The sequence below is a fragment of the Nonomuraea sp. NPDC049695 genome (assembly GCF_040674955.1).
In the GTDB taxonomy this organism is placed as follows: Bacteria; Actinomycetota; Actinomycetes; order Streptosporangiales; family Streptosporangiaceae; genus Nonomuraea; species Nonomuraea helvata.
In genome coordinates, this window is sequence record NZ_JBFANV010000066.1 from 1 (window position 1) to 56571 (window position 56571).

The 56571-nt window shown below is 70.8% G+C and carries 54 protein-coding genes and 1 tRNA gene (1 of these 55 only partly in view); 29 read left to right on the forward strand and 26 right to left on the reverse strand.

Going from position 1 to position 56571, the window contains the following annotated elements:
- Together AB0J64_RS39910 and AB0J64_RS39915 are read right to left on the reverse strand one after the other, a co-directional pair.
- Positions 1-785: aldehyde dehydrogenase family protein (locus AB0J64_RS39910; protein WP_364039550.1), on the reverse strand; the 785-nt coding region annotated here is incomplete at its 3' end.
- Between the two features lie 123 nt (positions 786-908).
- On the reverse strand, positions 909-3926 hold the full coding sequence (locus AB0J64_RS39915) for a M14 family zinc carboxypeptidase (RefSeq protein ID WP_364039553.1): 3018 nt from the start codon (positions 3924-3926) through the stop codon (positions 909-911).
- A 211-nt stretch (positions 3927-4137) separates the two neighbouring features.
- On the opposite strand from AB0J64_RS39915, the gene AB0J64_RS39920 reads away from it, so the two are divergent.
- On the forward strand, positions 4138-5034 hold the full coding sequence (locus tag AB0J64_RS39920) for a hypothetical protein (RefSeq protein WP_364039556.1): 897 nt from the start codon (positions 4138-4140) through the stop codon (positions 5032-5034).
- Here the strand turns inward: AB0J64_RS39920 and AB0J64_RS39925 are convergent.
- Positions 5016-6311: a GH1 family beta-glucosidase gene (locus AB0J64_RS39925; RefSeq protein WP_364039559.1), complete on the reverse strand. Its 1296-nt coding sequence runs from the start codon at positions 6309-6311 to the stop codon at positions 5016-5018. The genes AB0J64_RS39920 and AB0J64_RS39925 overlap by 19 nt on opposite strands.
- A gap of 68 nt (positions 6312-6379) precedes the next feature.
- Here AB0J64_RS39925 and AB0J64_RS39930 point away from each other — a divergent pair, with 68 nt between their 5' ends.
- Positions 6380-7018, forward strand: a complete 639-nt coding sequence (locus AB0J64_RS39930; protein ID WP_364039562.1) for a TetR family transcriptional regulator — start codon at positions 6380-6382, stop codon at positions 7016-7018.
- A 21-nt stretch (positions 7019-7039) separates the two neighbouring features.
- Here AB0J64_RS39930 and AB0J64_RS39935 read toward each other — a convergent pair whose 3' ends face one another.
- Positions 7040-7963, reverse strand: a complete 924-nt coding sequence (locus tag AB0J64_RS39935) for an aldo/keto reductase (RefSeq protein ID WP_364039565.1) — start codon at positions 7961-7963, stop codon at positions 7040-7042.
- Between the two features lie 80 nt (positions 7964-8043).
- Between AB0J64_RS39935 and AB0J64_RS39940 the strand changes: the two genes are divergently transcribed.
- The 4 genes from AB0J64_RS39940 (at position 8044) to AB0J64_RS39955 (ending at position 13411) form a co-directional block, all read left to right on the forward strand.
- Entirely contained in the window at positions 8044-8403 is a 360-nt protein-coding gene (locus tag AB0J64_RS39940) for a MerR family transcriptional regulator (protein WP_364039568.1), read from the forward strand.
- Positions 8404-8439: 36 nt separating this feature from the next.
- On the forward strand, positions 8440-9882 hold the full coding sequence (locus tag AB0J64_RS39945) for a penicillin-binding transpeptidase domain-containing protein (protein WP_364039571.1): 1443 nt from the start codon (positions 8440-8442) through the stop codon (positions 9880-9882).
- A 76-nt stretch (positions 9883-9958) separates the two neighbouring features.
- Complete coding sequence (locus AB0J64_RS39950) at positions 9959-12325, forward strand: LuxR C-terminal-related transcriptional regulator (RefSeq protein WP_364039574.1); 2367 nt, start codon at positions 9959-9961, stop codon at positions 12323-12325.
- 312 nt (positions 12326-12637) lie between these two features.
- Positions 12638-13411 carry an AMP-binding protein gene (locus AB0J64_RS39955; RefSeq protein ID WP_364039577.1) on the forward strand — a complete coding sequence of 258 codons (774 nt, stop codon included), beginning with the start codon at positions 12638-12640 and terminating at the stop codon, positions 13409-13411.
- Positions 13412-13428: 17 nt separating this feature from the next.
- On the opposite strand, the gene AB0J64_RS39960 is transcribed toward AB0J64_RS39955, so the two are convergent.
- The 8 genes from AB0J64_RS39960 to AB0J64_RS39995 form a co-directional block, all read right to left on the reverse strand.
- A complete protein-coding gene (locus AB0J64_RS39960; protein ID WP_344991348.1) occupies positions 13429-14433 on the reverse strand; it encodes a 2-hydroxyacid dehydrogenase in 1005 nt (334 codons plus the stop codon).
- The gene (locus tag AB0J64_RS39965; RefSeq protein ID WP_364039580.1) at positions 14430-15047 is read right to left on the reverse strand and encodes a histidine phosphatase family protein; all 618 of its coding nucleotides are present in this window, start codon (positions 15045-15047) and stop codon (positions 14430-14432) included. The genes AB0J64_RS39960 and AB0J64_RS39965 overlap by 4 nt, the downstream gene beginning before the upstream one ends.
- Positions 15044-16468: an FGGY family carbohydrate kinase gene (locus AB0J64_RS39970; RefSeq protein ID WP_364039583.1), complete on the reverse strand. Its 1425-nt coding sequence runs from the start codon at positions 16466-16468 to the stop codon at positions 15044-15046. Before AB0J64_RS39970 ends, AB0J64_RS39965 begins: the two co-directional genes overlap by 4 nt.
- Before the next feature lie 67 nt (positions 16469-16535).
- A complete protein-coding gene (locus AB0J64_RS39975) occupies positions 16536-18011 on the reverse strand; it encodes an FGGY-family carbohydrate kinase (RefSeq protein WP_364039586.1) in 1476 nt (491 codons plus the stop codon).
- Complete coding sequence (locus tag AB0J64_RS39980) at positions 18011-19243, reverse strand: sugar ABC transporter permease (protein WP_364039589.1); 1233 nt, start codon at positions 19241-19243, stop codon at positions 18011-18013. Before AB0J64_RS39980 ends, AB0J64_RS39975 begins: the two co-directional genes overlap by 1 nt.
- Positions 19240-20001 (reverse strand): ATP-binding cassette domain-containing protein, encoded by a 762-nt coding sequence (locus AB0J64_RS39985; protein WP_364039592.1) that lies wholly within the window; start codon positions 19999-20001, stop codon positions 19240-19242. Before AB0J64_RS39985 ends, AB0J64_RS39980 begins: the two co-directional genes overlap by 4 nt.
- Positions 20002-20011: 10 nt before the next feature.
- On the reverse strand, positions 20012-21106 hold the full coding sequence (locus AB0J64_RS39990) for a sugar ABC transporter substrate-binding protein (protein WP_364039595.1): 1095 nt from the start codon (positions 21104-21106) through the stop codon (positions 20012-20014).
- Between the two features lie 134 nt (positions 21107-21240).
- Positions 21241-22206: a sugar-binding domain-containing protein gene (locus AB0J64_RS39995; protein WP_364039598.1), complete on the reverse strand. Its 966-nt coding sequence runs from the start codon at positions 22204-22206 to the stop codon at positions 21241-21243.
- A gap of 149 nt (positions 22207-22355) precedes the next feature.
- On the opposite strand from AB0J64_RS39995, the gene AB0J64_RS40000 reads away from it, so the two are divergent.
- A complete protein-coding gene (locus tag AB0J64_RS40000) occupies positions 22356-22667 on the forward strand; it encodes a hypothetical protein (protein ID WP_364039601.1) in 312 nt (103 codons plus the stop codon).
- A 3-nt stretch (positions 22668-22670) separates the two neighbouring features.
- Here the strand turns inward: AB0J64_RS40000 and AB0J64_RS40005 are convergent, their stop codons facing one another.
- Positions 22671-23645, reverse strand: a complete 975-nt coding sequence (locus AB0J64_RS40005; protein WP_364039727.1) for a LacI family DNA-binding transcriptional regulator — start codon at positions 23643-23645, stop codon at positions 22671-22673.
- An 86-nt stretch (positions 23646-23731) separates the two neighbouring features.
- On the opposite strand from AB0J64_RS40005, the gene AB0J64_RS40010 reads away from it, so the two are divergent.
- Both AB0J64_RS40010 and AB0J64_RS40015 read left to right on the forward strand, forming a co-directional pair.
- A complete protein-coding gene (locus AB0J64_RS40010) occupies positions 23732-24898 on the forward strand; it encodes an MFS transporter (RefSeq protein WP_364039604.1) in 1167 nt (388 codons plus the stop codon).
- A 12-nt stretch (positions 24899-24910) separates the two neighbouring features.
- Positions 24911-25579, forward strand: a complete 669-nt coding sequence (locus tag AB0J64_RS40015) for a hypothetical protein (RefSeq protein ID WP_364039607.1) — start codon at positions 24911-24913, stop codon at positions 25577-25579.
- 13 nt (positions 25580-25592) lie between these two features.
- Here the strand turns inward: AB0J64_RS40015 and AB0J64_RS40020 are convergent, their stop codons facing one another.
- Positions 25593-26126: a cysteine dioxygenase family protein gene (locus tag AB0J64_RS40020; RefSeq protein ID WP_364039610.1), complete on the reverse strand. Its 534-nt coding sequence runs from the start codon at positions 26124-26126 to the stop codon at positions 25593-25595.
- Positions 26123-26977: an amidohydrolase gene (locus tag AB0J64_RS40025; protein WP_364039613.1), complete on the reverse strand. Its 855-nt coding sequence runs from the start codon at positions 26975-26977 to the stop codon at positions 26123-26125. Before AB0J64_RS40025 ends, AB0J64_RS40020 begins: the two co-directional genes overlap by 4 nt.
- Positions 26978-27177: 200 nt before the next feature.
- Between AB0J64_RS40025 and AB0J64_RS40030 the strand changes: the two genes are divergently transcribed.
- Positions 27178-28167 carry a LacI family DNA-binding transcriptional regulator gene (locus tag AB0J64_RS40030; RefSeq protein ID WP_364039616.1) on the forward strand — a complete coding sequence of 330 codons (990 nt, stop codon included), beginning with the start codon at positions 27178-27180 and terminating at the stop codon, positions 28165-28167.
- Between the two features lie 406 nt (positions 28168-28573).
- Here the strand turns inward: AB0J64_RS40030 and AB0J64_RS40035 are convergent, their stop codons facing one another.
- Entirely contained in the window at positions 28574-29902 is a 1329-nt protein-coding gene (locus AB0J64_RS40035) for an aromatic amino acid lyase (protein WP_364039619.1), read from the reverse strand.
- 8 nt (positions 29903-29910) lie between these two features.
- Complete coding sequence (locus tag AB0J64_RS40040) at positions 29911-30291, reverse strand: phage holin family protein (protein WP_364039622.1); 381 nt, start codon at positions 30289-30291, stop codon at positions 29911-29913.
- A gap of 133 nt (positions 30292-30424) precedes the next feature.
- Between AB0J64_RS40040 and AB0J64_RS40045 the strand changes: the two genes are divergently transcribed.
- The gene (locus tag AB0J64_RS40045) at positions 30425-30700 is read left to right on the forward strand and encodes a hypothetical protein (RefSeq protein WP_364039625.1); all 276 of its coding nucleotides are present in this window, start codon (positions 30425-30427) and stop codon (positions 30698-30700) included.
- A 107-nt stretch (positions 30701-30807) separates the two neighbouring features.
- On the opposite strand, the gene AB0J64_RS40050 is transcribed toward AB0J64_RS40045, so the two are convergent.
- The gene (locus tag AB0J64_RS40050) at positions 30808-31584 is read right to left on the reverse strand and encodes an FAD:protein FMN transferase (RefSeq protein ID WP_364039628.1); all 777 of its coding nucleotides are present in this window, start codon (positions 31582-31584) and stop codon (positions 30808-30810) included.
- Positions 31585-31634: 50 nt separating this feature from the next.
- Positions 31635-32336, reverse strand: a complete 702-nt coding sequence (locus AB0J64_RS40055; RefSeq protein ID WP_364039631.1) for a hypothetical protein — start codon at positions 32334-32336, stop codon at positions 31635-31637.
- Positions 32337-32388: 52 nt separating this feature from the next.
- On the opposite strand from AB0J64_RS40055, the gene AB0J64_RS40060 reads away from it, so the two are divergent.
- The 3 genes from AB0J64_RS40060 to AB0J64_RS40070 all read left to right on the forward strand — a co-directional run bounded on the left by AB0J64_RS40060 (position 32389) and on the right by AB0J64_RS40070 (position 34062).
- Positions 32389-32781: an OsmC family protein gene (locus AB0J64_RS40060; protein ID WP_344991294.1), complete on the forward strand. Its 393-nt coding sequence runs from the start codon at positions 32389-32391 to the stop codon at positions 32779-32781.
- 239 nt (positions 32782-33020) lie between these two features.
- The gene (locus AB0J64_RS40065; RefSeq protein ID WP_364039634.1) at positions 33021-33947 is read left to right on the forward strand and encodes a nucleoside hydrolase; all 927 of its coding nucleotides are present in this window, start codon (positions 33021-33023) and stop codon (positions 33945-33947) included.
- A 41-nt stretch (positions 33948-33988) separates the two neighbouring features.
- Positions 33989-34062: transfer RNA gene (locus AB0J64_RS40070), tRNA-Lys, on the forward strand.
- Positions 34063-34483: 421 nt separating this feature from the next.
- Here AB0J64_RS40070 and AB0J64_RS40075 read toward each other — a convergent pair.
- The 7 genes from AB0J64_RS40075 to AB0J64_RS40105 all read right to left on the reverse strand — a co-directional run bounded on the left by AB0J64_RS40075 (position 34484) and on the right by AB0J64_RS40105 (position 41089).
- Entirely contained in the window at positions 34484-35713 is a 1230-nt protein-coding gene (locus tag AB0J64_RS40075) for a beta-ketoacyl synthase N-terminal-like domain-containing protein (RefSeq protein WP_364039637.1), read from the reverse strand.
- The gene (locus AB0J64_RS40080) at positions 35710-36969 is read right to left on the reverse strand and encodes a beta-ketoacyl-[acyl-carrier-protein] synthase family protein (protein WP_364039640.1); all 1260 of its coding nucleotides are present in this window, start codon (positions 36967-36969) and stop codon (positions 35710-35712) included. The genes AB0J64_RS40075 and AB0J64_RS40080 overlap by 4 nt, the downstream gene beginning before the upstream one ends.
- Positions 36966-37787: a cupin domain-containing protein gene (locus AB0J64_RS40085; RefSeq protein ID WP_364039643.1), complete on the reverse strand. Its 822-nt coding sequence runs from the start codon at positions 37785-37787 to the stop codon at positions 36966-36968. Before AB0J64_RS40085 ends, AB0J64_RS40080 begins: the two co-directional genes overlap by 4 nt.
- On the reverse strand, positions 37784-38026 hold the full coding sequence (locus AB0J64_RS40090; protein ID WP_364039646.1) for an acyl carrier protein: 243 nt from the start codon (positions 38024-38026) through the stop codon (positions 37784-37786). Before AB0J64_RS40090 ends, AB0J64_RS40085 begins: the two co-directional genes overlap by 4 nt.
- Positions 38027-38237: 211 nt before the next feature.
- Positions 38238-39857, reverse strand: coding sequence for a tryptophan 7-halogenase (locus tag AB0J64_RS40095; RefSeq protein ID WP_364039649.1), 1620 nt, complete (start codon positions 39855-39857; stop codon positions 38238-38240).
- Positions 39858-39869: 12 nt separating this feature from the next.
- A complete protein-coding gene (locus AB0J64_RS40100) occupies positions 39870-40385 on the reverse strand; it encodes a flavin reductase family protein (protein WP_364039652.1) in 516 nt (171 codons plus the stop codon).
- A complete protein-coding gene (locus AB0J64_RS40105) occupies positions 40385-41089 on the reverse strand; it encodes a sulfotransferase family protein (RefSeq protein WP_364039655.1) in 705 nt (234 codons plus the stop codon). Before AB0J64_RS40105 ends, AB0J64_RS40100 begins: the two co-directional genes overlap by 1 nt.
- Before the next feature lie 153 nt (positions 41090-41242).
- On the opposite strand from AB0J64_RS40105, the gene AB0J64_RS40110 reads away from it, so the two are divergent.
- The 15 genes from AB0J64_RS40110 to AB0J64_RS40180 all read left to right on the forward strand — a co-directional run.
- Entirely contained in the window at positions 41243-41704 is a 462-nt protein-coding gene (locus AB0J64_RS40110) for a DUF1772 domain-containing protein (RefSeq protein ID WP_364039658.1), read from the forward strand.
- A 152-nt stretch (positions 41705-41856) separates the two neighbouring features.
- The gene (locus AB0J64_RS40115; RefSeq protein WP_364039661.1) at positions 41857-42183 is read left to right on the forward strand and encodes a TcmI family type II polyketide cyclase; all 327 of its coding nucleotides are present in this window, start codon (positions 41857-41859) and stop codon (positions 42181-42183) included.
- Entirely contained in the window at positions 42180-43967 is a 1788-nt protein-coding gene (gene accA / locus AB0J64_RS40120; protein WP_364039664.1) for an acetyl-CoA carboxylase carboxyl transferase subunit alpha, read from the forward strand. Before AB0J64_RS40115 ends, accA begins: the two co-directional genes overlap by 4 nt.
- A complete protein-coding gene (locus AB0J64_RS40125; protein WP_364039667.1) occupies positions 43960-44409 on the forward strand; it encodes a biotin/lipoyl-containing protein in 450 nt (149 codons plus the stop codon). Before accA ends, AB0J64_RS40125 begins: the two co-directional genes overlap by 8 nt.
- A complete protein-coding gene (locus AB0J64_RS40130) occupies positions 44406-45752 on the forward strand; it encodes an acetyl-CoA carboxylase biotin carboxylase subunit (protein ID WP_364039670.1) in 1347 nt (448 codons plus the stop codon). The genes AB0J64_RS40125 and AB0J64_RS40130 overlap by 4 nt, the downstream gene beginning before the upstream one ends.
- A 30-nt stretch (positions 45753-45782) precedes the next feature.
- Positions 45783-47108 (forward strand): cation:proton antiporter, encoded by a 1326-nt coding sequence (locus tag AB0J64_RS40135; RefSeq protein WP_364039673.1) that lies wholly within the window; start codon positions 45783-45785, stop codon positions 47106-47108.
- 111 nt (positions 47109-47219) lie between these two features.
- Positions 47220-47930 (forward strand): response regulator transcription factor, encoded by a 711-nt coding sequence (locus AB0J64_RS40140; protein ID WP_364039676.1) that lies wholly within the window; start codon positions 47220-47222, stop codon positions 47928-47930.
- Positions 47931-48248: 318 nt separating this feature from the next.
- Complete coding sequence (locus AB0J64_RS40145) at positions 48249-48419, forward strand: hypothetical protein (protein WP_364039679.1); 171 nt, start codon at positions 48249-48251, stop codon at positions 48417-48419.
- Positions 48420-48514: 95 nt separating this feature from the next.
- Positions 48515-50404: a multicopper oxidase domain-containing protein gene (locus AB0J64_RS40150; protein WP_364039682.1), complete on the forward strand. Its 1890-nt coding sequence runs from the start codon at positions 48515-48517 to the stop codon at positions 50402-50404.
- 64 nt (positions 50405-50468) lie between these two features.
- The gene (locus tag AB0J64_RS40155) at positions 50469-52349 is read left to right on the forward strand and encodes a multicopper oxidase domain-containing protein (protein WP_364039685.1); all 1881 of its coding nucleotides are present in this window, start codon (positions 50469-50471) and stop codon (positions 52347-52349) included.
- 4 nt (positions 52350-52353) lie between these two features.
- On the forward strand, positions 52354-53811 hold the full coding sequence (locus AB0J64_RS40160; protein WP_364039688.1) for a HAMP domain-containing sensor histidine kinase: 1458 nt from the start codon (positions 52354-52356) through the stop codon (positions 53809-53811).
- A 118-nt stretch (positions 53812-53929) separates the two neighbouring features.
- Positions 53930-54472, forward strand: a complete 543-nt coding sequence (locus AB0J64_RS40165; protein WP_364039691.1) for a hypothetical protein — start codon at positions 53930-53932, stop codon at positions 54470-54472.
- Complete coding sequence (locus AB0J64_RS40170; protein ID WP_364039694.1) at positions 54472-55557, forward strand: peptidoglycan-binding protein; 1086 nt, start codon at positions 54472-54474, stop codon at positions 55555-55557. The genes AB0J64_RS40165 and AB0J64_RS40170 overlap by 1 nt, the downstream gene beginning before the upstream one ends.
- Complete coding sequence (locus AB0J64_RS40175; protein ID WP_364039697.1) at positions 55554-56231, forward strand: ABC transporter ATP-binding protein; 678 nt, start codon at positions 55554-55556, stop codon at positions 56229-56231. Before AB0J64_RS40170 ends, AB0J64_RS40175 begins: the two co-directional genes overlap by 4 nt.
- Positions 56228-56571, forward strand: partial view of an ABC transporter permease gene (locus tag AB0J64_RS40180; protein WP_364039700.1) — the 5' end (the start) only. 865 nt of this gene lie beyond the right edge of the window; 344 of the gene's 1209 nt are visible here — the first part of the coding sequence; its start codon is at positions 56228-56230; its stop codon lies off the right edge, out of view. The genes AB0J64_RS40175 and AB0J64_RS40180 overlap by 4 nt, the downstream gene beginning before the upstream one ends.

Genomic DNA, 56571 nt, shown 5'->3' on the forward strand with positions numbered 1-56571 from the left:
CCTCCGAGCAGGGCGCACACCTCGTCACCCGGCTTGAAGTGCTCGACGTCCGAGCCGACCTCGGCCACCACGCCGGAGACCTCCAGGCCGGCGGCCGTCGAGCCGGTGAAGGCCACCTTGTCCACGCCGGGGTGGGAGATCAGGTGCTCGCCGACCTCACGGCCCGCGGGCACGATGTTGAGCACGCCCGCGGGGATGCCCGCCTCGAGCGCCCACTCGGCCAGCAGGTACGCGTCCAGCGGCGTCTCGGGCGCCGGCTTGAGCACGATGGCGCAGCCGGCCAGCAGCGCGGGCGCGACCTTGGTCATCGTGACGAACTGGGGCACGTTCCACGGCACCACGGCCGCCACGACGCCCACGGGCTCCCTGCGCACAGTGGTCGGGCCGAACAGCCCCGGCCGCTGCTCCTCCTGCTCGAACGTCCTGCCCAGCTCGGCGTAGTACTGCAGCATGCCCAGCGGCTGGGGGGCCTGGGCCAGGTTCGAGAACGTGATGGGCGAGCCCATCTCCTCGGTGATGAGCGCGGCCATCTCGCCCTGCCGCTCGTCGTAGATCGCGGCCAGCCGGCCGATCACCTCGGCCCGCTCGGCGAACGTCATCCGCGGCCACGGCCCGTGGTCGAACGCCTCCCTGGCGGCCGCGACCGCCCGGTCCATGTCCTCGGCCGTGCCGTCGGGCACCCGGCCGACGACCTCCTCGGTGTGCGGGGAGACCACTTCGATCGTTCCGGTGCCCGCTGGGGCCACCCATTCGCCCCCGATGAACAGCGTGTCGTGCTGGCGCATGTCGTGAGCCTCCTGCTTGACCGAATGCTTGCTTGCTTTCGGGATGCCTCAAGCCGACCGAACCATGTTCTGTGCGGACACGCAAGAGGGGTGCGGCCTGGCGTGCCGCACCCCTCCAGGGTCCTAGCCGAGCAGGTGCTTGAGTGACCGCTTCACCAGGTCGGCCCGCGTGGCCTGGCCGATCACGCTCTCAGCGCCGAATCCCAGGTAGACGGTGTCCTTGGTGACGATGCCGCCACCTTCCTCGAAGACCTGGTCGGTGCGGAACCAGTTGTTGATCGACGGCGAGGTGCCCTCGGGAGGCGCCCCGACGGTCCAGCCGCCCAGGTCCGACTCGAACGAGGTCTGCTCCGCCGTCGCGCCGTCCAGGGTGAGCGTGAAGTCGTCCAGGAAGACGCCCGCGCCCTGGGTGCCCCAGTCGCTGATGTAGGAGACGGACAGCTCGACCTTCTTGCCCGCGTACGGGGTCAGGTCGACCTTCCACTGCTGCCAGCCGCCCGAGTTGCCGGTGGCCGCGTGCCACGCGCCGGAGGTGCCGGTCGGCTCGCAGTTCGGGCCCTGGTAGCGCTGGGTGAACGGGTGGATCGCCCGCCAGCCCTCGCCGCCGCTGGGCGGATCGCAGCTGCTGCCGGTGTCCTGGGACGTGTGCCCGTTGGCGTCCGGCAGCGTGGTCCAGTCGTCGCCGCCCGCCGTGTGCGCCTCGACCGTCAGGAAGTCCCAGCCGCTCTCGGTGTCGTACGAGGTCCAGAACGACAGGTCGCCCGCGGTCTTCCCGGTCAGGTCGATCGTCTTGGTCAGCCGCTTCCAGGAGACGTCGGCGATGCCGCTGTAGACGTCCCAGGAGCCGGTGTGCGGGTCGAACGGGCCGCCCGGGCGTACCCACTTGACCTGCGCCGAGCTCGCGAACAGCGGGAACTGCTTCGCGGGCAGGATGGCCGAGGTGGCCACGAACGAGTTGGTGTGGCTGGGCTCGAGCGTGGCGTCGAAGCCCTCGAACGCGCCTCCCTGCCCCCGCAGCGCGAACGGCTGTCCGGTGCTCTGGTCGGTGCCCGCGTCGTCGAAGAACACGTACGCGCCGAGCCAGTACTGCTGGAAGTCGTTGAACACCTGGATGCACGGCGGGTCGTTCGGGACCGTGCACTCGGGTTGCGCCGGCTGGTCGGGCTGGTAGTAGTAGCTGCCGTTGGCGTTGGCCGCGTACGACGGGTACTTGCCGGCGTGCAGCAGCTTGCCGCCCTCGTTGAGGTAGTCGCGGACCGCCAGTTCGGTGTCCACGCCGCCCTTGGACGTGGTGCCCGCCACCTGGCCGGGCGATCTCGGGATGATGTCGTCGCCGGTCTCCCACACCACGGCCTTGTAGTGGCTGAGTACGCCGAGCGGGTGCGGGGCCTTGCGCCCCATCTTGTCCATGTCGTACACGTCCGAGGTGTAGCCGGCCGTCTGGAGCGCGGCGGCGTACTCGTCGGCGTACTTGGCCTCGGTCACGCCCTGTGCGGGGCTGAGGCCGGTGACGTCCTCGGTGGCCAGGACCAGCACCTTGCCGCCGATGTCGGTGGCGACCGTGTACGTGAAGTCGGCGCTCTTCCTGCCGATCGAGCTGAACCAGACCTTCACCTTGTCACCGGGCCTCGTGCCGGTGATCTTGCCGCGCAGCCGGTGGTAGTAGCGGTTGTAGCCCTTGCCGTAGCGCTCGCCGCCGTTCCACTCGGAGGTCAGGGCCGTCCTGGTACGGCCGCCGTTGACCTGGTAGTTCAGGAGGACCGGGCCGAGCTTGCGCTTGGCGTCGACCTGGACGACCTGGTCCCTGCCGTAGCTGACCTCGAACGGGTCGATCTCGAAGTCGGGGGTCGTGTTGCCCAGGTGGTTCACCGGCTCGACCGGGTTGACCGCGGACTTGGCCACGTCGAGCGCGAACGGCAGACCCTTCTCGAACTCGCCCTGCACCAGCGCCTCGTCGTCGGGGAAGACGAACCCGCAGCCGTCGCAGCCCTCGTCCAGTTCGGGTGTCCACGACAGCGTGCCGTACTGGCGGTGGGCATGGTCGTTGGTGTCGCCGTTGGTGGTGTACAGCTCGGCGCCGAGGTCGGGGTCGAACCCGGGGACCGCAGGCTTGGCGTCGTTGCCGGTGATGGCCTCGTAGATCGGGTTGTCGGCGGTCTCCGTGGCGATCTGGAAGCCGCTCGGGTAGAGCAGCAGCGGGCCGTAGGAGTGGTAGTTGAGCTGCATCTCGAACCCGATGCGCTTGAGCAGGCCGTCCATCGCCCTGGTCTCGGGCTCGCTGGCGGGCCCCGCGCCGCGGTAGGTCTCGCTGCTCGGGATGCTCGACGAGCCTTCCTCGTCGTAGTGGAAGTTCGTGGGGAAGTTCCGGTTCGGGTCGACGCCGTCGCCGATCGCGATCTTGCCGTCCCCGTCGTTGTCGCGCAGGTTCTTGCGCCACAGGCGGTTGCCCTCGGTGAACGTGAAGTCGTACCCGTCGGGGTTGGCCACCGGCACGAACCACAGCTCGGTCCTGTTGAGCAGGTCCTTGAGCGAGGCCTTGTTCGCGACCACGTACTTGAGCAGCCGCATGTCCACCTCAGTGGCGATCCACTCGCGGGCGTGCTGCGTGGCGGAGTAGAGCGTCGAGGGCTTGAGGCCGTCGGGCAGCAGCCGGGCGCCCGTGGTGACCTTGACGGCCAGGATGTCCTGGCCCTTCAGCGACTTGCCGATCGACTGGAGCTTGACGAGGTCCTTGTTGGCGTTCGCGATGGCCTTGAGCTGGTCGGCGATGCCGCCCGGCTCGGAGTACGACTTCCACACGGTGTAGCCGCCCGCCGCCTGAGCCTTGGCCGCCTCCAGCTGGGTCTGGCCCTGCGGGTTGCGTACGGGCTCGGGCTTGTGGCCGAGCTTGCGCAGCGCGGCCAGATCCGTCTGGGCCGCGGTCAGCTCGATGTGCTCCTTGCCGCCCTTGATCTCCTGCTGGACGACGTCGAAGCCCTTCTCCCTGAGCGCCTGGGCGGTGCCGGGCGGGCTGTCGAGCTGGTAGAGCTCGATGCGGTCGCGGGCCGGTAAGGGGTCCACGGACGCTTCCGCGGTCGTGGCCACGATGGACGTGCCTAAGCCGAGGATGACGGCGGTGGCGAGGGTCAATGATCGAGACACGGTCTGCCCCTTCGCAGAGACGAGTTCGATCGCCATCTCAGACCGTTGGAGCGCTCTATACAAGGCCCAATCTTTAGCTTCTCCTTAAATCCGACAAATCACTTTAAATCACCATAAAATTCGCCAAAGGTGCGGGAGTTCGGTCGTTCGCGTGACAGGGATCAAGATCATCTTCTATAGTTTCGGTCCGTCTATGAGGGAGGGGACGGGTGTGAGAATCTGGCGGGTCGCCGGTCTTGTCGCCGTCCTCGCCGGGCTGCTCGGACTCCCCGAGCCGACGCCCGCCGTGGCCGATCCCAGCCCGGCTGACCTGCGGAAGCTCACCAAACAGGCCGCGCAGCTCGAAAAGCGCTACCGCGGCCAGATCCAGAGCCTGGAGGAGATCAAGCTCCAGGTGAAGAAGGCCACCACCACCTCCGGCGCCCTGCAGGCCCAGCTCAAGGACGCGCAGGCGGACGTGCGGCGCATCGCGGAGACCGCGTACATGGTGGGGCCGGTCGACACCTTCCGGCTCATCGCTCCCGGCGTCGACCCGTACGCGATACTGGGTCAGGCGGCCAACATGACGTACATGGCTGACGAGCGCGCCAAGCGGGTCCAGAACGTCCAGAAGCTGATCGACAAGTCCAAAGAGGCGAAGATCGCCGCCAACGACAAGATCGAGAAGCTCGGCAAGGAGATCAAGAATCTGCAGAACAAGCAGCGCGACGTGGAGAAGCTGCTTGCCAAGTTCGGCTTCCAGCAGCCCGGCGGCTCGGAAGGGCTGACCCAGCGCATGATCTCGGTGCGCGCCGACATCATGCAGAACTTCCCCATGAAGTACGGCGTCGGCTGCCTGCGCCCCGGCGACCCCGGCGAGCACGGGAAGGGGCGGGCCTGCGACTTCATGATGTCGAGAGGCGGCACCAGGGCCTCCGGGGCCGACGAGGCCCGCGGTGACGCCCTGGCGGATTACCTGATCAAGAACGGCGCCCGGATCGGCGTCATGTACATCATCTGGAAGCAGCGGTACTACGACATCCGCTCAGGGGGCGGCTGGGATCCCATGTCGGACCGGGGCGGGATCACGGCCAACCACTACGACCACGTTCACGTCTCGGTGTTCTGAGCCTTCAGGAAGTCCCGCAGCCACCGGTACGACGCCTTCGGGGTGCGGAGCTGGGTCTCGAAGTCCACGCGTACGAGGCCGAAGCGCTGGTGGTAGCCCTCGGCCCACTCGAAGTTGTCCAGCAGGGACCAGACGAAGTAGCCCCGCACGTCCACACCTTCAGCCATGGCCCGGCGCATCGCGCCGATGTGGCCGTCCAGGAACTCGATGCGGGCGTCGTCCTCGACCGTGTCATCGGTGGAGCAGCCGTTCTCCGTGATGAGGATGGGCGGGAGCGCGGCGCCGTACCTCTTCTTGAGGCCGGTCAGGAGCTCGCGCAGGCCGTCGGGGACGACCGGCCAGCCGAACGCGGTGGTGGGGTGGCCGGTGATGCCCGCGTCCTGGAAGGGGAGTCCCTCGTCCGAGGGGGCCGCTATGCGGGTGGGGTTGTAGTAGTTGATGCCGAGGGCGTCCAGCGGGGTGGCGATGACGTCGAGGTCGCCGTCCTGGAGGAAGTCCAGGGTGGGGGTGTATGCCGACAGGTCCGGATATTTGCCGAGAAGTACGGGGTCGTTGAACAGGCGGTTGTGGAGGATGTCGTACGCGTCCGCCGCCTTGAGATCGGGCTCCTGCTGGGAGGCGGGCCAGACCGGGGTGCAGTTGTTGGTGATGGCGACCTGACGGGCGCCCGCGGCCCGCAGCGCCCGCGTGGCCAGCCCGTGGGCCAGGAGCTGGTGGTGGGCGGCCGGGAGCGCGTCCGTGAGGAGGGCCTGGCCCGGGGCGTGGATGCCCATGGCGTATCCGTAGGCCATGTGGACGAACGGCTCGTTCAGGGTGATCCAGAGAGGGACGCGGTCGGCCAGGCGGTCGGCGACCGCGGCGGCGTAGTGGGCAAACTTTTCCGAAATTTCCCGATTTAACCACCCGCCGCGATCTTGCAGTGCCTGCGGCAAATCCCAGTGGAACAGCGTCGGCACCGGCTGGATGCCACGCTCGAGCAGCGCGTCCACCAGGCGCTCGTAGAAGTCGAGCCCCTCCGCGTTGACGGGTCCGTCTCCTTGGGGCTGCACGCGCGGCCAGGCGATCGAGAACCGGTAGGCGTTCACTCCCAGACCGGACATGAGCTCGACGTCCTCGGGCCACCGGTGGTAGTGGTCGCAGGCCACGTCGCCGGTGTGCCCGTCCCGGGTGCGACCCGGCTCGTGGGCGAAGGTGTCCCAGATGGAGACGCCCCTGCCGTCCTCCTCGACGGCGCCCTCGATCTGGTACGCGGCCGTGGCCGTACCCCACAGGAACATCCCGGACTCCTCCCTGGCCTACGCTTTCGTGGCGAACTTTACCTTTGGCCATAGGTCAGGATGGGGTCATGACGAGTACCTTGCGCCGCCGTCCCGCCCAGCGCCGGAGCGCGGAGCGGGTGGAGCGGATGCTCGACGAGTGCGCGCTGCTGCTCGACGAGGTCGGCTACGAGGCGCTGACCACGAAAGAGGTGGCGCGCCGGGCCGAGGTCCCGATCGGCACGTTCTACCAGTTCTTCCCCGACAAGCAGGGGCTGGTGCGGGCCCTGGCGCGGCGCAACCTCGAGGCGTTCCTCGCCCGGATCACCGAACGCATCCCCCAGGCGGACCTCGGGCACTGGACGGACCTGGTGGACCTGGCCGTCGACGAGTTCGTCGACATGAAGCGCACCACGCCGGGGTTCGGGGTGATGGACTTCGGCGAGATCTTCCTCGCGCCCGGCGGGCCCTCGGTGGAGGGGAGCCGGCGGACGCTGGACGGGACGCTGGACAACAACATGGTGGTGGCCGAACGGCTGCGCTCCCTCAGCCGCGAGCTCCTGGGCGCCCCGGCGGGGCCGGGGCTGGACCGCGCGCTGCTGGTGGCGGTGGAGGCGTCGGACGCGGTGCTCAAGCTGGCGTTCCGCGTGGATTCCCGGGGCGACGCGCTGCTGATCGCCGAGTGCAAGCAACTCGTCCGCCGCTACCTGGCCGACCACCTCCCCTGACCCTCCACCGCCGGGTGCGGGTCAGGCGGCGGTGTTCAGGCGGGTGCGGAGTTCCGGGTCCAGCTTGAGCTCAGCGGCGCCGATGGCCTCCTCCAGCTGGGCCATCGTCGAGACGCCCACGATCGGCACGATGCCGTCCCCCATCAGCCACGCCAGCACCACCTGATTCGGAGTGGCGCCCAGTTCGCCGGCGACCTCGTGCAGGACCGCGAGCCGCCGGGTGGTCCCGGGGTGGTCGTAGATCGCGGGCATGGGCCGGTCAGGCCGCGTGTACGCGCCGAACATCAGCGTGTTGTACGCCCACAGCGTCATGTCCGGCTCGGCGGCCAGGTAGTCGAGGGTCTCGTCCGTGGCCAGCCGGTGCCCGCCTTCGGGCAGCTCGGTGTGGGGCCGGGGCCGCAGGTACGTATGACGGAGCTGGATGGCGGTGTAGGGCATCCAGCCGCGGACGGCCGACACGTTCCTGGCCCGTTCGAGTCGCCAGGTGGCGATGTTGCTCGCCCCCGCACTGCGGATCTTGCCCTGCTGGGCGAGCTCGTTCAGCGCCCCCAAGGTCTCGTCCAGCGGGACGAAACGGTCTTCGATGTGCGACCAGTACAGGTCGATGTGGTCCGTCCCCAACCGCTTCAGACTGCCCTCGGCGGCCATGGTCACGGCGGACGCGGACAGCCCCTCGGCCGAGTCCAGGGTCTTGTCACCGGGAACGGTGGGCCGGGCGCCGCCCTTCGTGCTGATGAAGATCTCGTCCCGGTTGCCGCGTGCGGCCAGCCACGCCCCGATGGCCAGCTCGCTCTCGTCGCCGGAGCAGCCCTCCACCCAGAACGGGTAGTTGTTGGCCGTGTCGAGCATCGTGCCCCCGGCTTCGTGGAACCGGTCCAGGATGGCGAAGGCGTCCCGCTGGTCGACGGTGGTGCCGAACGGAATGGTGCCGAGTGCGATGTTCATGGAGCCGACTGTGGAACCTCGAGTGCACTCCATGTCAAGACGTTGACCTGGAGTGCACTCCAGGTGGGATGCTGAAGACCGTGAGCGTGTATACACCTGCCGAAGTCGTCGAGGAGACCGGCTTCAGCCTCGACACCCTGCGTTACTACGAGAAGATCGGCCTGCTGGAGCGCGTCGGCCGCAACGCGGCCGGGCAGCGCAGGTTCAGTCAAGAGGAGGTCGGCTGGCTCGGCACGCTGCGGTGCCTGCGTGACACGGGCATGCCCATCCGCCAGATGCAGCGCTTCGCCGAGCTCGTACGCGCGGGAGATCACACGATCCCCGACCGGATCAAGCTCCTCGAGGAGCACGACCGGCAGGTCCGGGCGCAGATCGACAACCTCACCGAGCGGCAGAGCTACATCCACAACAAGATCTCCTACTACCGCAGCATCCTCTAGCCCCGCCTTTGCGTTCCGGCTGTTAAACCAAGATCCATGGCCGGATCGAGGGCGGAGCGGATCAACGAGCCGCTGCGTCGCGTCGCCAGGTGCTGCTCGGCGATGCTGTTCCTCGTGCTGGCGCACATAACGCTCATCCAGGCGTTCGGCTCGCGCGTGCTCAACTCCGACCGCAGGAACGAGCGGCCGCTGATCGCCAGGTTCGACCATCCGCGCGGCGACATCCTCACCTATGAAGGCACGCCGATCGCCACGAGCCGCCCGACCGGCGCCGGCCCGTACCGCTACCGGAGGTCCTACCGGGACGGCGAGCTGTACGCCGCCGTCACCGGGCACATGTCGCTCTACCGCTCCACCGGGATCGAGCAGGCGCGCGACGGCGTGCTGTCCGGGGAGGACGCCAAGGTCAAGGTGCGCTCGCTGGTCAGGGACGGTGTCGTGGAGGGGGCGGACGTCCGGCTGACGATCAGGGACCGGGTGCAGCGGGCCGCGTACGAGGGGCTCAAGGCGACGGGGCTGCCGGGGGCGGTGGTGGCCATCGACCCGGCGACCGGGGCGATCCTGGCGCTGGCCACCTATCCGACGTACGACCCGAACGCCCTCACCGCATTCGACCCGGCGCGGCTCTCCGAGACCGCGCGCCGGCTCGGGGAGGATCCGTCGCACCCCCTGCTGAACCGGGCGCTGAACCGGCTCTATCCGCCCGGGTCCACGTTCAAGCTGGTCACGGCCGCGGCGGCGCTGGCCTCCGGCGAGTACACCCCCTACGCGCTGGTGGACGCCCCCGTCCGGCTGCGGCTCCCCGGGTCCTCGACGTTCCTGGAGAACGCCGGTGGCGGCGGGTGCGGGGACGCCCGGCCGACGCTGACGTACGCGTTCCAGGTGTCCTGCAACACCGCGTTCGCCAACATCGGGCTCCAGCTCGGGCAGGACCTGCTCAGGGACCAGGCCGAGGCGTTCGGGTTCAACGCGCCGAGCCTGAGCGTCCCGCTGGCGGCGGACGCGAGCCGGTATCCGCTCGGCATGGACAGGTCCCAGACCGCCCTGTCGGCGATCGGGCACCACGACAGCCGGGTGACGCCGCTGATGGTCGCCATGCTGTCGGCGGCCGTGGCCAACGACGGGGTGCTGATGCGGCCGTACCTGGTGGAGGAGGTGCGGCTGCCGGACGGCTCGGTCGTCGACCGTGCCGCCCCCGCGGTCTACCGGCGGGCCGTGTCACCCGCGGTGGCGAAGAACCTGGTGGCCATGATGACGATGGCGCCGCACGCCGGGGCTTCCAGGGGGTCCGGAGTGGGAGCGCCAGGACTTCCCGCCTCGAAGGCCATCCCGTGGACGGACGATCACGCGGTCATCACCGCCTTCGCACCCGCGAACGCGCCCGAGGTGGCGGTGGGGGTCGTGCTGGAGCATCCGGGGCCGCGGGCCGACGCCGTGACCACGATCGTCCAGGACGTCATCGAGGCCGCAATGGAGTGAAATGTGCCCGCTGGCACTGACAGTTCTGCACGATTACGTCTGGGCGCATGCCGTAGTTGGTGACACACTCACAGTGATGCTGCGATCTGCTGACTTCAGCAACCTGCCGGCCGAGCCGAACGCGTTCGTGGGTCGGGAGTCCGACCTCGACGAGCTCGTCCATCTGATGCGCGTGTCGCGGGCCGTGACCCTGTGCGGCGCGGGAGGCATCGGGAAGACCCGGCTGGCCCTGCGGCTGGCCGACAGGATCGCCTCCGACCACCCGGGCGGCGTGTGGCTGATCGAGCTGGCCGACCTGGAGAAGGGCGAGCTGAGAGGTTACGTCGCCGCCGCGCTCGGCATCGTGGGCGACCTGGCCGAGACGATCGGCGGGCGGCGCGCGCTCCTGCTGCTCGACAACTGCGAGCCCGTGATCGGCGAGTGCGCGGAGCTCTGCCGTGACCTGCTCGGCGCCTGCCCCGGGCTCACCGTGCTAGCCACCAGCAGGGAGCCGCTGCGCGTGCCGGGCGAGACGGTGTGGCGGGTGCCGCCCCTGTCGGTGGAACTGCCGGTGGACGGGGAGGAGAGCGAGGCCGTGCGGCTGTTCGTGGCCAGGGCCGCCGCCGCCAGGCCCGACTTCACGCTGACCGACGAGACCCGGCCGCTGGTCGTGGAGCTGTGCCAGGCGCTCGACGGCCTGCCGCTGGCGATCGAGCTGGCCGCCGCCATGGTCAGGGTGGTGTCGGTCGGCCAGCTCGTCGAGCGGCTCGACGACCGGTTCAGGTTGCTGGCGGCTGGCGCGCGTACGGCCCCGGCCCGGCACCGTACGCTCAGGGCCGCCGTGGACTGGAGCTACCGGCTCCTCACCCCGCAGGAACGGCTGCTGCTGCGCCGCACGGCCGCCTTCCGCTCCTCATGGACGCTCGACCTGGCCGAAGCCGTCTGCTCGGGCCCGGGGCTGGCCGAGGAGGACGTGCTGCTCAGGCTCTGCGACCTGGTGGACAAGTCGCTGGTCGCCCTGGACGGGGAGATCGCCGGCCAGGCCCGTTACCGGCTGCTGGAGACCGTACGCGACTACGCGCTGGAGCAGCTCGCCGAGTCCGGAGAGGAGGCCGAGCTGCGGCAGAGGCACCTGACGGCGCTGGCCGTGATGGCGGCCCGGTTCAAGGAGGCGATCGCGCCGGGCGCGCGCACGTCGTGGCCGGTGATCGAGCGGTACGTGAACCTCTTCGACGCGCTCAAGGCCGAGCTCGGCTCGGCCTGCGACTGGTCGATCGCCAACGGGCAGCCGGAGACCGGGCTCGGCCTGCTGACCGACCTCCGTTACCTGCTGGTCGGCAGCGGCAGGAAGCTCGACGTGACAGAGCGGCTCGATCGCCTGCTGGCGCTCGGCGCCCCGCAGGTGCGGCGGGAGCTGCTCGGCCAGGCCACGATCCTGCGCGGCGAGCTGGCGCTGGCGGCGGGCGATCTGGAGCCGGCCACGAGGTGCACACGTGCGGGCCTCGACCTGTGCAGATCGGTCAAGGACGGGTACGGCGAGGCCATCGGCCTGATCGTGCTGGCCCAGCTCACCGGTCAGCCCGACACCCTGTCCCGCGTGCTGGAGCACGCCGAGCAGTCAGGCGACCTGGTTCTGGAGTCGCTGGCCCAGGGCACCAAGGCGCAGATCGGCCTGCACCACGGCCGCCTGCACGAGGCACAGCGCGCGTTCGAGGAGGTCCTGGCGATCACCGAGGACCTCGACAACCACGTCGGCCAGGCATTCGCCCACATCGGGCTCGCCCAGGTGGCCAGGCGCTCGGGCGACTCCGCGGCGGCCAAGCGGCACTACGAGTCAGGGCTGCGGCTGCTGCGGCACGTGGACGCCAGGCAGCAGATCGTGAGCTGCCTGGCCGGGCTCGGCAAGGTGGCGCTCGACGAGGGCGACCTGGTGGAGGCCAGGGCCAGGCTCACCGAGGCGCTGGTGCTCAGCCGCGACGCGGGGCTGCGTTCCGGCATCGCCAGGAGGCTGGAGGAATGGGCGGTCCTGGTCAGCGCCGAGGGCGATCTCCGGCGCGCGGTCCTGCTGGCCGCCGCCTCGGTGGCGCTGCGCAGCCGGCCGTCGGACGCGCGTACCGAGGACGTGCTGCGCCCCGCGCGGGCGGAGCTCGGCGAGGCCGTGGTCGGCATGCTGTGGGCCGAGGGCACGGGCATGACCGCCGAACAGGCCGTGGCGTGCGCCCTCGACGGCGCGCTGCCCGAGCGGCCCCCCACGCCGGTCATATCGGTCCACCAGGACAGCCGGCTCACGGCAAGGGAACGCGAGATCGCCGAGCTGATCGCCAGAGGGCTCAGCAATCGGGCCATAGCCGACGAACTCGTCATCAGCCCCGCGACAGCCGCCCGCCACGTGGCCAACATCCTGTCCAAGCTGGGCTTCTCCACACGTACACAGATCGCCGCATGGGTCATCGAGAGCCGCTGACCCGTGCACCTCTCTACACATCACGGTGCAGGGCCGGTTACATCCTCTAATGGCGATGTCAGCGCATGTGCTGCCGCCTTCTGCACACCTAACGTTGCTAAGTGTGATCGGCCACTCGGGGAGTGGCCGATCGATCGCGGACGTCACGCGTCCGCACGGGGCTGGGCCTCCTCGGAGGGGTGGGGGCCCGGCTCCGGGCGCGTGACTGCGGGCTCGAGTCGCGCAGGGCTCGGGCCCGCCCCGCTGGAATGCACATCGGCCTACATACATCGGTGGATGCTGGTCCCGCCGCTCAGCCGTACGTTGGCGGGCATGAAGCCCACCGCCTCGACCACCGGCACCGTGATCCACGAGGTGTTCCGCCAGGCCTACGAGCGCGGCGAGCGGCCGGCGCTCGTCGACCTGCGCGGCGGCCACGTCTACGGCTACCGGCGGCTGGTGACCGAGGTGACCAGGGCGGCCTCCGGGCTCGTACGCAGGGGCGCGCGGCGCGACCAGGTGGTGGGCGTGCTCGTCTCGACGGCCGGCGCCCAGACGCTGGCCGTGCACACCGTGCTGGCCGCGGGCGGGGTGGCGGCGCCGATCGACCCCTCGCTCGGCGCCGGCGAGATGGCCGCCCGGCTGCGCGAGTGCGACGCCCGCACCCTGATCACCACTCCCGACCTGGCGGAGACGGCGGTCCGGGCGGCCGACGAGTCCCGGGTGCGGCAGGTCATCTCGCTGGGCGCGGCGCTCGACACGATCGACTTCCGCGGGCTGCTCACTTTGGAGCCCACCGCGCTGCCCGTGCTCGACGCCAAGCGCCAGGACGCGCTGCTGACGGCGGACGGCCGCCGGATGTCCCACGCCGACCTGCTGACCAGGATGGCCGAGCTCGACCTCCCCGTACGCCTGGCCGAGCCCGACGTCGTGCTCACCACCTGGCTGCCCGACGGAGGCGGCGACCTCGTCGCCCTGGTCGGGCTCGGCATGTCCAGGGGCGCGCTGGTGGTCGCCGCGGGCGGCGGCGACGTGCCCGGCACCAGCTACGACTTCAGCGTCACGGTGGTGACGAGCCCGGAGGGCACGCTGGAGCGCATCCGCTGACCATGCGGAGCCTGCGGTCAGACGGTGGCCACGTGGGCCAGCGGCTCGCCACGCACATAGCGGGCCACGTCCGCGGCCACGATCGAGGCCGCGTTCATGGCCGTCTGCTTGCTGGCCCCGGCCAGGTGCGGAGTCATGATCAGGTTGGGGGTCGTGAGCAGGCGCGAGCCGGGCGGGATGGGCTCCTCGGGGAAGACGTCCATCGCGGCGCCGAACAGGTGACCCGAGTCCAGCGCGTCGCACACGGCGTCGTAGTCGAGCAGCGCGCCCCTGGCGCAGTTGACCAGGACCGAGCCGGGGGGCATGGCGGCGATCTGCGCCGCGCCGATCATGCCGATGGTCTCGGGGGTGGCGCGGGCGTGCAGGGAGACGAAGTGGGAGCGGCGGAGCAGCTCGTCCAGCTCCACCTTGCCCGGCACGTCCACGTACGGGTCGTAGACGAGCACGTCGGCGCCGAAGCCCTCGAGCATGCGGGCCACGCGGCGGCCGATGGCGCCGTAGCCGACCAGGCCGACCGTGTTGCCGTCCAGCTCGGGGCCGACGTTGTCGTACATGTAGTAGTCGCCCCGCCACACGCCGCCCGCCAGGTCGTTGTGCGTCTGGGGGATCCTGCGGGTGGCGGCGAGCAGCATGGCCAGGGTGTGCTCGGCGGTGGCCACCGCGTTGCGGCCGGGCGCGAACGTCACCGCCACGCCCGCCGCCTTGGCCGCCTCCAGGTTGGCGTTCACGGGGCCGCCCCGGCTCACGCAGAACAGCCGCAGGTCGGGGGAGGCGTCCAGGACGCGCTTGGTCAAGGGGGCCATCTGGGTCACGCAGACCTCGACGCCGCGCAGCGCCTCGATCAGCTCGTCCTCCACGTCCGACGCCTCGTCCACCTCGCCCACCCGGCCGAACGGCTCGACCGGCCACGGCAGCGTCAGCTCACGGACGTCCACCTCGCCGGGGACCTCGCGCCTGAGCGCGTCGATGAGCAGGCTGTTACGGACGAAGTGGTCGCCTGCGGCAAGGACTCGGATGGTCAACGAACGGCTCCAATCGGGGAGTTGTACTGCAGCAGCGCGGCGCGCCGCCCAGCGCGAAGGCGCAGCTCGGTGAGGGCGCAGTTGTCCAGGCGGGGGAAGAGCCGCCGGTACTCACCCAGTGGCACGCCGATCAGGCGGCACAGGGAGAGCCTGATGGCGGTGGTGTGCGCGACCACCAGGACGCGTTCGTCGGCGTGGGCGGCGGCGATGTCGTTCAGCGCGGCGACGAACCGGTCGGCGGCCTGGTGCGGGTCCTCGCCGCCGGGCAGCGGGTGCTCGGCGGGGTCCGACTCGAACGCGGCCCGCGCCTCGGGGAACCGGGCCGCCATCTCGGCGGAGGTCAGGCCCTCGCCCTCGCCGAAGTCCAGCTCGCGCAGCCGGGCGTCGGTCTGGAGGGCGACGCCGGCCTTGGCCGCGCCGGCGGCGGCCGTGATCTGGGCCCGGCTGAGGGTGGAGGCCCACACGGCGGACAGGCCCGCCTGACCGGCCCACTCGGCGAGCTGGGCGGCCTGGGCGTGGCCGCGCGGGGTCAGCTCGATGTCGCTGATTCCGGCGTAGCGGTTCTCGGCGTGCCAGACGGTCTCGCCGTGGCGGACGAGGACGAGGTCGGTCATCGGTCGGTCCTCTCGCGCGCGTGTTCGGCGGCGGCCGAGTCGAGCCAGCCGCGCCGCTCCAGTTCCGTGACGAAGCGCAGGTACGCCTCGGTGAGGTCGGCTCCCGACGGGTCGACGACCGCGCGGGTCCTGATCATCCCGGTGGAGTCGCCGGACGCCAGGACGGCCATGCCCAGGGCGGGCTCGGCGTTCTCCCGCAGCGTCACGGGACGTCCCAGGACGTCCGCCCGGAGCTGCGTCCAGTACGCGCTGCGGGTGGCGCCGCCGGTCAGGATGATCTCACCGTCCACGGGGGCGCCGAGCAGGTCGAGGTAGTCGAAGCAGAGGCGCTCGACGAAGGCCGCCCCGAGCAGGATCGCCGCGTAGCGCTCGACGTCGTCGGCCGGGCTCCCGAGGGTGAACCCCTCGGCCTCCGGAGCGTCGAACGGGAAGCGCTCACCACGTGACACCAGCGGATACGTGACGCTCGCGGGCGGTCTGGAGCGCGCGGCCGCCTGGGCGCTCAGGGCGTCGAGGTCACGGCCGGGCAGGTCGCGCGTCAGGACACCCGCGCCGGTGCTCGACGCGCCCCCGGGCAGCCACGAGCCGTCCGGCGCGCGGTGCGAGTAGACGACGCCGAGCGGGTCGTGGATCAGCTCCTTCGTCACGCCCTTGAGCACCAGCGTCGTGCCCAGCACCGAGTTCCAGCTGCCGACCCGGTCGGCGCCCGCGCCGAGCTGGGCCGCGCACCCGTCCGTGGTCCCGGCGATCACGGGCGTGCCCGCGGGGATGCCGGTCTCCTGTGCGGCCTCGGCGCAGACCACGCCGAGCCGGGTGCCGGGCCGTACGACCTCGGGGAGGATCCGCGAGGGCACTCCCAGCGCGTCCATCACCTCGAGGGGCCAGCGCTCCTCGATGAGATCGACGCCGGTCTTCAGCGCGTTGCTCAGGTCCGTGGCCACCTCGTGCCCGACCAGCCGCCGGTTGACGAAGTCGCTCTGGTGGGCGAGCCGGGCCCCTTCTGGCGCGTCCCCGAGCAGCCAGAGGAGCTTCGGCAGCGCCCAGTTGGGCTGCATGCGCCGGTAGCCCAGCCGCTCCCAGACGGCCGCGCCCACCTCGTTGGCGCGCCCGGCGTCGGCGCGCCGGTCGTCGTACATCAGCGCGGGCGTCAGAGCCCTGCCGGAGGGGTCTGTGAGCAGGATCGTTCCAGAGGTCGCGTCGACGGCCACGCCGGCCACCTCCGACGCGGGCACGTACCGCAGCGCCTCGCGGGCGGCGACGGACAGCTCGCGCCACCACTGCTCGGGGTCCTGCTCGTGTCGGGGCCCGTCGCGGTGGCTGGTCAGCGCCCTGCTGGCCGTCCCGACCACCTGTCCGTCGCCGGTCACGGCCATGACCCGTACGCTCTGCGTCCCGAGATCGACGCCGATCCACACGCTCATGCGCCCTCCTTCGTCGGTCGCATGAACGTCAAACGGCTGCGTCTGATTGTTCGCTCGCTGCGCTCGCTCATCTACGGCCCCTCATCTCGGCGAGCAGCGGCCAGGAGGCCGCGTTCGTGCCGCGCAGCGTCAGGAAGTCGTCGAACAGCCGCGTGTACAGCGCCTGGCGGGCGGGGGAGGGCTCGACCGCGTCGCGCATGCGTACGTGCTTCGAGGCCGCCGCGGCGATGGACGGAGCGGCGCCGGTGGCGGCCAGCCCCACCAGGTACGCGCCCCGCGCGCCCACCTCGGAGTCGGCCGGGCGGCGCACGGGCAGCCCGGTGATGTCGGAGATCAGCTGGAGCCAGACGGTGCTGTTCGAGCCGCCGCCGCACACGCGCAGCTCCGTCGGCTCGGCGCCGGTGGCGGCCAGGCAGTCGCGGATGACCATCGTCAGCCCTTCGAGCGTCGCCCGCGCCACGTCCTCGCGGCCGTGCTCGAACGACATGCCCAGCAGCGAGCCCCTGGCCAGCGGGTCGGAGAACGGTGCCCGCTCGCCGGCGGGCGACAGGTACGGCAGGAGCGTCAGCCCGCGCGCGCCCGGCCGGCTCAGCAGCGCGAGGTCGCCCAGCTCGGCCGGCCCGTGCAGGCCCAGCATGCGGCACGCCCACTGCACCACTTCCGTGCCCGCGAACGTGGGGAAGGCCCGCAGGTAGCCGCCGGAGATCGCGATCGTGATCCCGATCGGCTCGCCCTCCAGGTCGGCGGAGTCGACGATGACCTCGGTGCACAGCGTGGTGCCGAGGATGCCGCACGCCTGACCGGCCCGCACGGAGCCCGCGCCCAGTGCCGTGGCGGCGATGTCGTACGGGGCCATCGCGACCGGCGTCCCGGCGGGGAGGCCGAGCGCCGAGGCGGCCTCCCGGGTCAGCTCGGCGACGTGGCCGGCGCGGATCGGGGGCAGCAGCCGCTCGGCCCACTCCAGGCCGAACATGGCGAGCAGCGCGGGGGAGTACGCACGCGCCCGCAGGTCCATGAACGGCGCTGACGCGTCGGACTCGTCGGCCACCAGCTCCCCGGTCAGCTTCGCGAAGATCCAGCCGCCGCAGGTCAGCATGGCGCTCGACCGGTCGAGCCGTTCGGGATCGTTCGCGCGCAGCCAGGTCAGGATCGCGTGCGGCAGCCCCGAGGCGGCCGACGAGCCGTTCAGGCGGAAGGCCTCGGCCGCGACCCCGGAGCGGGTCCAGGCGTCCACGGTCGAGGCGGCCCTGGCGTCGTTCCACAGGATGGCGGGCCCGGTCGGCTCGCCGTTCGCGTCGACCAGCCAGCAGCCGTCGCCCTGCGCCGTCACGGCCACGAAGTCGACCTCGTCCACCTGGGCGGCCACCTCGCGCACGGTGGCGGCGACCGCCTCCCAGACGGCGCCCATGTCCTGCTCGGCATGGCCGGGCGCGGGCCTGGAGACCGTGGTCTCTCTCCGGGCGACGAACGCCTCCGCGCCCTCGGCGTCGTACCCGACCGCCTTGATGACCGTGGTCCCGGCGTCCACGCAGATGATCGCCATCAGGCCCTGCCGTGAGAGGTCCTCGACCGCCGCGACACGGAGTCGACGATCACCGCGAGCAGCAGCACCGCGCCGGTGACCACGAACCTGATCGAGGAGTCGAGGTTGAGCAGGGTCAGGCCGCTGGAGATCGACTGGATCACGATGATGCCGAGCAGCGCGCCGAACGCGGTGCCGCGCCCGCCGAACAGGCTCGTCCCGCCGATCACGGCCGCCGCGATGGCGTTGAGGTTGACGTCGCCCGTGCCGCTGGACTGGTTGGCCGCCGCGAGCCTGGCCGCGGCCAGGATGCCGCCGACCGCCGCGAACGTGGAGCAGAGCACGAACACCGAGGTGTAGATGGCCTTGACGTTGATGCCGGCCCGGCGGGCGGCCTCCACGTTGCCGCCCACGGCGTAGACGGCCCTGCCCCACTTCGTCCGCGACAGCAGGTAGTGCATGATCAGCACGAGCGCCACGAAGAAGACGAACATCCAGCCCACGCCGCGGGTCTGGCCCAGGTACCAGACCACGAACGCCAGCACCACCAGCAGCGCCACGCTCCTGACGGCCAGCACCGACACGCTCTTGGCCGACAGGCCGGCCTTGCGCCGCTGCTGCGCGTGCAGGTACCCGCTGGCGAACAGCCACACGGCCGCGATGACCGCGAACGTGTACGACAGCCAGGCCGGCACGAAGTCGAGCTGCGCGAAGTTCACCAGACCCGAGTCGAACGGCAGGTTGATCGAGCCCTTGGTGCCCAGGACGTACAGCTGGAGTCCGAGGAAGGCCAGCAGGCCGGCCAGCGTGATCACGAAGCTCGGCACGCCGAACCTGTTGAACAGCTGCCCGTACACCCAGCCGACGACCGCACCCATGATCACCGCGGCCGCGATGGCCAGCCAGACCGGCAGCCCCTGGCCCACGAACAGCACCGCGAGCACCGCGCCCGACAGTCCGCTGACCGAGCCGACGGACAGGTCGATCTGGCCCACGAGCAGCACGCACACGATGCCGAGCGCGATGATGCCGACGGCGGCGGACTCCAGCGTGAGGTTCACCAGGTTCGCGCTGGACAGGAAGATCGGGTTCAGGACCTGCAGCACCGTCCAGATGACCACGAGCCCGACCACGACGGGGATGACGCCGAGGTCGCCGCCTCGGGCGCGATCGAGCACGTCGGCGAGCGCGCCGCGCAGCCCGGCGCGGTCCTGGAGCCGCTCGTCCTGGCGGTCTGTCGTCAAAGTGCTCACGACTGAGCTCCCTTCTGCGCCCGCCGGGACACCGCGTTGTCGGTGGCGCCGGTGATGGCGGCGATGATGTCCTCGGTGGAGACCTCGTCCACGGCGAACACCCCGTTGTTGCGGCCCAGGCGCAGCACCGCGACGGTGTCGGCGACGGCCTTCACGTCCGCCATGTTGTGGCTGATCATGATGACGCCCAGGCCGTTCTCACGCAGCCGTTCGACCAGGTTGAGCACCTCGGCCGTCTGGGCCACGCCGAGCGCGGCGGTGGGCTCGTCGAGGATGATGATCTTCGGGTCGCCGAGCAGCGACCTGGCGATGGCCACCGTCTGCCGCTGGCCGCCCGACAGCGCCGCGACCGGCACCCGCACGCTCGGGATCTTGGCGGAGAGCTGGCGGAGCAGCTCCCACGAGCGAGTCTCCATGGCCACGTCGTTGAGACGCAGCGGGCGGATCTCCTGGCCGAGGAACAGGTTCTGGATCACGTTGAGGTTCTCGCAGAGCGCCAGGTCCTGGAAGACCGTGGCGATGCCGAGCTTGTGCGCGGCGGACGGCGTGGGGATCTCGACCTCGTTCCCCTCGAACGTGATCGTGCCCGCGTCCGGCGGGTGCACGCCGGACAGGATCTTGACCAGCGTCGACTTGCCCGCGCCGTTGTCGCCCACGACGGCGACGACCTGGCCGGCCGCGACGTCGAGTTCGATGTCGGTGAGCGCGGCCACCGCGCCGAAGGTCTTGCTGATCCCGCGCAGGGACAGGACGGTCATCGGCGCACTCCTACTTGATGCCGAGCTCTTCGCAGCCCTTGGCGTACTCGCCGGTGCAGACGTCGGCGGCCTTCATGATGCCGCTGTCGAACAGCACCTCCTTGATGTTCTCCTTGGTCACGACCGTGGGGACGAACAGCTCGGAGGGGGTGTTGTAGAGCGTGGTCTTTCCTGCGGGCTTCTTGCCCTGCATGAACTCCCAGGCCGTGTTCGCCGCGGCCTCGGCCACGATCTTGATCGGCTTGGAGATGGTGTTGTACTGGTCGCCCGCGACGATGCGCTGCGCGGCGGCGACCTCGGCGTCGTTGCCGGTGACCGGGGGCACCTTCACGCCGGCGGCCTTGAACGCGGCGATCGAGCCGCCGCCGGTGCCGTCGTTGGCCGCGACGACGCCCACGATCTGGTCCTTGAACTGCGTGATCTGGCCGCTGACCCAGGTCTGCGCCTTCTCCGGCTGCCAGTCGGGCGTGTCGTACTCGGCCAGCAGCTTGAAGCCGCTCGGGTCGACCGCGCTGTGGATGCCCTTCTTGATCAGGCCGGCCGCCGCGTCCGTGGGGGAGCCGTTGACCTCGAGGATGCCGCCCTTGGCGTTCTCCTTCTTGAGGTGGTCGACCAGGGACTGGGCGATCATCTGGCCGATCTTCTCGTTGTCGAACGAGATGTAGTAGTCGGCGGGCGTGGCCGGGACCGGCCGGTCGTAGGCGATGACCGGCACCTGCTGCGACTGGGCCGACTTGACGATGGTGGCCGCGGCGGCGGAGTCGACCGGGTCGATCACGATGGCCTTGACGCCCTGGGCGAGCGCCGAGTTGGCCTGCTGCTGCTGCTTGGCGGCGTCGGAGTCGGCGTTCTGGTAGATGACCTGGCAGGTCGGGCAGAGCTGCTTCATCTTGGCCTCGAACAGCGGCTTGTCCTGCAGCTCGTACCGGGTGGAGGCCAGGTCGGGCATGAGGAAGGCCACCTTGGCGTTCTCGACGGCGCCGCCACCACTGGTGTTCGCGCCGGTGGAGCCGGAGCCCGAGCCGGAGCCGCACGCGGCCAGCGCCGAGCCTGCGAGCACTGCCACTGCGGCGAACGTGGAGGTCCGCATCTTCGCTCTGTTCACGGGTTTGTTCCTCACTTGCTACCGGGATTCATGACGCACTGCCCCCGAAACAGGACATGGCCCTCACAACGGGACACATCCTGTGGTGCGGCTCACGGTAGCGCGCCTTCTGAAACTTTGTCCAGCAAAGATGTTCAGAGTTGCCGGGCGGCCGCGACCAGGCCCTCTGCCGTAGGGACATCGGTGACGAGTTGGTTGAAGTAGCCGCCCTTGGCTCCCGCGACGATGGACAGCACCTTCTCCGCGCCCACCGCGACCGCGATGGTGGTCGGAATGCGGCGCAGCTCCTCCAGCCGGGTCGCGACCAGGCGCTCGCTCCCGGGGTACGTGATCGGCTCGCCGTCGCGGTCGTAGACGCGCATGCACACGTCGCCCACGGCCTCGCGCAGGCTGTCTGCGTCGCGCGGCATGAGGGCGGGCATCATCTGCCGCATCAGCGGGGCCGAGCCGACGCCGACGATGGCGCACTTGGCGTGCGCCCACAGGTCCATGACCCGGCGCACCGACGGCTCATGCTGGAGCGAGTAGAACAGCTCGGGGCCGGGCAGCGCGGGCGCGTAGAGGTAGGCGGGCACGCCGCCGACGCGTTCGGCCAGGATGCGGGTGGTCTCGTTGGTCTGGAACCACGGCTGCGGCTCCTCCTGGCCGCCCACCGCGGGGGCGATCGTGACCCCGGGATAGTGGCCGAGCCCCTCGCGGGCGCACTCGTAGACCGTGGTGCCCGACGAGACGAGCACGACGTCGCCGGACTCCAGTCCGACGGCCGCCAGCGCGCGGGCCACGGCGGGGGCCAGCCACGGGCCCAGGGTGGGGCCGCTGACCTTGGGGACCAGGTAGACGCGCTGCAGCTGGAGCACCTCGGCCACCTCGGCGGCCAGCGGGCCGTCCCCGAGCGTGGCCGGCCGGTGCACCTTGATCTCGACGATGCCCTGCCTGCGGGCCTCGGTGAGCAGCCGGCTCACCGTCGCCCTGGAGACGCCGAGCCGCTTGGCGATGTCGCCCTGGGTGGCCTCCTCCATGTAGTACTGCTGGGCCGCGGCGTACATCAGCTCTAGGGGGAACCTGGCCTGCGTCTCGGGTGCGACGTCGGCGGCATTCATGCGCGCTCCTGTACGTTGCGTGAAAAAATTTTCTGAACTGATGCGCAAACGACTATATGGCGGGCCGCGTTCAGCGGTCCACTGGGCATCGTGCACACTCTTCGCTTACGATCGGCTGCATAAAGTGACGGTCGCGGCTGGGAGGGGCAGTGTCCAAAGGGATGTTCGTCGCGGCGGCCATCGGTCTCGTGGCCGCGGGCATGGCACCGCCTGCCCCCGCGGTGGCCAAGGTTCTCAAGTGCGACGCGGTCGTGCAGGAGCAGGGCAGCGACCTCGGCGTCGCCGCGTGCAGCAATCCCACGGGCGAGACGTGGATGTTCCGCGCCGTGGTGGTCTGCCGGCGGGCGCTCGACGTCCTGGGCGAGTGGGTGACGCTGCCGCCCGGCGGCTACGGGCAGTCGCAGGGGTCCTGCGACAGTGCCGGCCCCGGCAGTGTGGGCGTGGAGGAGAAGCTCGCCTGAAGGTCACCCGGGGGCGAGCAGCTCGCCGGAGCCGCGGGCGATGAGCCGTACCGGAAGCTCGATGTGCTCCGGTGGGCCCGAGTCGCCGCGCAGGCGACGGAACAGCAGCTCGGCCGCCACCCGCCCCATCCACGCGGGGTCCTGCGCCACCACGCTCACCCGCGGGTTCAGCAGGTCGGCCAGCTCGAAGTCGTCGAACCCCACGAGCGCCACCCGCCGCCCGTCGAGCGCGCGCAGGGCGGTCACGGTGTAGCGGCCGTTGCCGGTGAACAGCGCGGACGGCGGATCGTCCAGCGCGAACATACGGGCCAGATCCGCGCGTACCGCCTCCAGGGAGGGCGGCCGCATCGACACCAGCCGCTCGTCGAACAGCCCCCCGAGCGCCTCGCGGTAGCCCTTGAGCCGTTCGGCGGCGGTGAAGATCTCCGGATCGTCGCCGAGGAAGGCGATCCTGCGGTGGCCGTGGCCCATGAGATGGCGGATCGCCTCCCCGGCGCCGCCCGCGTTGTCGGCGAGCACCGTGTCCAGGTCGATCCCCGCCCCCGGCGGCCGGTCCGCGAACACCACCGGCGTACCGGCCTCCAGCTCGGGACGCAGGTACGTGTGGTCCTCGCCGGCGGGCACCACGATCAGCCCGTCCACCCGGCGCGCGCAGAACGTCTCGACCAGCTCCCGTTCCCTGCCGGGCTCCTCGCCGGACGATCCGCTCAGCAGCAGGCAGCCGTGCCCGATGACGACGTCCTCGACGGCCCGGCTGAGACCGGCGTAGAACGGGTCCGCGAGGTCCTCGATGACCAGCCCGACCGTGGCGGTCCTGCCCCTGCGCAGCACCCTCGCGCTCTCGTTGCGGCGGTAACCCAGCCGGTCGATGGCCGCGCGCACCCGCTCGGCCGTGGCCGGGTGGACGCCGGGCTCGCCGTTCACGACGCGCGAGACGGTCTTGAGTGCCACACCGGCGGCCGAGGCGACGTCCTTCATCGTCGGTCTCACGCCAGGATCATGTCTCACCGTGACCCGGCAGACAACGTTGTCACGACGTTATGCGAGAGTGGTGCCCTATGTCGGTGAGATCTGCCGTGCTGGTGGCGGGGTTCGTGCTGGCCGCGCTCAACCTGCGCCCGGCCATCGCGGGTGTCTCCCCGCTCCTCGACGAGATCATGAAAGACGTGGGCCTCTCGCCCGCCGGCGGCGGCGCGGTCACCACGGTCATGGTGGTCTGCCTGGGCGTGTTCGGGCTGGTCACGCCGCTGCTCGCACGCAGTTTAGGGCTGGACCGCACGCTGCTGGCCGGGCTGCTCGTCATCGCGGCGGGCGTGACCCTGCGCGGCCTCGACGGCGCGCCCGTGCTCTACCTCGGCTCCGCCCTCGCCGCCACCGCGATAGCCGTCATGAACGTCTCCATGCCCGCCGTCGTCAAGCAGCACTTCCCCACCCGGGTCAACCTCATGACCGGCGTCTACGTCGCCTCGGTGGTGGCCGGCGCCACCCTCGCCTCCGGGCTGGTCATCCCCGTCGAGCACGCCACGGGGTACGGCTGGCGCGGCGTCTCCGCGCTGCTCGCCGTGCCGGCCCTGCTGGCCGCGCTGCTCTGGCTGCCCCAGGCGCTGCGCGGCCGGGGTGCGGCGCAGAACGGGCCCAGGCCGTTCGGCGAGGTGCTCAGGAGCCGCGTGACCTGGTACGTGACCGCGCTCATGGGCCTGCAGTCGCTGACCTTCTACGTCATGCTGGCCTGGCTGCCGACGATCTTCCTGGAGGCCGGACTGGCCGCCGACCAGGCGGGCTACCTGCTCAGCCTGACGAACCTGGTCCAGGTGGTCACCGCGCTCGCGGTCCCCGTGCTGGCCGGCAGGCGTGAGTCGCAGGTGCCGTACGTGGTGGGCTCCGGGGTGCTGACCGTCCTGGGCTACCTCGGCGTGCTGCTGGCTCCGACGACGGCGCCGTGGGTATGGATGATCGTGCTGGGGATCGGCCAGGGGGCCTCGTTCGCGCTGGCGCTGCTGATCATCGCGCTGCGGCCCGCCGATCCGGCCACCGTGACCGCGCTGTCGGCCGTGGCGCAGTCCGTGGGGTACGTGATCGCGGCGCTGGGGCCGTTGCTGTTCGGGTTCCTCAGGGAGGTCTCCGGCGGCTGGTCGGTGCCGCTGGTGGCCGGGCTGGGAGTGATCGCGGTCCAGATCGTGGCTGGGTGGTTCGCGGGGCGGCCTGCTACCTTAGGTAAGGCTTACCTATAGGGAGGTTCCAGCGTGCTGACCGAGGCGCTCCAGCGTCTCGCCGACGGGCGGGGCGGGGTCATCGGGGTCGAACCGGGACTGGTCATCGAGCCCGACGAGAGCTGGACGCCGGTCACCGAGCTGCTGCGGGAGCCGTACGAGCTGCTCGTCGGGTTGATCGACGAGACGGCCGCGCGCTGGAACGCGCCGCGCCACGTCGGGGCGGCGCTGTTCTGGAAGACCTACAGCTACTGGCACACGCTGCCCATGGCGCTCGGATGGGCGCTGGACGGGCGGGTGCCGGTCATGCGGCCGGCCGACACGTACTTCAAGGTGTCGGAGGCCGGGGTGACCGTCGCCGCGACGCGGGTGAGCTGGGGGTCCGGCGCCCGCGCGATCGGTGAGGCGCTCGCGGAGTCGCAGCGGCCGCTGGTCAAGGCCATCGAGGCGGTGGCGAAGGTGGGCGAGCGCACGCTGTGGGGTTCCACGGCGGAGGCGTTCGCCCACCCGCTGACGTCTGTCGTGCCCGGCGACTACATGCGGCTGCTCAAGGAGCTCGGCGCGCCGGTCGACGGGCTGATCGAGCCCGCCGGCGACGGCTACTTCCGCAGGACCTGCTGTCTGTGGATCACGCTGCCCGACGTCGAGCCCTGCGGAAGCTGCTGCGTGCTGAGGCCGCCGCGGCGTCGCCCGGCGGCCTGAGGGTGCCGCGTGCTCAGGCCACGACGGCGTCGTCCAGCGGCCTGAGCTCGTCGGCGTAGCTGACTGAGACGCGGCGCATGACGCCGGTGTCGTCGATCGAGTACTGGCCGAGCCGCCACAGCGGCGGCGAGTAGGCGTGGATGGAGACACTGTTGTCGACCGCGCCGTTGAGCCGGTGTATGTGGTCGGGCCCGAACGAGAACGACTGGCCCTCCGAGACCACGGTCTCCAGGTGCTCGCCGCCGATGCGGGGGTTGCACTCCAGCAGCGCGCCCTGGACGACGTGGACGGCTCCCGAGGAGATGTCGTGGTCGTGCCAGCCCGTGTCGTCCTCCGGGCGCCAGCACAGGAGCCATACGTCCACGTACGCGTCACGGTAGAGCGAGGCGTAGTGCCTGCCGCCCTCTTGCGGGAAGGCCACCTGGTCGCGCCACTCCTCGGGGTGGGCGGCCAGCTCGTTCACCAGCTCGCGCAGCTCGCGGCGGTCGAGCGTGCGCTCCGGTAGCCGGGCACAGGTGCCCCCGTCCTGGATCTGGATCGTGCTCACGTACGAGTCTCCTTTCTGCCGAGTAGACGACGGGGGTTGACGACCCGGATGGCATGGCCGGCGGCCGCGCCGAGACCGGGCTCGGGTGCTGTGGCGTAGGGGGCGTCGGACCCGTTGACGACGACGTCGATGCCCAGCTCGCGGACGATCGCGTCGATCGCGCGCGGGCCGTACGAGGAGGTCTCCACGAAGAAGTCATGATCGACCAGGCCGCGGGTGCCGCCGCCCCTGGCGATCAGGCGCTCGGAGTGCAGCGGGGCCAGGCCCGCGAGCGCCGCGAAGCAGACGCGCAGCCTGGGGTGCCTGGGCCGTACCACGGCGTGGAAGTAGTGCCAGGCGGCGTGCAACTGCTGCACGTACGGCACCACGGCGGGCCACCACGGCGGCGTGCCCGGGGCCGGGGCGGCAGGGCCCGGGTGGACGAACAGCGGCAGGTCCCTGTCCGTCAGCACCTCGAGCAGCCGGTCGTCGGGGAGTGCCGTCGCGGGGATCTGCAGCCCGGCGAAGCCGCGGTCGAGGTCCTTCGCCAGGCGGTCGGGGTCGGACTCGCTGAGACACGTGGACGCCCAGGCCCCGAACGGCTCGCCCAGCGCGAGCGCGCCGTCGTGGTAGGCGTCGATCAACGGCCACGACTCCTCGGGCGGCAGGGACTCGACTCCGAGCGGACTCGACATCGACACCAGCGCCAGCTCCAGGCCGGTGGTGTCCCTGCGGTCGCCGGGGTCGATCTCGTACGGGGGCTCGCCGTCGAGGATCAGCGTCCAGCCGTCGACATAGGGCGGGGAGGTGCGGGCGCGCAGGGCAGCGACGAACGAGTGGGTCCACACATGCTGATGGACGTCGACGCTCACGGCTGCCTCCTTCCCCTATTTCCTACTTACATTACATGTTAAACCGCTGCGCTGCGTCGTGCCTACCGTGAAGCGTTTCAGTGATACGGTTCAGTGAACCGCTTCACCTCCGGCTTGTCAACGGGTCGGGGAGCGGCAGGACCGGCAGACGGCGTGGCGGAAACTGCGGTTCTGTCGTTGTCACCGAATAGGCTGGCTGAATGCCTCGGAAGAGAGCCACGATCCGTGAGGTGGCCCAGGCCACGGGCCTGTCACCCGCGGCCGTCTCCTATGCCCTGCGCGGCCTGCAGGTGTCCGAAGAGACCATGGAGCGGGTGCGCGCCGCGGCGGCGGAGCTCGGCTACGAGGCCGACCCCATCGCCAGGGCCCTGGCCAGCGGGCGCACGGGCATGATCGGGCTGCTGTGCGGCTCGCTGGAGGACCTGTGGCAGCAGTCCTTGGCGGTCGGCATCAGCAGGGGCTTGCGGGAGAAAGACCGTTACGCGCTGATCCTCGATGCGGTCGGCGACCCCGCCCGCGAGCGCACCTTCGCCCAGCGGCTCCGCGACCAGCGCGTCGACGGCCTGATCGTCCAGCCGATCGACCCGGCGGCGGCGTTCTGGGCCGAGCTGTGCGAGTCGCTGCCGGTGGTCGCGATCGGCGACTCGATCGCGGGCACGGCAGGAGAGGTCGTCTTCGACAACCGGCGCGGCGTGACCATGGCCCTGGAGCACCTGCGCGACCTCGGCCACCGCCGCATCGCGGTCCTCACCCCGACCAGGGCCAGCACGCCCGACCGTCCCGCCGACCTGCACGTCACGGCCGAGGCCGACCGGCTGGGCCTCGACATCGAGGTCGCCACCGCGCCTCACGGCCTCGCCGGCGCCACCTCGGCCGCCCGCGACCTGCTGACCGCCCGGGGGCCGAGCGCGGTGTTCTGCTTCGCCGACTCCATCGCCTACGGGGTTTACGCGGCGGCTCAGGAGCTGGGGCTGGCCGTTCCCGGTGACGTGTCGGTCATGGGCTACGACGACCACCCGATGTCGGGGCTGCTCACGCCTGGGCTCACGACCGTCGACTGGGACATCGACGGGATCGTCCGGGCGGCGGTCCGGCTGATCTCGGCGGCGACCGACGGCGGCACCCGACGCCGCCGCGTGGTCCAGGCGCCCACGCTCAGGGAACGGGGGTCGGTGGCCCGGGTTCCGTGACGGGAGCCCGGCACCTCGGGGTGCGGCTTGCGCGGGGTGTCGCGTCGTCGCCTGCCGTGCGCGTTGCGTCGTCCGCCACGGCTTGGGGCGCGCGTCGCGTCGTTCACGTCGAGGGCTTTCCACTCCGCCTGGCCGTGCGCGTTGCGCCGGGTACCGCCGCACTTCGTCTCGCCGTACCGGCGCTGAGTGGGGGGCGGAGGGGGCGTTGTCAGGGACCGGCGCTTCGGGGGTGCGGACGCGTCGTCCGGTGCCGCCGTCTTGGGGCGCGTGTCCTTGGGCGCCCGTAGGGCCGCGTCACCAGTGCCGTCGCAGGCACCCCATGGTGCCGTTCACGCGGGCGTCGGACCGGCGGCCGAAGTTGTGCACGCCGCCCGAGCGGCGGCGGTCCGGAGCGACCCCAAAAGGGTCAGGAAGGTGGGTGGAGAGCGTGGCGGGAGGCGGTCAGGTCGGTGGTGAGGGGACGGTCCGGGGTGGGGCCGCGCAGGGCGCGGCCGGCGGCCGTGTGCTCGCAGGCCAGGACGATCTCCAAAGGCTCCAGGCAGCGGAGCGCATGGCGGGCGGCCTGGGTGGCGAAGCCCGCGTGGTCCTCCGTGCCGAGGGAGATCACCGCCGTGCCCGTCGTCACGGGGTGGGCGAGGTGGCGGAGTTCGGCGAGGGCGTCCTGGGCCACGTACTCCAGGATCAGCAGCCCCGACGAGCCGGGCCGGTCGGCGAGGAAGGGGTGGCGGCCGGTGTAGGCGGGGTCCATGAGGGTGGCCAGGCGGGCGGCGCTGAGCTGGGCCGTCTGCACGAGCGCGGCACGCAGCGCGTCGAGCGCCAGGGACACCGGGGCCGAGTGGAAGTTGCCGTTGTGCCAGGCGAGGGAGCCGGAGATGAGGGGGTTCTCGGTGGCGGCGTTGAGGTCGGTCTCGACGGCGGCGGCCGCTCGGTCGAGCGTGTCCATGGCGGCGCCGTGCACCTGGGCGAAGGCTCGGTAGCCGTACGGGTCCTGCACGCGGGTCCCCGGAGCCTGGGTGAGCAGGCCGCGCAGGCGTGCGGCCACGGTGGCCTGGCCGGCGTGGGGCCGGGCCTCCTGTACGGCGGCGGCCAGCGGCTCCGCCGAGGCGTGCACGGCGGCGAACGACATCGCGGCGACGTCGACGGCGGCCTCCAGGAGGTGGCGGAGGCGGTGGCAGGCGATGGCGGCGTCGGCGAGCGTGGCGGCCCCCGAGCTGATGAACGGCAGCGCGTCCCCGGAGGCGAGCGGGAAGCGGGGCTGGTCGGCGGGGGCCGGCGGGGGTTCGTGGTGCCAGGGGAGCTCGCCCAGCAGACACAGGGCGGTGGTGGCGAGGGCAGTGAGGTCGCCGGTGCCGATGGCGCCGTACGTCTGGATCGGCGGGGTGAAGCCGCCGTTGATCGCGTCGGCCAGCACCGGGAGCACGGCGGGGTCGATGCCGGAGCCGCCCGCGACGAGCTGGTTGAGCCGGACCACCAGCATGGCCCTGGCGCGGGCCGGCGGGATCAGCGGGCCGGCGCCGCACACGTGGCTGCGGAGCAGGTCGAGGCCGGGCTCTTCGACGAGTACGCCCCTGTTGGCGCCCACGCCGGTGCTCCGCCCGTACACGGGGCCCTTGAGCTCCTGGGCGGTGGTCCACGCGGCCCGGGCCCGATCCAGGGAGGCGATCGTGACCCGGGCCCCGCCGTACGCGGCCTCGTGGACCTGCCCGCAGGTCAGGCCGGCGCCGTCGAGCTCCACGTGCAAGTTCAGTCGCCGTCGGGGAGGATGAGGCCCAGCAGCCAGCTCACGACGCTGACGATGATCGCGCCCCAGAACGCGGCCGGGTAGAAGTTCGAGACGTGGAAGGGGATGTCGAGCTGGCCCGCGATCCAGCTCGTCAGCAGCAGCATGGCCGCGTTGATGACGAGCAGGAACAGGCCGAGCGTCAGCACGACGATGGCGCACCCGAGCGCCTTGACGATGGGCTTGACGATCGCGTTCACGAGGCCGAAGATCAACGCCACGATGAGCAGGACGCCCCAGTATTTGGCGGAGTTCGTGGGGGCGCTGACCCCGATGCCGGGGACGAGCTGGATGGCCACCCATAGGGCCACCGCCGCCGCGATGGTTCTGATGATGAATCTCACGCTGCTTGATCCTCCCACTTGAGCTCGGTAATTCGATAGTGGCGCAGTCTGCGCGTTTCCGGCGGCTACTCTGCGTAGTCGCCGGTTATCGCCGGCCCAACTCGGGCAGGGGGCGTCGAGGGGAGGGAGCGAGATGGAAGCGAACGGGCTCGAGTCGCTGCCGGCCGACGAGTTGCACGATCGGGCGGTACGTTACGCCGTACGCCATGGGGACCTGGGGTTTCTCTGGGATCTGCTGAAGGTCATCCCGGCCGCCGAGGCCGCCAGCGGTCACGGCGCGGAGGCCGCCCATGACCTCAGCCGGGTTTCCGCGCTGCTCAGCGACGCCATCGCCTCCGGCGAGGGACAGCTGGGCGAGGCGCTGCGCCCGATCTACATAGAGTATCTGCGCAAACATCCCGACGCCTGACCGTGAGAGACGGCTGAGGAGGCGGCCCGGCGCGGCTCCGCGCGCCACCCTCCGTAGCCACTCGAGCGCGGCGGGCCGCCGAGGGAGGGCGGCCCGCCGGAAGGCGGTCAGCCCGCCAGACGTGCTTCCGCCCCGCTGTAGTCGGCGAGGCCGGGCGTGCTGATCTCCTGCCCGTCCCGCGTGATGATCATCGTCTGGTACGGCCCCGCCTCCGCCAGGTCGGCCGCGAAGCGCCTGGCCACGATGGGTCCCATGGCGTAGATGGCGGTGGCGTACGCGTCGGCGATCCCGAGGTCGGGCCCGATCACGGTGACCGAGCCGAGGCCCTCCTCGACCTGCCCCGTACGCGGGTTGACCACGGGAGCGCCGCCCGAGGTGGCGATGCCCAGGTCGTGGGCGAAGACGACCTTGCGTACCAGGTCCTTGCGCGGGTCCCGGATGCCGACGCGCCAGCGCTTGCCGGGGGCGGCCGAGCCGCGCACCCTGATGTCCTCGCCCGCGCTGATGCGGTGGTCGCCCGCGCCCGCGTTGACCAGGGCGCGGGACAGCCGCTCGAGCGCCCAGCCCTTGATGTAGCCGGACGGGTCGATGACGCCGTTGATGCGCGCCTCGAAGTAGCCGTCCGTGGCCTCGCTGAGCTCGTCGCAGCGGTGGAGGACCTCGACGAGCTCGGGGATCTGCCTGATCGTCTGGCCGCGGTTGAGCCGGCCGATCTGGCTGTCCTCCTTCACCGGGCTGAAGGTGTCGTCCACCCACCTCAGCCAGGAGAACGCGTCATCCATCAGCGGGACCAGCTCGCGCGCCGGGAGAGCGGTGCGGATGTCCACACTGACCGGCATGCCCATGACCATCTCGACACGGGCGCTTCCGGGGAAAGTCGTCACCTTGCCTCCTTGTCCGCAGCCCACCGTTGCAGATGAGGCGTAATGTGGACCTAAACCTTTTGCTGTGATTTGAAATGAATCTGTGATCTTGGCACCGCAAGGCGTGACAACGCCCCGCCCACGTACCTCTTGAACTGCCGCGGGCCGGCCACCACTACATCGCGGTCGGAGATGTCGGGAAACTCGCGGCTCAGGCCCGAGGCGCTGACGCGCTCCTTGGCGCGGGGGTCGTGCTCGCCGCCCTCGACGAGGATGAGGCCGTAGCGGGCCTCCAGGTCGCGCAGCTCGTCGGTGGCACGCTCGATCCGGTAGACGGCCACGGTGTCGGTCGCGCCGTCCAGCCGGGCCCGCAGGGCGGACGGGTCGAGGCCGGTGGCGATCAGCAGGGTCGGCCTGGCCGTGGCGGGCACCCGGTGGCTGCGTACCGCCATGACGGCCGCCATCGCGTACAGGGCGACCGAGCCCGCGCGGCTGAGCTCGGTCACGTACGCCGTGGAGCTGAACTCGTGCGCCACCAGCAGCGCGCCGGCCAGGTAGCCGCCGAGCCGCAGCCGCTGCCTGGCCTCCTCGGTTCGCAGGTGGTCGGCGGCCTTGACGATGAGGAAGCCGAGGGCGACGAGCAGCGCCGCCGCGGCGTAGGCCGTCGGCCGCCACGGGTAGCCGAAACCCGGCTGGATCGCGCCGAACTCGGCCACCGCGACGCCGCACCAGAAGAGGATCGGGCCGGGGTTCGCATTCGCCTGGCTTGCCATGCTCCTCACGATCCTGAATGAACATTAAAGCTTTCTGAGTAGGGTCTGAAACATGGCTAACGTGCGTGTCGAACGAACAGAGGACGGCGGATTCCGGGCCACGAACGCCCGCGGCGCCGAGGTGCGGATGGGCGGCGGTGACGAGGACGGGGTCTTCACCCCCGTGGAGTTGCTGTTGGCGGCGGTGGGCGGGTGCAACATCGTGACCGTCGAGCCGCTCACCGCCAAGCGCGGCCACCGCCTGGTGCGGCTGGCGATGACCGTGCAGGCGGAGAAGGTCGAGCCGAGCAAGCTCGGCCCCGTCACCGTCACGTACGAGGTGGAGCTGCCCTCGGAGGAGGCCGGCGAGGTCTTCAGGGCGGTCGCGGAGCGGGTGCACGAGAAGTACTGCACGGTGAGCAGATCGTTGCAGGAAGGCACAGAGGTTCGGCTGGAGGTTCCCTAGTCGGATAAAACAGATATTCGACCCCGTCATGACGCGACCGTTGCATTCGTCTCGGTAGCGTTGTAGCAGGTCAAGAGACCAGCGAACCTTCACCGATGCGGACGCGGAGGGGGACCGCGGTTCGCCAGTGCGGGACCGCCGGTGTTTTTGGGGGAAGACACCGGCCTGGACCGCCGCCGATCGGGCCGGGCAGCTTTGGGGGAACTGCCCGGCCCGATCTATGCGTATCCTCCGGTTTCGTGAAGAAAGTTCTCATTGACTGCGACCCCGGTATCGACGACGCGCTCGCCCTGGCCCTTGCCGCCGGCTCCCCTTCCCTCGACGTGGTGGGCATCACCACCGTGGGCGGCAACGTCGATCTCCCCCTGACCACGGCCAACGCGCTGGCACTGAGAGAGTTCCTGGAGCTGGGGAACGTCCCGGTGACACCGGGCAGCGCCGGCGCCCTGCTGCGCGAGACGGTGCGCGCCTCCCGCGTGCACGGGACCACGGGCCTGGGCGACGTCGTGCTGCCGGCCCCGGCCCTGGACCCGTCGGACGGGCACGCGGTCGACTTCATCGTGGACACCCTGAAGGCCGCCCCTGGCGAGATCACGCTGGTGGCCGTCGGCCCGCTGACGAACATCGCCCTCGCCGTACGCCGCGAGCCCCGCGTCGTGGAGTGGGCCCGCGACCTGGTCATCATGGGCGGCTCGTTCACGCGCGGCAACCACAACCCGGCCGCCGAGTTCAACATCCTGGCCGACCCTGAGGCGGCCGCGATCGTCTTCGGCGCGGGGTGGACGGTGAAGATGCTGGGCCTGGACGTGACGCTGACCGCCGTGGTGACCTCGGACGTGCTCGACCGGATGCGTCTCCTGGGCAGGCTGGGCGAGCAGCTGCTGGCGCCCGCCGCGCAGTTCTACGGGGTGGTGACGGCCGACGGCGGCCCGGCCATCCACGACGCGTGCGCGGTGGCGTACGTGCTCGATCCCTCCCTGTTCACCTGCGTGCCGGCGGTGGTGAACGTGGAGACCGCCGGGCTTTACACGCGGGGGATGACCGTGACGGACTTCAAGGTGAGCGCGCAGGACGCGAACGCGCTGGTGGCTACCTCGATGGACGTGAAGGGGTTCTGGGAGCTGGTTCTGGGGGCGTACGAGGGACTGGCGGGGCGGCTCGGATGATGTGCGGGCATTGCTCGGCGGCTGATACAGTTACATCTGTTGCGCCGCTAGCTCAGTTGGTTAGAGCAGCTGACTCTTAATCAGCGGGTCCGGGGTTCGAGTCCCTGGCGGCGCACCGGCGAAAATCCCGGCTCGCGCATCGCGAGCTGGGATTTTCTCATTGTCTCCATGCCGGTCGGCCATCGGCCGGCAGGGCGTCGGCACGGTCGGAGTGCCGACGCCGGGCACGGAGACTGTGGCCCCCGATCCGCCCCGGTCGAGGAGCAGGCGGTCGAGCGCCAAGCCGGAGAGCAGGCCGGCGAGGGCGGAGATCGCGGAGATCCCCGCCACTCCGACCAGGAGGCGGCGCCGGAAGAGGCTGGGGGGCGCCATCTCCCAGATGCCTTCGCCCGGGTAGAACGTGTAGGTGATACCGCTGTCCCGGCGCCGGTCGCCCTTGGTCATGAGGCCTCCTGTGGTGTCCACGCTGCCCCGCAACTGTCGATCTGCTACCTGCCGTACGGCTGACGCCAACCTGAACGATGCCGGAACGCGGGTCAGGGGCGGGCAGGCGCGCGCAGCACGGCGGCGGCGTTGAAGCCGCCGGCCCCGCGCGCCAGCACCAGCGCGGTGCGCAGTCCCGGCATCACGCGGGGCTCGGTGACGAGGTCGAGGCCGGACTCGACGGCGTCGGCGTCGGCGTACACCGTCGGCGGCACGACCCCGTGGTGGATGGCCAGCGCCGCCCACGCGATGTCCAGCGCCGCCCCTCCCGAGCCCAAGCGCCCGGTCATGGTCTTGGGCACGGTCACCGGCACGCGCCTCGATCCGAAAACCTCGGCGAGCGCGGCCCGCTCCGCCTCGTCGCCGACGCGGTCCCCGGCGCCGTCGGCGAAGACCACGTCCACCTCGTCGGGATCGCATCCGGCCCTGGCCAGGGCTTCCCGCGCGGCCCGCGCGAGCTGCCGGCCGTCGGGCGCCGCGGAGTCGTGGCGGTACGCGTCGTGGGTGGCCGCCGTCCCCGCCACCTCGGCGTAGACGGTGGCGGCCGGCCGCAGGCGCGCGTGCCGCCACTCCTCCACCACCAGCATCGCCCCTCCCTCTCCCGGCACGTAGCCGCCGGCGTCGGGGGTGAAGGGGCGGTAGGCACGTGCGGGATCGTGCGCCCGGCTCAGCGTCGGCTGGCTCGACTGGCACACCAGCGCGTACGGCGAGAGCGGCGCCTCGGTCCCGCCCACGAGGACCGCTTCGCTGCCCCGCCTGATCAGCCTGACGGCCTGGGCGAGGGCGTCGATGCCGCCGGCGCCGTCAGAGACGATCACCCCGCAGGCGCCCTTGATCCGGTGCCGGATGGAGATCTGGCCGCTGCTCGCAGCGTAGAACCAGCCGATCGACTGGTAGGCGCTGACGGCCCGCGGCCCCGACTTGTACAGAGCCTCGATCTCCCGCTGGCCGAACGCGTTGCCTCCCGAGGCGCTGGAGGTGACGACGGACATGTGGAAGGGGTACTCGGAGCGCATGTCGAGCGAGGCGTCGTCCAGCGCGAACTCGCCGGCCGCGAGGGCCATCCACGTCCACTTGTCCGTCTGCACGAGCAGCCGGTTCTCGATGAGCGCGGTCTCGTCGAACCCGCGCACCTGCCCGCCCACCCGGATGGGCAGCGCCTCGGCGTCGGGCAGGGCGGCGATCCCCGAAGCGCCGGCCAGTGAGTTACGCCAGTGCTCGACCACGCCCAGCCCGGTGGGCGCGACCACGCCGATCCCCGTGATCGCGACGCGCCTGGTCACACGCGCTCCAGCCGGGAGAAGACCATCGCGGACTGGAACCCGCCGAACCCGCTGCCTGCCGACAGCGCGTGGTTCACCGTGACCTCGCGGGCGACGCCGGGCGTGTAGTCCAGGTCGCACTCCGGGTCGGGTGTCGCCAGGTTCGCCGTGGGCGGGATGACGCCCCGCTGGATGGCCAGGGCGCAGGCGGCCATCTCGATCGAGCCGATGGCGCCGAGCGAGTGCCCGATCACCGACTTGATGGAGCTGATCGGCGTCCGCCTGGCCGCCTCGCCCAGCGCCCGCTTGTAGGCGGCGGTCTCGTGCCGATCGTTCTGCTTGGTGCCGGAGCCGTGGGCGCTGATGTAATCCACGTCCTTGGGGTTCAGCAGGGCCCGGTCCATCGCCTCCATGATCGCCTCGCCGAGCTCGAAACCGTCCGGGCGCAGCCCGGTCATGTGGAAGGAGTTGGCCCGCGCGGCGAACCCGGCGATCTCGCAGTAGATCCTGGCATCCCGCGCCAGCGCGTGCTCCAGCTCCTCCACGATCAGGACGGCGGCGCCCTCGCCGAGGACGAACCCCTGGCGGTCGGCGTCGAAGGGCCGGGAGGCCTCCTCCGGATCGGCGTTGCGCGGGCTGGTGGCCCTGATCGCGTCGAAGCAGGCCACCGTGATCGGCGAGATCGGCGCGTCGGACGCCCCCGCGATCACGATGTCGGCCTCGCCGTCCTGGATCAGGGCGTGCGCGTGCCCGATCGCGTCGATCCCGGAGGTGCACCCAGTCGAGATCACCGCCGCCGGGCCCTGGGCGCCGAAGCGCACGGCCAGCTCCATGGCCGCACTCGACGGCACCAGCGCGTGGTAGAGGAACGGCCCCACGTGCGCCGGGTCGACCACCCAGTCCCGGCCGCCGTTGCTCGCCACCACGTACTCCTCCTCCAGGCGGATGGTGGAGCCCACGGCGGAGCCGAGTGAGACGCCCATCCGCTCGTGGTCGAGGAGCGACAGGTCGAGGCCGCTGTCGGCGAAGGCCTCGTCCGCGCAGGCCAGGGCCAGGAGGGCGAAGCGGTCCATCCGCCTGGTCTCCTGAGGGGTGAGACCGTAGGCGGCCGGGTCGAAGTCGCACTCGGCGGCGATCTGGGAGCGGAAGGCACCGGGCTCGAAACGGCTGATCCGCCGGATCGCGGGCTTGCCGCCGATGATCCGCTGCCAGAACTCCTCGCGTGAGCCGCCGCCCGGGGCGATCACCCCGATCCCGGTCACGACGCTGCGTCTCATCCGGCCTCCTCAGTGTCTACGTGGCCCAGCTCGGGACGCGGGGCCAGCGGGCTGAGCTGGAACACGGCGAGCGCCTCGCCGTCGCCCACGTTGGTCAGGCGATGCCGTACGTTCCGCGGCACCAGCAGCGACTGGTCGGCGGTGAGCACCACAGGTTCGTCGTCCAGGTCCACCCGCAGCTCGCCCGACGCGAGGAAGATGAACTCCTCCGAGTAGGGGTGGTAGTGCTCGGCCACCTTCTCGCCGGGCGCCAGCCGTACCGCGCCCATGAATCCGGAGGACGCGCCGACGGTCGCAGGTGAGACCAGCGTGCGCAGGTCGCCGCCGCGGCGGGTGTTGGACGGCACGTCGTGGAAGCCGATGACGGCCCGGCGGCGCCGCTCGACCCGCTGCTTGATCACGTCCATCTGGGTCCGGGTGTTCCGGTTGATGTTCCCGGTCATCTGCGCGGTGTCCACCGGGGCGTCCGGCTTCATGAAGAAGTCCTGGACCCAGCGCATGCGCGTGCGGTCGGGGCCCAGCTCCTCGTAGGTCCAGGTGATGTTCATGAACTCGAACGGGCCGGTCTCGACGCGGCGGGCCCGTACCGTCCACGTGTCGTGGTCCCAGGTGCGCTCGGAGACCCACGACCACTCCCTGCCCTGCTCGTCGGGGTGCATCGTGAGGCGGAACAGCACCGAGTCGGCCTCCTCCTCCAGCACCTCGACCTTGGCGTACTCGGTGAACAGGTCGGTCCAGGTACGCACGTCGTTGGTCTGCGCCCAGACGAAGCCGATCGGCGCGTCGATCTCGATCGTGTTGTCGGTGTGCCCGATCATGACGCGGCTCCCGCCAGATTCGCGTTGACCAGGTCGGCGACCGCCCGCGGGCTCTGGTCGGCGTCGATCTCCAGGGCGACGCCGTACTGGTCCTCGATCCGGGCCGCCATCTCCACTCTGGCCAGGGAGTCGAGTTGGAGCTGCTCGAAGGTCAATGAGTAGTCCTCCTGTGCCGGCGCCAGCCCCACGGCCAGCAGAAAAGTCCGCAGAGCGTCTTCGGTGAACATCTCTCGTGCCATTCCGGCTCCTTGTTCGATGGTGGATACCGTGCCAGGGGGGATATGGGGCCAACGGTAGGTTCGGAGCAGGGCCCGGTCTTCCGCCGTGGTGGTGAAACGCGGAGCAAACCGTCAGGATGAGAATCCCTCCCCAGGGATGGGAGGCTTTCGGCTAGCACGAAACACGAAAACGGCATCGCCGGATCCGGCGATGCCGTTCAGCGCGTCCCGCTCAGGGGCGGGAGCCGGCCAGCAGGTGGGCGAAGCGGGGGTTGTCGGCCAGGTACCGCATGTCCTGCGGACCCTCGGTGGCCAGCCAGCGAGCCATGGAGATGAACGTCTCCATCGAGGGCTGCACCACCCTGGTCTCCGGATCCTGCAGTCCGAGGAACGGGACGATGCCGGGTGACTCCGCCACCAGCTTCATCAGGGCGCGCCCCGCCTCCCCGGCGTCCCGCTCGCCCGAGTCGACGGCATCGCAGACCCGTACCATCTCCGCGAACAGCTCGTTATAGGCCGTGTTCCCCGGGAACGGCGACCCCGGGTAGGGCAGCCGCTCCAGGTCGCGGAAGATCGTGTCGTCGCGGCTCTGGCAGAACTTCTCGATCGCCTGGCCGAAATGCATGCTGACCGGCATCTGCGCCCCCGCCCACACCCGGGAGACGGCGTTCCAGAGATCCGGGTGCGACCAGGACACGAACGAGCTGTTGACCAGGTCGTCGTTGTACCGGATCAGCCCCTTCTGCAGGGTGTCCACGTAAGCGAAGCGCTCCTCGGAGAAGTCGTCCTCACGCAGGGCCTCCAGCAGGCGCCAGGCCAGAGCGTTGATGACCTCGCCGGTGTTCGACAGCCCGCGCGAATACAACGGGTCGAGGAAACCCGCGGCGTGGGACATCAGGCACCAGCGCGCCCCGGCCGTCCTGGATGAGGAGTACTGCAGGCGGTCCGTCGACACCCACGGCCGCACCGTCCTGGCGTCGGCGAAGATCCGCTGGAGCAGCGGGAAACGCGCGACGTGCCGGTAGAACTCCTCCTCGGCGCTGATGTCCGACGGCTTGGGATACACCCGCTCGTCGAAGGTCAGCCCCACGCTCACCAGCGGGTTGACCGACCGGGGATCGTTGTTGAACGGGATGATCCAGAACCAGCCCCGCTCGAACACGTGGTGCATGGTGCCTTGCGCCCACGGCACGGCCGGACGCTCCCCCTTGAGGCACTCGTCGGTCGTGCGTACGTCGATCATGTGCGTGAACAGCGAGCGGGAGTGGTGTTTGAGCGGGCACGGCTCCTGGCGCAGTCCGAGCAACTGGGCGACCGGGGAGCGGAAGCCGCTGGCGTCCACGAGGTAGCGGCCCGTGAACCGCTCGCCGTTCGCGCCGACCACCGCGATCTTGTCGTCGTCCAGTTCGACCTCGGTCACCCGGAAAGCCTGCCGGGCCACGCACCCGTACTTGATCGCGGCGTGGAACAGGTAGGCGTCGGTGTCCTGCCGGAACAGGTGGCTGGTCTGCAGATGCCCGATGCCCGCGGTGCCGAACTGGCTGGCCTGCCCGGGGTCCGGCTCCTGCCCCTCCCGGTGGAGCATGAAGCCGAAGTGCCGCTTGATGCCCATGACCGGGCCGATCTCCGCCATGCCTTTGTCGTAGGAGATCAGCGCTTCCAGTTCGGGCACCTCGTAGCGTTCCGCGAGCGTGCGGAAGACGTTCAAGGTGTGCGAGATCGTGGATTCTCCGACCGCGAATCGCGGGTGCACCCCCGCGTCGGTCAGCAGCACGCTCGCTCCGTTCCTGGCCAGGATCGAGCCGAGAATGGAACCCGCGATGCCCGAGCCCAGGATGATGACGTCGAACATGACCACCTCTCCTTAGATCAGTGCGGACCACCAGTCCGCCTCAATGACCTCAAGACGGCGGTAGGCCCCGCCGTAGAAGATCAGGGGAGTTTCGGCCGGCGACTCCTCGACGGAGAGGACCCGGCCGATCACGATGTCGTGGTCTCCGGCGCCGACCACCTGGTCCACGGCGCATTCGAGGGTGGCGATGGCGCCGTCGAGCAGGGGCGCTCCGCTGCGTCCCCGTACCGCTCGCGCCTGCCCGAACCGGTCGAGCCCCGGACGGGCGAACTGGCCGGACAGCCCCGTCTGGTCCTCGCCGAGGATGTTGACGGCGAAGATCCGCGCCCCGGTGAAGACGGGGTGGAGGCGGGAGGCGCGGTTGACGCAGAAGAGGACCAGCGGCGGGTCGAGCGAGACCGAGGCGAAGGAGTTCGCGGTCATGCCCACCAGGCATGCCTCACCCTGCTCGGCTACCGTCGTGATCACGGTGACCCCCGTTGCGAACCGGCCCAGCACGGCGCGCAGCGCGCCGGCGTCGACGCTCATCACGACGCTCGGAACAGCACCGAACGGGCGGCCATCCGCCGCATCCGCCTGCCCTCGTCCTTGTGGAAGGAGGCGGTGTTGTTGTCGTGGGGGAACGGCGTGCCCGCCGGTACGGGAACCTCCAGGAAATCGCAGAGCCGCTCCCAGCCCTGGGTCACGTCGTAGACGAGCAGCCGATCCTCCGGCACCTCCGCCATCACGTCGCGGTTGTGCTGCTCGAACACCTTGATGGCGTGCTCGCGGTCGGTGACCCGGCCGTCGAAGAGCCGTTGCTGGATCGCGGTCTGCACCATCCGGGTGAAGGCCCCGAGGTCGGGGCTGATCTTGCCGGCGAGCCGGAACGCGAACTTGGCGGCCGCCGGGCGGGACTCCGCCTCGACAGCCTTCTTGAAGATGGTGGATGTGGCGCTGTCGTACCAGCGCTGGGCGTCCCGGACGGTCAGGACGACCTTGGCCTCCGGGTAGTGGGCGACGAGCTCGCGCCAGAAAGCGGCGGCCGGGAAATCGACCACGCTGGCGAACCCGGCGAACACCTTGGTCCAGTCCACCGGGCGTCCCTCCGCGGCGGCCAGCCAGTGGTTGATGCGGCGGGGCTCCTCGACGATGTTGAACATGTGATAGCAGGGGCCGAAACCAAGCTCCTCCAACGCCACGCGCAGCGATGTCGTGCCTGTGCGGCCGAAACCGACTCCAATCACTCTCACGAGCGCTCACGCTAAGCCGCGCCCCTTTCGGGGGTCTTCCACCGACGTACGGAGAATCGGCATCCCCCGGCGGGAGGAACATCCGAACCGGCGACGGTAGACGCCGGTGATAGGCAGAGGTCGGCCGGTCACCGCGACAGAGGAAGGCGTGCCATGTGGACGACATTGCTGACGACGACGAGCCTGGTGGGCGCCGGGATACAGGCCGGAGCGCTGTTGATGTTCCTTTTCGGCGTGTGCCCGACCTTACGCGCCCTCGACGTCCCGTCCTGGATGCGGCTGCACGTGTCACTGGACCGCAGCATCGAGCGGTACATGCCGGCGCTCAACCTGGTCACCGGCGGCTCGACCCTCGTGCTGCTCTTCCTGACCCAGGAGGATCTCACCCGCTGGCTGCGGGCGCTCGCGCTGGCCTGCAACATCGGGCTGGCGCTGATCTCCGAGCTGGCCAACGTACGGCTCAACAAGGTGATCGCGAGCCTGGTGGACAGCGGGGACCCCGCGGTGATGGCCGGCGTGCGGGGGCGGTGGATCGTCTGGCACGCCCGGCGCACCCTGGTGATCACCGCCGGGTTCCTCGCCTACGTCGCCGCTCTGCTCGTTCCGGCGGCCTGAGCCCACACCGCATCCGCCGCAGGACATCCGCCGCGGAGGGGAGCCACCACTCCCTGGAGGGGAGAAGTCAACTCGTATCCGCGACGGGGGACATCCGGAACGCCGGATGTATAGCGTCCTTGCGTCTTTCACTCCGACAGCGAGGAGATCTCGTGAACGATCGGACGCTCATCGTGGCCCGGCTGCAGCCGGGGGCCGCCCCTGAGGTGGCGCGGCTGTTCGGGAAGTCGGACGACGGCGAGCTCCCCCAGGTCCTGGGAGTGCGTGAACGCCGTCTGTTCGAGTACCACGGTCTGTACTTCCACTACGTCGAGTTCGACGGCGACGCCACGGAGGCCATGGCGCGGGCCCGCGGGCGCGCCGACTTCGACAAGCTCTGCGCCGATCTCGATCCCTACGTCCGCCCCTACGACCCGAACACGTGGCGCAGCCCCGCCGACGCCCGCGCCGGCGAGTTCTACTCCTGGAGCCGGCCGTGACCGCCCTGCCGATCATCGAAAAGAGCACCTGGACCAGGTGCTCCGGCTGCGACGCGCTCGTCTACCTGCCCCGGCTCGAACGCGCCGGCCAGGTCTGCCCCGAGTGCGGCCACCACCGCCGGCTGTCCGCAAAGGAGCGGATCGGCCTGCTGCTCGACGAGGGCTCCTTCACGCCGGCGCGGCAGGTGCGCTCCGCCGACTCGCTCGGCTTCATCGACACCCGTCCCTATCAGGAGCGGCTGGCCGAGGCCCGCGAGCGCACCGGACTGGCGGACGCGGTGCTGCACGGGCGCGGCCGCATCGGCGGCCATCCGGTGGTCGTCGCGGTCATGGACTTCGCCTTCATGGGCGGCAGCATGGGCTCGGCGGTCGGTGAGGCCGTGACCAGGGCCGCCGAGGAGGCGCTTGCCAGCAGGACGCCGCTGGTCCTCGTGACCGCCTCGGGCGGCGCGCGCATGCAGGAGGGCTCCCTGTCCCTCATGCAGATGGGCAAGACCGCGCAGGCGTTGCGGGCGCTTTCCGGCGCGGGCGTGCTGAGCGTCTGCGTGCTCACCGACCCGACGTTCGGCGGGGTCACCGCGTCGTTCGCTACCCTGGCGGACGTCCTCATCGGCGAGCAGGGCGCGCTCATCGGCTTCGCCGGCCCCCGCGTGATCGCGGCGGCGACCCGGGAGCGGCTGCCCGAAGGTTTCCAGACCGCCGCCTTCCTGCACGAACGCGGCATGCTCGACCGGGTCGAGAGCAGGGCCGCCATCCGGCCGCTCCTGGCGAGGCTGCTCGCCCTGGGCTCGCCCCCTTCCGCCGCGCCGCCCCTGGCCCATGAGCAGGCCGCCGCGATCCGCGCCCGCGAGCAGGGCGTTCCGGTCCCCGTCCGCGAGCGGGCCGCTGCGGTCCCCGCGCGCGAGCAGGGCGTTCCGGTCCCCGCGCGCGAGGGGGCCGTCCCGATCTCCAGCTCTGGGCACGGGTCCGAGGCGGTCGTGGTGGCGCGCCCGGCGCGGGAGACCATGCGGACGGCGCGCGACATCGCGCGGCCGACCGCGCTCGACGTCATCTGGCGGATCTGCGACGACTTCGTCGAGCTGCACGGCGACCGCGCGCACGGTGACGACCCCGCCGTCGTGGGCGGTCCCGCGTCGATCGACGGCGTTCGCGTCATGGTCATCGGGCACCAGAAGGGGCACAGCACCCAGGAACTCGTGGAGCACAACTTCGGCATGGCGCACCCCGAGGGCTACCGCAAGGCACTGCGGCTGATGCGGCTGGCCGAGCGTCTCGGCCTGCCGATCGTGACGCTCGTCGATACCCAGGGCGCGGCCCCCGGAGTGGGGGCCGAGGAACGCGGCCAGGCGTGGGCGATCGCCGAGACGATCGCGGGCATGGCCGAGCTGTCGGTTCCCGTGGTGGCGACCATCATGGGGGAGGGCGGCAGCGGCGGAGCGCTCGCGCTGGCCATGGCCGACACGGTGCTCATGATGGAGAACTCCTTCTACTCGGTCATCAGCCCGGAAAGCTGCTCGACGATCCTCATGGGCGATCCCTCGCACGCAGAGGCGATGGCCGAGGCGCTGCGGATCACCCCGCCGGAGTTGCTGCGCATCGGCGTCGTGGACGGCGTGGTGGAGGAGCCGGACGGCGGGGCGCAGGCCGCGCCCGCCGACGCGGCAGCGGAGCTCAAGCGCTCTCTGCTGCGGGAGCTCGGCAGGCTCGCCGGGCTCGGCCCGGACGAATTGCTACGGCGGCGCGCGGCCCGCTTCCGCCGTATGGGGACGGTGCTGAATGACTGACCTGGTTGCGGACCTGCGGCTGCTCAGGGAAGAGGTGAGCAGCCTGGTGAAGACCATCCCCGGTCCGGTCGCCAGCGTGTCGCTGCGGGTCGGCGAGTGCGTGCTGGAGATCGCCTGGGACCACTCGGGCACGGCGCCCGCCGAGCTGAGCGTCCCGAGCGCGCCCGCCGAGCCGGACGACATGATCGACGACGGGATCAGGACCGTGGTGGCGCCGCTCGTCGGCACCTTCTACGTGGCGTCGGAGCCCGACGCGCCGCCGTTCGTCCGGCCTGGCGAGCGGGTGAAGGCCGGGCAGACGGTCGGCATCGTCGAGGCGATGAAGCTGATGAACCGCGTCAACTCCGAGTGGAGTGGCGAGGTCGTGGAGGTGGCCGTGGGCGACGGGCAGCCGGTGGAGTTCGAGCAGGTGCTCATCAAGATCAGGGCGGACCAGCCATGATCAGGAAGGTACTGATCGCCAACCGGGGCGAGATCGCCCTGCGCATCGCCCGTACCTGCCGGGAGATGGGCATCGGCACGGTCGCGGTCTACTCCACGGCCGACCGCGGCAGCCTCATCACCGCCTACGCCGACGAGGCCGTGCACATCGGGCCGCCCCAATCCCGGCGCAGCTACCTGTACATGCCGAACATCGTCGAGGCGGCCCTGCGCTGCGGCGCCGACGCCGTCCACCCCGGCTACGGGTTCCTGTCGGAGGACCCCGACTTCGCCGAGGTGTGCGCCGAGAACGGCCTGATCTTCATCGGCCCCCGCCCGGATGTCATGCGCCGGCTCGCGGACAAGGCCGAGGTGCGCACCCTGATGGCGGCGGCGGGACTGCCGGTGCTGCCGGGCAGCGAGGGCAGCGTGCCCACGCAGGCCGAGGCCGAGGAGGTGGCCGCCGCCATCGGCTATCCGGTGGTGGTCAAGGCCGTGGCGGGTGGCGGCGGGCGCGGCATCGGGGTGGCCGCGAGCCGCGCCGAACTGGCCGAGGTGTACCGGCAGACCAGCGCGTACGCCCGCGCGGTGTTCGGCAACGGAGCCGTGTACCTGGAGCGCTACCTGCCGGTCACTCGGCACGTCGAGGTGCAGGTGCTGTGCGACCAGGCGGGCAACGCGGTCCATCTGGGCGAGCGCGACTGCTCGCTGCAGCGTCGCAATCAGAAGCTGGTGGAGGAGTCTCCCTCACCGGGGCTCTCCTCCGAACTGCGCCGCAGGTTGGGCGAGCACGCGGTGGCGGGGGCGAAGGCGGTTGGATACACGGGCGCGGGCACGATGGAGTTCCTGCTCGACCCGGACGGCAACGTCACGTTCATGGAGATGAACACCCGCATCCAGGTGGAGCACCCGGTCACCGAGATGGTCACCGGCATCGACCTGATCCGCGAGCAGATCAACGTCGCCTCCGGCCTGCCGCTGGCCTTCGCCCAGGACGACGTGCGGCTGACCGGGGCGGCGATCGAGTGCCGTGTCAACGCCGAGGACCCGCGCGCCGGGTTCCGTCCCACGCCTGGACAGCTGAAGATCTTCCGGCCGCCGGGCGGCCCGTGGACAAGGGTCGACTCGGGGTTCGCCGAAGGCGACCAGGTGCCGCCGTACTACGACTCGCTGATCGCGAAGCTCATCGTGTGGGCACCCGACCGGGACCAGGCCATCGCCAGGGCTGAACGGGGGCTGGCCGAGTTCGCGGTGGAGGGCGCGGGAATGGAGACGACGATTCCCCTGCTCCGAGAGCTGATCACGCACCCTTCCTTCGCCCGCGCCGAGCACACCACACGGTTTGTCGACGAGTTCCTTGGTTAGGCCGGTTTGTGATCTGCCAGGAGGGGATGGATGCCCGTCTCGCCGGTGGCGCCGATCGCCGCCTCTGACCTGCTCGTCTTCCTGCTCCAGATCGGCCTGCTGCTCCTGCTGGCGCACGGCCTCGGCCGCCTGGCCACCCGGTTGGGCATGCCGGCCGTGGTCGGTGAGCTGGGCGCGGGTGTCCTGGCGGGGCCCTCGGTCCTCGCCCATGCCGCCCCGGCGGCCTCCGCCTGGCTGTTCCCCACCGCCCCTGCGCGCTTCCACCTGCTGGACGCGGTCGGCCAGTTGGGGGTCCTGCTGCTCGTCGGCCTGACCGGAGCGCACATGGACCTCGCCCTGGTCCGCCGGCGCGCCGCCACGGCCGCCGGGGTGAGCGTCGGCGGCCTGTGCGTCCCGCTCGGTCTCGGCGTGGCCGCCGGAGTCCTGCTGCCCAGGACGCTGGTCCCGGCCGGCACCGACGCCATGGTCTTCGCGCTGTTCCTGGGCGTCGCGATGTGCGTCAGCGCCATCCCGGTCATCGCCAAGACGCTGATGGACATGAGAATGCTGCATCGCGACATCGGACAGCTGACGCTGACCGCCGGCATGATCGACGACGCCTTCGGCTGGTGCATGCTCTCGATAGTCTCGGCCATGGCCGGCCGGGCGGCCTCGGCCGCCTCCGTGGGGATCGCGCTCGCCCACCTGGCCGTCGTCGTCGCCTTCACGCTCACCGTCGGGCGGCCGCTTGTACGCCTCGCGCTTCGCCCGGCCGCCCGGTCGGGCGAGGCGGGCCCCGCCGTCGCGGCCGCGACCATCCTGATCCTGCTGGCCGCCGCGGCCACGCACGCGCTGGGCCTGGAGGCCGTGTTCGGCGCCTTCGCCTGCGGGCTTCTCATCGGGTCCGCGGGCCGGATCGAGCCGGCCAAGCTGGCTCCGCTGCGCACTGTCGTGCTGTCGGCTCTGGCGCCGGTCTTCTTCGCCACCGCCGGCCTGCGCATGGACCTGACCGCGCTGGGCCGGCCACAGGTACTGCTCACCGGCCTCGCCGTCCTCGCCATCGCGGTGATCGGCAAGTTCGCCGGCGCGTATGCCGGGGCGCGCCTGAGCCGGCTCAACCGGTGGGAGGCGCTCGCCCTCGGCGCCGGGCTCAACGCGCGCGGCGTGATCGAGGTGGTCGTCGCCATGGTCGGTCTGCGGCTCGGCATCCTCAGCGTCGAGATATACACGATCGTCGTGCTGGTCGCGGTGGTCACCTCGCTCATGGCTCCGCCGATCCTGAGGCTCGCCATGGCGCGGCTCGCGGAGACGGCCGAGGAGGAGAGCCGCGAGAGCGAGCAGCGGGCGTGGATCACCGAGCCGGTCTCCGGCCCGTGACAACGCGCCGGTCCGGGACGCATTCTGGATACGTTCATAAAGTTCCCAGGCAATAGGCAGGTTGGCACAGCACGATACGAGACGGAGCCGCGTGAAGGACGGGGAGGCCTAGTGCCCGAGGCCAGAACTCAGGAGCCGGAGGCCCGGCTGCTGGTGGTGGAGGACAAGCCGGACATCCTGGAGTTGATGTCGGTGGCTCTCCGCTACGCCGGATTCGAGACCATGAGCGCGTCCAACGGGACAGATGCCGTGCAGTTCGCGCGGCGTCATCGGCCCGACCTCATTCTGTTGGACATCTTGCTGCCCGACCTCGACGGTTTCGAGGTGATCCAGCGGCTGCGCGGCAGCGGCGACCAGACGCCGGTGCTCTTCCTGACCGCCCGTGACGCCGTGGAGGACCGGCTGAAGGGCCTGAGCCTCGGTGGGGACGATTACGTCACCAAGCCATTCAACCTGGACGAGGTCATCGCCAGGATCCGCGCCGTGCTGCGGCGCATGCGGGGCGGCGCCGCCCTGCCCTCGCCCCGGCTCACCTTCGCCGACATCGAGCTGGACGAGGAGAGCCGCGAGGTCCGGCGGGCCGGGCGCCACATCCCGCTGTCGCCGACCGAGTTCGAACTGCTGCGGCTCTTCATGTCCAACGTCGGCCGGGTGCTGTCCAAGCGACAGATCCTCGACCAGGTCTGGCACTACGACTTCCGCGGCGACGCGGCGATCGTGGAGAAGTACGTCTGCGCCCTGCGCCGCAAGGTCGACAACGCCGAGCCCGGACTGATCCACACCATTCGCAGCGTGGGCTACGTACTCCGTCAGCCCGCGTGACGGTCAGCGAATCGTCAGGACGCATCCGGCCAAGCGGTCAGCTTCGCCCGGGAAGGTGATCTCACGCATTCCAAGCGGAGGTGACCGACAATGCTGTTTCGCCGAGCCGGGCTGGTATTGGCCGCGGTGTCATGGATAGGGCTGGCGGCGTGTTCGACGACTTCACAGGCCCACGTGGCCCCGTCGAACACGTCACAGCCGCCCTCGAGCACGGCCCCAAGCACGTCACATGGCACGTCCCACCTGTCGGAGAAGCAGTCCCAGGCGTTGGCGGACAACACGAAGTTCGCCCAATGCATGCGACAGGAAGGATTCAACATGCCCGATCCCGTGGTCGAGTCCGACGGTGAGATCGGCTTCGGCGGGCAGATGAACTGGCAGGACCCCAAGTTCCGCACGGCCAACAAGGCGTGCAAGGCCAAGGGCATCACGCTGACCCCGCCGGGCAACGGCGGCGCGTGGAAGGGCCGGCAGGGCGGCAACGGCTGACCCCCGTCCGGAGGGACGATCACCCGCGGTGATGATCCAGGCTCTCCTCCCGCCGGGGGAAGACCGGCTTCGGGGCGCGATCTACGGTGATCTCCATGCCCTTCGATGGAATCGCCAGACGCACGTTCTTGCAGGGTGCCGCAGCCGTCGGGACCGGCGCGGGGCTGGCTTGGGCCGGCGTGGCGTGGGGAGCCTCGTCCGCCCCCGGCAGGTCGGAGCCCTCGCCGCAGCGGCTCATACTTCCCAAGTTCGTCGACCCGCTGCGTGTCCCACCGGTGCTCCGGCCCCGCCGCGGCCGTTCCCACGGGGAGCTGACGGTGACCATGACGCCGGCCGACGTCAGGCTCCACTCGCAGCTCCCCCCTACCCGCATGTGGACCTACGAGGGCCACTATCCGGGCCCGACGATCGAGGTGCGCCGCGGCCAGGCGGTCAGGATCGCCTGGGAGAACCAGCTCAGCGGCACCCTCCCCATCAAGGCCGTCGACTATGTGGAGACGGCGCCGGGCCGGGACACCGATCCGCTGACCAACTATCCGGGCTCGGCCGGTTGCACGGTCGTACCGGGCGTCGCCGACCTCACCCCCTGGAACGTGGTCCACCTGCACGGCATGCTCACCGGTGGCGGCAACGACGGCTGGATGGAGAACGTCATGCCGCCGGGTGAGACCCAGCTCGTGACCTACCGGAACGACCTGCTCGCCCCGGTGCTCTGGTACCACGACCACGCGCACCACGTCACCCGGTTCAACATCCTGGCCGGACTCTCCGGCATGTACGTGATCCGCAGCGACGAGGAGGACGATCTCCGCCTGCCGCGCGGCGACCGCCTCATCCCGCTGATCCTGAGCGACCGCAACTTCGAGCTCGACTCAGCGGGCAAGCTGACCGGCCAGCTCCTGCACAAGATCGAGAAGGTCAGCAAGCGCGAGGTGGTGGCGCCCTTCGTCGGGCCGTACAACCTGGTCAACGGGACCATCTGGCCGTACCTGGAGGTGGAGCCGGGCTGGTACCGGCTGCGCCTGGTCAACATGTGCAGCTCGCGCGTGTACCGGCTCGTCCTGTTCGACGAGGCCAAGAAGGTCGTGCCCAAGGCGTTCACGGTGGTCAGCACCGACCAGGGCTTCCTCGGCGCCCCCGCCGCCGTGGACGGCCCACTGATCCTCTCGCCGGCCGAGCGCGTGGACGTGCTCGTCAACTTCGCCGCGTTCGCCGGGGCCACGCTGAAGCTCGTCAACACCCGCCCCGAGGTGAACCCCGGCGAGCCGGACACCTCCAACAACATGCTCGAACCGGACGTCATGCAGTTCCGCGTGTCCGGCGGCACGAGCAGGGACAGCTTCACCCCGCCCACTGTGCTGTCCACCTCCTTCAAGCGGCTGACCGCGGCGGACGTGCCCGCCGACGCGCCCCAGCGGTGGATCGTCCTCACCCCGCCCGGCGCCCCCAAGGCGCCGGAGCTGTGGGAGATGGAGGAGGTCGACGCGGACAAGGTGACCGTGCCTTCCGACGGCGTGGTCCAGCTGACGACCTCCGACGGCGTCCTTCGGACCTTCAGACGCGTGACGGGCTCGTACGCCGAGGGCTCCGCCTTCGATCTCATGCTCGACGAGTGGGAGGTGTGGCGGATCATCAACCTGGGCGGCCCACCGCACCCGATGCACCTGCACCTGGCCGCCTTCCAGGTGCTGGCCAGGGACGTCTACGACGTCAGCGGGTTCAGCCAGGCCCAGCGCGGCACCACCAAGCCCGTCACCTACGTCCGCCCCGACACCCTGGAGCCACACGAGCAGGGCGAGAAGGACCTGATCCGGGTGGCCGGGCACCGCGGCTCCAGCGGCGAGATGATCACCCTCGCCGTGCGGTTCCGCCATCCGGGCCGCGGGGTGTACCACTGCCACACGCTCGAACACGAGAACCACATGATGCGGCCACTGATCGTGACCCCGCACATGACCATGGCCCTGGGCGAAGGCCACCACTGAGCGGTCAGGAAATGGTCAGTCGCCGCGCAGAGCGCGAAGAGCCCCGGTTGGTTCCATGGCCCGCATGAGAGATCTCGACCTGCTTCGGCGCCGGCTTCTGCAGTCCGCGGCCCTGGCCTCGGCCGCGGTCGTCGTCGGCGCCGAGCCGTCGCGCAGCCGCGACGTCACCGAGAACGCCCCCGAGAACGCCCCCGCATCGGCGCTGTCGCGTGCACCCGCACCCCCGCTGGCGCTGCGCAAGTTCGCCGACCCGCTACGGATCCCGCCTGTCCTGCGTCCCCGTGGAGACGGGGCGGAACTTACGGTACGGCTGCGCCCCGCGCGGGTGCGGGTGCACTCTCAGCTGCCCGAGGTGCCGATGTGGACCTTCGACGGCCACTTCCCCGGCCCGACCATCGAAGTCTCGAAAGACCAGCTGATCAGGGTCACCTGGAAGAACGAGCTGAGCGGCACCATCCCGCTGGTCGCCGTCGAGGTGCCGCCGGGCAACGCCGAGCGGCCGAAGAACCACCCCGGCCGCGACGGCGCCGACCCGGTCGAGGCCGTGGCCATGCTGCCGCCGTGGGCCGCGGTCCACCTGCACGGTGCCCGTACGGGCGGCGGCAACGACGGCTGGGCCGAGAACGCGGTGCTGCCGGGCGCGGCCCAACTGTCGGAGTACCCGAACGTCCAGCCTGCCACGACGCTGTGGTACCACGACCACGCCATGCACCTGACCCGCTACACGATCATGGCGGGGCTGGCCGGGTTCTACCTGATACGCGACCGCGAAGAGGAGGAAGCGCTCGGCCTGCCGTCCGGCACGTACGACATCCCGCTCATGCTGTGCGACCGCAACCTGGACACCGACGCCGACGGGCGCCCCGTCGGCCGGTTGCTGAACAAGGTCGTTCTGCGCCGTGCCGAGCCCAAGGTGATCAGTGAGTTCACCGGGCCGTACACCATGGTGAACGGGGTGATATGGCCGTACATGGAGGTGAAGCCCCGGGCCTACCGCTTCCGCGTCGCCAACGTCTCCAACTACCGGACGTTCCGGCTGATGCTGCTCGACGAGGACGGCAGGCCCGCCATGGACGCCGTCCGGCTGGTCGGCACCGATCAGGGCCTGCTCAAGGCGCCGGTGACGTCGACGGACGCGATCGCGCTGGCCTCGGCCGAGCGGGCCGACCTGGTGATCGACTTCAGCGGCCTGCGCGGCCGGAAGGTCCGCCTGGTCAACGTCCCACTCGGCGTCGAACCCGGCCAGGCCGACCCCGACGGCGACGTCCCCGAGCCGGACGTGATGCAGTTTCGCGTGGGCGGCGGGTCGCCCGTCGCCTTCGCCACGCCGAAGCGCTCCTCCTCCTTCCGCCGCCTGACCGAGGCCGACGTGCCCGCGGACGCACCCAGGCGCTGGGTGGTGATCCCGCCGCCGGGAGCCTACGCCGGCCAGCCTGTGAACACCCTGTGGGAGATGGAGGAGGTCGAGCCGGCCTCGGGCACCGCGACGCCTGCGGGCGCCATTCAGGTCGCGATGGCGGACGGCCAGGTACGCACCCTCCGCCGGGCCGCCCAGGCCTACGCCGACCGGACCGGCGTCACGGTCGCGCTCGGGCAGTGGGAGAGGTGGCACTTCCTCGCCCTGACCCGCGAGGTCCACCCGATGCACATCCATGGGACTTCTTTCCAGGTGCTGAGCCGGTCACGCGTCGACCGCGGCGGCTACAACGACTCGACGGGCGGCACCACGACACCGCTCAAGCAACTCGGAGAAGAGCCACTGGGCGCCTGGGAGCAGGGCTGGAAGGACACGGTGACGGTCACCGGGGGCCAACTGGTGACGGTGGCCGCCCGCTTCGACCACCCCGGCAGGTTCGTCTACCACTGCCACATCCTGGAGCACGAGATGGACATGATGCGGCCGTTCGTCGTCATGCCGCACGAAGTCATGATGCTGCAGCATTGACACCATGAGCCTATTGCCAGGCATCATCCGGCGGGCCGCCGCCGAAACCCCCCTACGGACCAAGCTCGTCGCCACCGTGGTGCTCATCGCGGTGGTGTCGCTGGCAGCCCTCGCGATCGCCAGCCTGTTCCTGATCCGGCAGCACCTGCTGAACCGGGTGGACGAGCAGCTGATCTCGGTGGCCGAGCAGACCAGGAACCGGGTGTGGGGCGGTGGGAAGGGCGGCGGCCGCGACGTTGAGATCGTCGGCGACGCCGGCGACCACACGATCACGGCGCGGGTGCCCAGCGACATCCTCGCCCAGGTGCGCAGGCCGGACGGCACACTGGTGGCCACCACCCCGCTCGAGGACGTCAAAGGTCCCGGGCCCCGGCTGGACGCGACGGTGCTGGCCGCGCGCCGCGGCATCCCCTTCACCGTCATGGACGAGGCGGGCGTCGGCCACTGGCGGGTGGTGATGGTGCCGCTCGGCTCGGGGGAGACCGACCTGATCGCGGCCACCAGCCTGGCGGAGGTGGGCGCCACGCTCGACGACTTCATCGTGATCGAGCTGATGCTCGGCGGCGTCGTGCTGGTGGCCGTGGTGGCGGCGGGTGTGCTGATCGTACGGGTCAGCCTGCTTCCGCTGGCCCACATGGAGCGGGCCGCGCACACGATCGCCGCCGGCCACCTCTCGGCGCGTGTCCCCGACTACCCGCCACGCACCGAGGTCGGCAGCCTGGCGCGCGCGCTCAACGCCATGCTCAGCCAGATCGAGGCCGCGTTCCACGCGCGCACCCGTTCGGAGAACCTGCTGCGCCAGTTCGTCGCCGACGCCGGCCATGAGCTGCGCACGCCCCTGACCGCGATCCGCGGCTTCGCCCAGCTCTACAAGAACGACCCCAGCCGCGGCGAATGGCTCGTCGACCGCATCGAGCGGGGCGCCGTGCGGATGAGCCTGATGGTGGAGGACCTGCTCCTGCTCGCCCAGCTCGACCAGCGGCGCCCGCTCGACCGCAAGCCCATCGACCTGCTCAGGCTCGTGCTCGACGCCATCCACGAGGTGCGCGCGGCGGCCCCGGACAGGAAGGTGGATCTGGACATCCAGCCCGACGCCGCCTACCAGGTGCTCGGAGACGAGGTCAGGCTGCGCCAGGTCCTGGACAATTTGCTGACCAACGCGCTCAGGCACACCCCCGACGACAGCCTGATCGAGGTCAGGTTGCGCGGCGGCGAACTGCGGCAAGCGCCGGCGGCGGCGATCGAGGTCACCGACCACGGCCCGGGGCTCTCACCCGAGCAGGCCGAGCGCGTCTTCGAACGCTTCTACCAGGTCGATCCTTCGCGCTCCAAGGGCGATGGCAGCGGGCTCGGGCTCGCGATCGTGGCCGCTCTGGTCGCCGCGCACGACGGCAGCGTGGAACTCGAGACCTCCCCGGGCCGTGGCGCCACGTTCCGCGTGCTGCTCCTTCTGGAAGAGTAGCCCCGCCGGCGAATGTGGTAGGTGATCGGTCAGGTCTCCTGCCTGCCGTGGTCAGCTTCGCCGCCCAGATTGGTCCCGTACCCGAAGGCGAGTGTCCTTCGGGCGGAGGTGATCTGGAGTGTTCGCTCACCGCGCCGCGCTCGCGTTCGGCGCTCTCACACTTGCCGCGGCTCTGGCAGGCTGCTCGGGCAGCCAGGCGGAGCCGGGGGTCGCGTCGTTGCGGAAGTCCGGCGACACGTCTCCTTCGGCCTCTCCCAGCGCCACCATGAACCAGCAGGACGCCTTGGTGCAGTGGGCCGCCTGCATGCGCCAGCACGGTGTGGCCGTCAAGGACCCCGGCACGACCACGGGTCCGCTCATTCCCCAGGGCGGGGTGAACTCGCAGACCTTGCAGCGGGCGCAGCAGTCGTGCCGCTCTCACCTGCAGGCCGCGGGAGGCAACCAGGACAACGTCAGCGGGCCCGCCGCGCTCGACAAGTTCCTGGAGCTCGCCAAGTGCATGCGCGAGCACGGCGTACAGGACTTCCCCGACCCTGTGCTCGACGCGAACGGCTCGGTCACGTTCAACGGGAAGATCGACAGGAAGGCCCCGCACTATCAGGAGGCCTCCGACGCCTGCAAGAGCAAGCTGCCCTCCTCGGGCACATGGGGAGGCTCGTGATGAGGCGCTCCGTCGTCATCGCCGTCGCTGTCGCGTTGGTCGCCGGAGGCGGTGCCGCGGCGGTCGTCCTGTCGGGTGGCCTCGCCCTGTCCGGCTCCGGCACCCCGGCGCAGGCGACCGGCGTGCGGCTGCCCGCCACCGCGGCGGTCAAGCGCGGCGACCTCGTCGACCAGCAGACGGTCTCCGGCACGCTGGGCTACACCGGCGAGCGCACCGTACCCAACAACGCCGCGGGCACGCTGACCTGGCTGCCCCCCGCGGGCCGGCTGCTCGGCCGGGGCGCGACGCTCTACAAGGTGGACCGCCATCCCGTCGTGCTGATGTACGGCACGACCCCCATGTACCGCACGCTGGAGTACGGCGTGTCCGACGGCCCTGACGTGCGGCAACTGGAGGAGAACCTCAAGAAGCTCGGCTACGGCGACGGCCTGACCGTCGACGACCACTTCAGCTCGACCACGTCCACGCGTGTCCTGGAGTGGCAGGATGACAAGGGGCTGGCGGAGACCGGCACGGTGACCTCGGCCAACGTGGTCTTCCTGCCGGGCAAGGTGCGGGTCAAACAGGTCAGCGGCGCGACCGGTGACCCGTCGCGGGCCGGCAAGCCCGTGCTGACGGTCACCGGGACCCGGCGAGTGGTCCAGGTCGACCTGGACGTCGCCGACCAGCAGCTGGCGCGCAAGGGCGCCCGGGTCACGGTCGAGCTTCCTGGCGGTGCCTCGGCCAAGGGGAAGATCACCGACGTCGGCACGGTGGCCCAGCTCCCGAGCGCGAGCGGTCAGCAGGCCAACCCGCAGGACGCGACCATCACCACCGAGATCACGCTGAGCGACGCCAAGAAGGCGCGCGGCCTCGACCAGGCCCCGGTCAGCGTCGACCTGCAGAGCGAGACGCGCAAGAACGTGCTGTCCGTGCCCGTCGAGGCGCTGCTCGCGCTGCGCGAGGGCGGCTACGGCGTACAGATCGTCCAGGACGGCACGGTAAAGCTCGTGCCGGTCCAGATCGGGATCTTCGCCAGCGGTCAGGTCGAGGTGAGCGGCGGCGGGCTGGCCGAGGGAATGAAGGTCGGGGTGCCCGCGTCATGACCCTCGTCGTCGACCTGAAGGACGTCGTCAAGCGCTACGGCGGCTCGGTGACGGCACTCAACGGGGTGTCCCTGCAGATCGAGGCGGGCGAGATGGTGGCCATCGTCGGCCCATCCGGCTCGGGCAAGTCCACACTGCTGCACATCATGGGCACGCTGGACCGGCCCACGTCCGGGACGGTCAGGATCGTGGGCTGCGACGTCGCCGCGCTGCCGGACCGCAGGCTCTCGGCGCTGCGCGCCCGCCGCATCGGGTTCGTCTTCCAGCAGTTCCACCTGTCGCCCGGCCAGTCGGCCGTCGACAACGTGGCGGACGGGCTGCTGTACGCGGGCATCTCCCGGCGTGAACGCCGTCTGCGCGCGGTGAAGGCGCTGGAACGGGTGGGGCTCGGGCACCGGCTGGAGCATCGGCCGTACCAGATGTCGGGCGGCGAGCAGCAGCGCGTCGCCGTGGCACGCGCGGTGGTCGGCGAGCCGCCGCTCCTGCTGGCTGACGAGCCGACCGGCAACCTGGACTCGGCGGCGGGGAGCGAGGTGCTGAAACTCCTGCACGACCTGCATGACGCCGGGACCACCGTCGTGATCATCACTCATGACGCCGAGGTGGCGGAGATGGCCGAGCGGCGGGTGCGCGTCCGGGACGGGGCCGTGCTCAGCGAGGGGAGCGACTCGTGACGGGCGACGTTCTGCAGGACACGATGCGCCCGGCCAGGCTCAACCCCGGCGACGTCCTGCGGGTCGGCGCGGCGGGCCTGCTCGGCCGGCCGACCAGGGTCGTGCTGTCGGCCCTGGGCATCGCGATCGGCATCGCCACCATGATCGCTGTGGTCGGCATCTCCTCCTCCAGCCAGGCAGAGCTGCTGCGGCAACTCGACCGGCTCGGTACCAACCTGCTGACGGTCAAACCCGGCCAGAGTGTCTTCGGTGACAACACCAAGCTGCCGATCGAGTCGGTCAGCATGGTCCGCGGCATCGCGCCGGTCCACGCGGTCAGCGCCACGGGCGCGATCTCGGC

What these genes read in the sequence shown, in the direction of transcription:
- AB0J64_RS39970 (WP_364039583.1), bottom strand. Translation starts at nt 16,468, where the DNA reads ATGAGCGTGTGGATCGGCGTCGATCTCGGGACGCAGAGCGTACGGGTC.
- AB0J64_RS40135 (WP_364039673.1), top strand. Translation starts at nt 45,783, where the DNA reads ATGCCCGTCTCGCCGGTGGCGCCGATCGCCGCCTCTGACCTGCTCGTC.
- AB0J64_RS40145 (WP_364039679.1), top strand. Translation starts at nt 48,249, where the DNA reads ATGCCCGATCCCGTGGTCGAGTCCGACGGTGAGATCGGCTTCGGCGGG.
- AB0J64_RS39935 (WP_364039565.1), bottom strand. Translation starts at nt 7,963, where the DNA reads ATGAACATCGCACTCGGCACCATTCCGTTCGGCACCACCGTCGACCAG.
- AB0J64_RS40160 (WP_364039688.1), top strand. Translation starts at nt 52,354, where the DNA reads ATGAGCCTATTGCCAGGCATCATCCGGCGGGCCGCCGCCGAAACCCCC.
- AB0J64_RS39965 (WP_364039580.1), bottom strand. Translation starts at nt 15,047, where the DNA reads ATGACCGACCTCGTCCTCGTCCGCCACGGCGAGACCGTCTGGCACGCC.
- AB0J64_RS39995 (WP_364039598.1), bottom strand. Translation starts at nt 22,206, where the DNA reads ATGAATGCCGCCGACGTCGCACCCGAGACGCAGGCCAGGTTCCCCCTA.
- AB0J64_RS40080 (WP_364039640.1), bottom strand. Translation starts at nt 36,969, where the DNA reads ATGAGACGCAGCGTCGTGACCGGGATCGGGGTGATCGCCCCGGGCGGC.
- AB0J64_RS40175 (WP_364039697.1), top strand. Translation starts at nt 55,554, where the DNA reads ATGACCCTCGTCGTCGACCTGAAGGACGTCGTCAAGCGCTACGGCGGC.
- AB0J64_RS39930 (WP_364039562.1), top strand. Translation starts at nt 6,380, where the DNA reads ATGACGAGTACCTTGCGCCGCCGTCCCGCCCAGCGCCGGAGCGCGGAG.
- AB0J64_RS40030 (WP_364039616.1), top strand. Translation starts at nt 27,178, where the DNA reads ATGCCTCGGAAGAGAGCCACGATCCGTGAGGTGGCCCAGGCCACGGGC.
- AB0J64_RS40045 (WP_364039625.1), top strand. Translation starts at nt 30,425, where the DNA reads ATGGAAGCGAACGGGCTCGAGTCGCTGCCGGCCGACGAGTTGCACGAT.
- AB0J64_RS39925 (WP_364039559.1), bottom strand. Translation starts at nt 6,311, where the DNA reads ATGTTCCTGTGGGGTACGGCCACGGCCGCGTACCAGATCGAGGGCGCC.
- AB0J64_RS40150 (WP_364039682.1), top strand. Translation starts at nt 48,515, where the DNA reads ATGCCCTTCGATGGAATCGCCAGACGCACGTTCTTGCAGGGTGCCGCA.
- AB0J64_RS40130 (WP_364039670.1), top strand. Translation starts at nt 44,406, where the DNA reads ATGATCAGGAAGGTACTGATCGCCAACCGGGGCGAGATCGCCCTGCGC.
- AB0J64_RS39975 (WP_364039586.1), bottom strand. Translation starts at nt 18,011, where the DNA reads ATGGCGATCATCTGCGTGGACGCCGGGACCACGGTCATCAAGGCGGTC.
- AB0J64_RS40170 (WP_364039694.1), top strand. Translation starts at nt 54,472, where the DNA reads ATGAGGCGCTCCGTCGTCATCGCCGTCGCTGTCGCGTTGGTCGCCGGA.
- AB0J64_RS40055 (WP_364039631.1), bottom strand. Translation starts at nt 32,336, where the DNA reads ATGGCAAGCCAGGCGAATGCGAACCCCGGCCCGATCCTCTTCTGGTGC.
- AB0J64_RS40090 (WP_364039646.1), bottom strand. Translation starts at nt 38,026, where the DNA reads ATGGCACGAGAGATGTTCACCGAAGACGCTCTGCGGACTTTTCTGCTG.
- AB0J64_RS40100 (WP_364039652.1), bottom strand. Translation starts at nt 40,385, where the DNA reads ATGAGCGTCGACGCCGGCGCGCTGCGCGCCGTGCTGGGCCGGTTCGCA.
- AB0J64_RS40095 (WP_364039649.1), bottom strand. Translation starts at nt 39,857, where the DNA reads ATGTTCGACGTCATCATCCTGGGCTCGGGCATCGCGGGTTCCATTCTC.
- AB0J64_RS40060 (WP_344991294.1), top strand. Translation starts at nt 32,389, where the DNA reads ATGGCTAACGTGCGTGTCGAACGAACAGAGGACGGCGGATTCCGGGCC.
- AB0J64_RS40005 (WP_364039727.1), bottom strand. Translation starts at nt 23,645, where the DNA reads ATGAAGGACGTCGCCTCGGCCGCCGGTGTGGCACTCAAGACCGTCTCG.
- AB0J64_RS40155 (WP_364039685.1), top strand. Translation starts at nt 50,469, where the DNA reads ATGAGAGATCTCGACCTGCTTCGGCGCCGGCTTCTGCAGTCCGCGGCC.
- AB0J64_RS40085 (WP_364039643.1), bottom strand. Translation starts at nt 37,787, where the DNA reads ATGATCGGGCACACCGACAACACGATCGAGATCGACGCGCCGATCGGC.
- AB0J64_RS40125 (WP_364039667.1), top strand. Translation starts at nt 43,960, where the DNA reads ATGACTGACCTGGTTGCGGACCTGCGGCTGCTCAGGGAAGAGGTGAGC.
- AB0J64_RS39945 (WP_364039571.1), top strand. Translation starts at nt 8,440, where the DNA reads ATGGCCGGATCGAGGGCGGAGCGGATCAACGAGCCGCTGCGTCGCGTC.
- AB0J64_RS39955 (WP_364039577.1), top strand. Translation starts at nt 12,638, where the DNA reads ATGAAGCCCACCGCCTCGACCACCGGCACCGTGATCCACGAGGTGTTC.
- AB0J64_RS39950 (WP_364039574.1), top strand. Translation starts at nt 9,959, where the DNA reads ATGCTGCGATCTGCTGACTTCAGCAACCTGCCGGCCGAGCCGAACGCG.
- AB0J64_RS39985 (WP_364039592.1), bottom strand. Translation starts at nt 20,001, where the DNA reads ATGACCGTCCTGTCCCTGCGCGGGATCAGCAAGACCTTCGGCGCGGTG.
- AB0J64_RS40110 (WP_364039658.1), top strand. Translation starts at nt 41,243, where the DNA reads ATGTGGACGACATTGCTGACGACGACGAGCCTGGTGGGCGCCGGGATA.